Annotated in this window: 47 protein-coding genes, 2 pseudogenes and 1 riboswitch (1 of these 50 cut by a window edge); of the genes and pseudogenes, 25 read left to right on the forward strand and 24 right to left on the reverse strand. The window is 72.9% G+C overall.

From position 1 onward, the window contains the following. Positions 1 to 58: 58 nt before the first annotated feature. Positions 59 to 760 (reverse strand): LysR family transcriptional regulator substrate-binding protein, encoded by a 702-nt coding sequence (locus ABD358_RS15265; RefSeq protein ID WP_344631547.1) that lies wholly within the window; start codon positions 758 to 760, stop codon positions 59 to 61. A 48-nt stretch (positions 761 to 808) separates the two neighbouring features. After that, positions 809 to 988, reverse strand: a pseudogene (locus ABD358_RS28430) (LysR family transcriptional regulator); the annotation flags it as partial. Between the two features lie 264 nt (positions 989 to 1,252). Here ABD358_RS28430 and ABD358_RS15270 point away from each other — a divergent pair. Continuing rightward, the gene (locus ABD358_RS15270) at positions 1,253 to 1,867 is read left to right on the forward strand and encodes a CGNR zinc finger domain-containing protein (RefSeq protein ID WP_344631548.1); all 615 of its coding nucleotides are present in this window, start codon (positions 1,253 to 1,255) and stop codon (positions 1,865 to 1,867) included. Between the two features lie 255 nt (positions 1,868 to 2,122). After that, entirely contained in the window at positions 2,123 to 3,478 is a 1,356-nt protein-coding gene (locus ABD358_RS15275) for a vanadium-dependent haloperoxidase (RefSeq protein ID WP_344631549.1), read from the forward strand. 103 nt (positions 3,479 to 3,581) lie between these two features. Here ABD358_RS15275 and ABD358_RS15280 read toward each other — a convergent pair whose 3' ends face one another. After that, entirely contained in the window at positions 3,582 to 4,148 is a 567-nt protein-coding gene (locus ABD358_RS15280) for a CGNR zinc finger domain-containing protein (protein WP_344631658.1), read from the reverse strand. A gap of 293 nt (positions 4,149 to 4,441) precedes the next feature. Here ABD358_RS15280 and ABD358_RS15285 point away from each other — a divergent pair, with 293 nt between their 5' ends. The 3 genes from ABD358_RS15285 to ABD358_RS15295 are packed head-to-tail and all read left to right on the forward strand — an operon-like array spanning position 4,442 to position 6,146. Further along, a complete protein-coding gene (locus ABD358_RS15285) occupies positions 4,442 to 4,924 on the forward strand; it encodes an HPP family protein (protein WP_344631659.1) in 483 nt (160 codons plus the stop codon). A 45-nt stretch (positions 4,925 to 4,969) separates the two neighbouring features. Continuing rightward, on the forward strand, positions 4,970 to 5,623 hold the full coding sequence (locus tag ABD358_RS15290) for a pyridoxamine 5'-phosphate oxidase family protein (RefSeq protein ID WP_344631550.1): 654 nt from the start codon (positions 4,970 to 4,972) through the stop codon (positions 5,621 to 5,623). Positions 5,624 to 5,627: 4 nt separating this feature from the next. Continuing rightward, on the forward strand, positions 5,628 to 6,146 hold the full coding sequence (locus tag ABD358_RS15295; RefSeq protein ID WP_344631551.1) for a beta-class carbonic anhydrase: 519 nt from the start codon (positions 5,628 to 5,630) through the stop codon (positions 6,144 to 6,146). A 323-nt stretch (positions 6,147 to 6,469) separates the two neighbouring features. Here ABD358_RS15295 and ABD358_RS15300 read toward each other — a convergent pair whose 3' ends face one another. Genes ABD358_RS15300 through ABD358_RS15310 form a run of 3 tightly spaced genes read right to left on the reverse strand, consistent with a single transcriptional unit; the run spans position 6,470 to position 9,335 of the window. Next, positions 6,470 to 7,309, reverse strand: a complete 840-nt coding sequence (locus ABD358_RS15300; protein WP_344631552.1) for an ABC transporter ATP-binding protein — start codon at positions 7,307 to 7,309, stop codon at positions 6,470 to 6,472. After that, positions 7,306 to 8,301, reverse strand: coding sequence for a FecCD family ABC transporter permease (locus ABD358_RS15305; protein WP_344631660.1), 996 nt, complete (start codon positions 8,299 to 8,301; stop codon positions 7,306 to 7,308). Before ABD358_RS15305 ends, ABD358_RS15300 begins: the two co-directional genes overlap by 4 nt. A gap of 50 nt (positions 8,302 to 8,351) precedes the next feature. Continuing rightward, positions 8,352 to 9,335: an ABC transporter substrate-binding protein gene (locus tag ABD358_RS15310; RefSeq protein ID WP_344631553.1), complete on the reverse strand. Its 984-nt coding sequence runs from the start codon at positions 9,333 to 9,335 to the stop codon at positions 8,352 to 8,354. A gap of 37 nt (positions 9,336 to 9,372) precedes the next feature. After that, positions 9,373 to 9,510: riboswitch (cobalamin riboswitch) on the reverse strand. A 74-nt stretch (positions 9,511 to 9,584) separates the two neighbouring features. On the opposite strand from ABD358_RS15310, the gene ABD358_RS15315 reads away from it, so the two are divergent. The 3 genes from ABD358_RS15315 to ABD358_RS15325 all read left to right on the forward strand — a co-directional run bounded on the left by ABD358_RS15315 (position 9,585) and on the right by ABD358_RS15325 (position 13,548). After that, entirely contained in the window at positions 9,585 to 10,280 is a 696-nt protein-coding gene (locus ABD358_RS15315) for a class I SAM-dependent methyltransferase (protein WP_344631554.1), read from the forward strand. A gap of 407 nt (positions 10,281 to 10,687) precedes the next feature. After that, on the forward strand, positions 10,688 to 12,496 hold the full coding sequence (locus tag ABD358_RS15320) for a GmrSD restriction endonuclease domain-containing protein (protein WP_344631555.1): 1,809 nt from the start codon (positions 10,688 to 10,690) through the stop codon (positions 12,494 to 12,496). Next, a complete protein-coding gene (locus ABD358_RS15325; protein ID WP_344631556.1) occupies positions 12,493 to 13,548 on the forward strand; it encodes a CBS domain-containing protein in 1,056 nt (351 codons plus the stop codon). Before ABD358_RS15320 ends, ABD358_RS15325 begins: the two co-directional genes overlap by 4 nt. A 473-nt stretch (positions 13,549 to 14,021) precedes the next feature. Here ABD358_RS15325 and ABD358_RS15330 read toward each other — a convergent pair whose 3' ends face one another. Next, complete coding sequence (locus tag ABD358_RS15330) at positions 14,022 to 14,420, reverse strand: ATP-binding protein (RefSeq protein WP_344631557.1); 399 nt, start codon at positions 14,418 to 14,420, stop codon at positions 14,022 to 14,024. 215 nt (positions 14,421 to 14,635) lie between these two features. Between ABD358_RS15330 and ABD358_RS15335 the strand changes: the two genes are divergently transcribed. After that, entirely contained in the window at positions 14,636 to 15,358 is a 723-nt protein-coding gene (locus ABD358_RS15335) for a hypothetical protein (protein ID WP_344631558.1), read from the forward strand. Positions 15,359 to 15,513: 155 nt separating this feature from the next. Here ABD358_RS15335 and ABD358_RS15340 read toward each other — a convergent pair whose 3' ends face one another. The 5 genes from ABD358_RS15340 to ABD358_RS15360 form a co-directional block, all read right to left on the reverse strand. After that, positions 15,514 to 16,068 carry a hypothetical protein gene (locus ABD358_RS15340; RefSeq protein ID WP_344631559.1) on the reverse strand — a complete coding sequence of 185 codons (555 nt, stop codon included), beginning with the start codon at positions 16,066 to 16,068 and terminating at the stop codon, positions 15,514 to 15,516. A 26-nt stretch (positions 16,069 to 16,094) separates the two neighbouring features. Next, on the reverse strand, positions 16,095 to 18,998 hold the full coding sequence (locus tag ABD358_RS15345) for a DNRLRE domain-containing protein (protein WP_344631560.1): 2,904 nt from the start codon (positions 18,996 to 18,998) through the stop codon (positions 16,095 to 16,097). A 255-nt stretch (positions 18,999 to 19,253) separates the two neighbouring features. Next, the gene (locus tag ABD358_RS15350) at positions 19,254 to 20,207 is read right to left on the reverse strand and encodes a MerR family transcriptional regulator (protein WP_344631561.1); all 954 of its coding nucleotides are present in this window, start codon (positions 20,205 to 20,207) and stop codon (positions 19,254 to 19,256) included. A gap of 155 nt (positions 20,208 to 20,362) precedes the next feature. Beyond that, the gene (locus ABD358_RS15355; protein ID WP_344631562.1) at positions 20,363 to 20,572 is read right to left on the reverse strand and encodes a DUF397 domain-containing protein; all 210 of its coding nucleotides are present in this window, start codon (positions 20,570 to 20,572) and stop codon (positions 20,363 to 20,365) included. Continuing rightward, positions 20,569 to 21,453 carry a helix-turn-helix domain-containing protein gene (locus tag ABD358_RS15360; RefSeq protein WP_344631563.1) on the reverse strand — a complete coding sequence of 295 codons (885 nt, stop codon included), beginning with the start codon at positions 21,451 to 21,453 and terminating at the stop codon, positions 20,569 to 20,571. Before ABD358_RS15360 ends, ABD358_RS15355 begins: the two co-directional genes overlap by 4 nt. A gap of 200 nt (positions 21,454 to 21,653) precedes the next feature. On the opposite strand from ABD358_RS15360, the gene ABD358_RS15365 reads away from it, so the two are divergent. After that, positions 21,654 to 22,307 carry an ATP-binding protein gene (locus ABD358_RS15365; protein WP_344631564.1) on the forward strand — a complete coding sequence of 218 codons (654 nt, stop codon included), beginning with the start codon at positions 21,654 to 21,656 and terminating at the stop codon, positions 22,305 to 22,307. On the opposite strand, the gene pglX is transcribed toward ABD358_RS15365, so the two are convergent. Continuing rightward, a complete protein-coding gene (gene pglX / locus ABD358_RS15370; RefSeq protein ID WP_344631565.1) occupies positions 22,308 to 26,060 on the reverse strand; it encodes a BREX-2 system adenine-specific DNA-methyltransferase PglX in 3,753 nt (1,250 codons plus the stop codon). A gap of 517 nt (positions 26,061 to 26,577) precedes the next feature. Between pglX and ABD358_RS15375 the strand changes: the two genes are divergently transcribed. Both ABD358_RS15375 and ABD358_RS15380 read left to right on the forward strand, forming a co-directional pair. Then, positions 26,578 to 27,057, forward strand: coding sequence for a GNAT family N-acetyltransferase (locus ABD358_RS15375; protein WP_344631566.1), 480 nt, complete (start codon positions 26,578 to 26,580; stop codon positions 27,055 to 27,057). 128 nt (positions 27,058 to 27,185) lie between these two features. Beyond that, positions 27,186 to 27,716, forward strand: a complete 531-nt coding sequence (locus ABD358_RS15380; RefSeq protein WP_425576336.1) for a GNAT family N-acetyltransferase — start codon at positions 27,186 to 27,188, stop codon at positions 27,714 to 27,716. A 131-nt stretch (positions 27,717 to 27,847) separates the two neighbouring features. Here the strand turns inward: ABD358_RS15380 and ABD358_RS15385 are convergent, their stop codons facing one another. Then, on the reverse strand, positions 27,848 to 29,515 hold the full coding sequence (locus ABD358_RS15385) for a glucuronyl esterase domain-containing protein (RefSeq protein WP_344631567.1): 1,668 nt from the start codon (positions 29,513 to 29,515) through the stop codon (positions 27,848 to 27,850). 607 nt (positions 29,516 to 30,122) lie between these two features. On the opposite strand from ABD358_RS15385, the gene ABD358_RS15390 reads away from it, so the two are divergent. Further along, positions 30,123 to 31,250 carry a small ribosomal subunit Rsm22 family protein gene (locus ABD358_RS15390; protein WP_344631568.1) on the forward strand — a complete coding sequence of 376 codons (1,128 nt, stop codon included), beginning with the start codon at positions 30,123 to 30,125 and terminating at the stop codon, positions 31,248 to 31,250. A gap of 18 nt (positions 31,251 to 31,268) precedes the next feature. On the opposite strand, the gene ddaH is transcribed toward ABD358_RS15390, so the two are convergent. Continuing rightward, positions 31,269 to 32,129 carry a dimethylargininase gene (gene ddaH / locus ABD358_RS15395; RefSeq protein WP_425576345.1) on the reverse strand — a complete coding sequence of 287 codons (861 nt, stop codon included), beginning with the start codon at positions 32,127 to 32,129 and terminating at the stop codon, positions 31,269 to 31,271. A 255-nt stretch (positions 32,130 to 32,384) separates the two neighbouring features. On the opposite strand from ddaH, the gene ABD358_RS15400 reads away from it, so the two are divergent. Continuing rightward, positions 32,385 to 33,119: a bifunctional DNA primase/polymerase gene (locus ABD358_RS15400; RefSeq protein WP_344631569.1), complete on the forward strand. Its 735-nt coding sequence runs from the start codon at positions 32,385 to 32,387 to the stop codon at positions 33,117 to 33,119. 97 nt (positions 33,120 to 33,216) lie between these two features. Here ABD358_RS15400 and ABD358_RS15405 read toward each other — a convergent pair whose 3' ends face one another. From ABD358_RS15405 to map, 3 genes are all read right to left on the reverse strand, one after another. Further along, entirely contained in the window at positions 33,217 to 34,203 is a 987-nt protein-coding gene (locus ABD358_RS15405) for an SCO2278 family lipoprotein (RefSeq protein WP_344631570.1), read from the reverse strand. A gap of 176 nt (positions 34,204 to 34,379) precedes the next feature. Next, positions 34,380 to 36,026: a cellulase family glycosylhydrolase gene (locus tag ABD358_RS15410; RefSeq protein ID WP_344631571.1), complete on the reverse strand. Its 1,647-nt coding sequence runs from the start codon at positions 36,024 to 36,026 to the stop codon at positions 34,380 to 34,382. Between the two features lie 198 nt (positions 36,027 to 36,224). After that, positions 36,225 to 37,082: a type I methionyl aminopeptidase gene (map, locus tag ABD358_RS15415; RefSeq protein ID WP_344631572.1), complete on the reverse strand. Its 858-nt coding sequence runs from the start codon at positions 37,080 to 37,082 to the stop codon at positions 36,225 to 36,227. Positions 37,083 to 37,134: 52 nt separating this feature from the next. On the opposite strand from map, the gene ABD358_RS15420 reads away from it, so the two are divergent. Continuing rightward, complete coding sequence (locus ABD358_RS15420; RefSeq protein ID WP_344631573.1) at positions 37,135 to 37,365, forward strand: hypothetical protein; 231 nt, start codon at positions 37,135 to 37,137, stop codon at positions 37,363 to 37,365. 32 nt (positions 37,366 to 37,397) lie between these two features. Here ABD358_RS15420 and ABD358_RS15425 read toward each other — a convergent pair whose 3' ends face one another. Beyond that, a complete protein-coding gene (locus tag ABD358_RS15425; RefSeq protein WP_344631574.1) occupies positions 37,398 to 38,735 on the reverse strand; it encodes an MFS transporter in 1,338 nt (445 codons plus the stop codon). A gap of 169 nt (positions 38,736 to 38,904) precedes the next feature. On the opposite strand from ABD358_RS15425, the gene npdG reads away from it, so the two are divergent. Both npdG and ABD358_RS15435 read left to right on the forward strand, forming a co-directional pair. Continuing rightward, the gene (gene npdG, locus ABD358_RS15430; protein WP_344631575.1) at positions 38,905 to 39,642 is read left to right on the forward strand and encodes an NADPH-dependent F420 reductase; all 738 of its coding nucleotides are present in this window, start codon (positions 38,905 to 38,907) and stop codon (positions 39,640 to 39,642) included. Between the two features lie 129 nt (positions 39,643 to 39,771). Then, positions 39,772 to 40,008 carry a hypothetical protein gene (locus ABD358_RS15435; RefSeq protein WP_344631576.1) on the forward strand — a complete coding sequence of 79 codons (237 nt, stop codon included), beginning with the start codon at positions 39,772 to 39,774 and terminating at the stop codon, positions 40,006 to 40,008. Here ABD358_RS15435 and ABD358_RS15440 read toward each other — a convergent pair. Together ABD358_RS15440 and panB are read right to left on the reverse strand one after the other, a co-directional pair. After that, positions 39,995 to 40,795 carry a site-2 protease family protein gene (locus ABD358_RS15440; RefSeq protein ID WP_344631577.1) on the reverse strand — a complete coding sequence of 267 codons (801 nt, stop codon included), beginning with the start codon at positions 40,793 to 40,795 and terminating at the stop codon, positions 39,995 to 39,997. The two genes, ABD358_RS15435 and ABD358_RS15440, sit on opposite strands and share 14 nt — an antisense overlap. A gap of 220 nt (positions 40,796 to 41,015) precedes the next feature. After that, on the reverse strand, positions 41,016 to 41,879 hold the full coding sequence (gene panB / locus ABD358_RS15445) for a 3-methyl-2-oxobutanoate hydroxymethyltransferase (protein WP_344631578.1): 864 nt from the start codon (positions 41,877 to 41,879) through the stop codon (positions 41,016 to 41,018). A gap of 221 nt (positions 41,880 to 42,100) precedes the next feature. Here panB and ABD358_RS15450 point away from each other — a divergent pair, with 221 nt between their 5' ends. The 4 genes from ABD358_RS15450 (at position 42,101) to ABD358_RS15465 (ending at position 47,389) form a co-directional block, all read left to right on the forward strand. Then, a complete protein-coding gene (locus ABD358_RS15450) occupies positions 42,101 to 43,906 on the forward strand; it encodes an MFS transporter (protein WP_344631579.1) in 1,806 nt (601 codons plus the stop codon). Beyond that, positions 43,903 to 44,511 (forward strand): TetR/AcrR family transcriptional regulator, encoded by a 609-nt coding sequence (locus ABD358_RS15455; protein ID WP_344631580.1) that lies wholly within the window; start codon positions 43,903 to 43,905, stop codon positions 44,509 to 44,511. Before ABD358_RS15450 ends, ABD358_RS15455 begins: the two co-directional genes overlap by 4 nt. A 313-nt stretch (positions 44,512 to 44,824) precedes the next feature. Next, complete coding sequence (locus ABD358_RS15460; protein ID WP_344631581.1) at positions 44,825 to 45,871, forward strand: endonuclease/exonuclease/phosphatase family protein; 1,047 nt, start codon at positions 44,825 to 44,827, stop codon at positions 45,869 to 45,871. A gap of 246 nt (positions 45,872 to 46,117) precedes the next feature. Next, positions 46,118 to 47,389 carry an MFS transporter gene (locus tag ABD358_RS15465; protein WP_344631582.1) on the forward strand — a complete coding sequence of 424 codons (1,272 nt, stop codon included), beginning with the start codon at positions 46,118 to 46,120 and terminating at the stop codon, positions 47,387 to 47,389. A gap of 295 nt (positions 47,390 to 47,684) precedes the next feature. On the opposite strand, the gene ABD358_RS15470 is transcribed toward ABD358_RS15465, so the two are convergent. Then, positions 47,685 to 49,439, reverse strand: a complete 1,755-nt coding sequence (locus tag ABD358_RS15470) for an NAD+ synthase (protein WP_344631583.1) — start codon at positions 49,437 to 49,439, stop codon at positions 47,685 to 47,687. A gap of 81 nt (positions 49,440 to 49,520) precedes the next feature. Between ABD358_RS15470 and ABD358_RS15475 the strand changes: the two are divergent. The 4 genes and pseudogenes from ABD358_RS15475 to ABD358_RS15490 all read left to right on the forward strand — a co-directional run bounded on the left by ABD358_RS15475 (position 49,521) and on the right by ABD358_RS15490 (position 55,421). Beyond that, positions 49,521 to 50,068: pseudogene (locus ABD358_RS15475) on the forward strand (Uma2 family endonuclease). Between the two features lie 58 nt (positions 50,069 to 50,126). Further along, on the forward strand, positions 50,127 to 50,813 hold the full coding sequence (locus tag ABD358_RS15480; RefSeq protein ID WP_425576337.1) for a GNAT family N-acetyltransferase: 687 nt from the start codon (positions 50,127 to 50,129) through the stop codon (positions 50,811 to 50,813). Positions 50,814 to 50,911: 98 nt separating this feature from the next. Then, positions 50,912 to 52,273 carry a type I glutamate--ammonia ligase gene (gene glnA / locus ABD358_RS15485; protein WP_344631586.1) on the forward strand — a complete coding sequence of 454 codons (1,362 nt, stop codon included), beginning with the start codon at positions 50,912 to 50,914 and terminating at the stop codon, positions 52,271 to 52,273. 67 nt (positions 52,274 to 52,340) lie between these two features. Further along, positions 52,341 to 55,421 carry a bifunctional [glutamine synthetase] adenylyltransferase/[glutamine synthetase]-adenylyl-L-tyrosine phosphorylase gene (locus ABD358_RS15490; RefSeq protein ID WP_344631587.1) on the forward strand — a complete coding sequence of 1,027 codons (3,081 nt, stop codon included), beginning with the start codon at positions 52,341 to 52,343 and terminating at the stop codon, positions 55,419 to 55,421. Positions 55,422 to 55,462: 41 nt separating this feature from the next. Here ABD358_RS15490 and ABD358_RS15495 read toward each other — a convergent pair whose 3' ends face one another. Together ABD358_RS15495 and ABD358_RS15500 are read right to left on the reverse strand one after the other, a co-directional pair. Continuing rightward, a complete protein-coding gene (locus ABD358_RS15495; protein ID WP_344631588.1) occupies positions 55,463 to 56,317 on the reverse strand; it encodes a phosphatase PAP2 family protein in 855 nt (284 codons plus the stop codon). 36 nt (positions 56,318 to 56,353) lie between these two features. Continuing rightward, on the reverse strand, positions 56,354 to 56,680 hold the 3' portion of the coding sequence (locus ABD358_RS15500; protein ID WP_344631589.1) for a LacI family DNA-binding transcriptional regulator. 759 nt of this gene lie beyond the right edge of the window; only the last 327 of its 1,086 coding nucleotides appear in the window; its start codon lies beyond the right edge, outside the window; it ends in the stop codon at positions 56,354 to 56,356.

The following is a 56,680-nucleotide window of genomic DNA, read 5'->3' on the forward strand; positions in this document are numbered from 1 at the left end:
GAGGCGCCCACGGCGCCGGGGGCGGGCGGTTTCGCGTCTCCGGAAGGGACCGGCCCGGTCAGGCCGGGACGGCGGCGGCCGTTTCCGGGGTGTCGGAGGGCCGGCCGCCGCGCATCCGGCCGGCCAGGTCGAGGAAGGCCGAGACGGCGGGGGAGAGCCAGCCGTTGTTCGGCAGCAGGGCCTGCACGTGCATCAGGGCGCCGGGCAGGGAGTCGATCACCGTCAGTCCGTCCGGCGTCAGGCCGCAGCCGACCGCGGCCTGCGGGATCATGGCGATGCCCAGTCCGCAGCTCGCCATGCTGAGGGCGCCGCGGGTGGAGCCGGTCTCCATGACGGTCGGCGCACTTCCGTGGAGCGCCGTCAGGTGGCGAGGCAGGAGACTCTGGGAGGCACAGTCGGGGTCCACGACCAGGACCCTCTCCATCGGGGAGGGGGCCCCCGGCCGGGGCGAGGCCGGGCCGACCGGCACGAAGGGGACGGGGAACAGCACCCGGCGGAGCATGTCGCCCGCTGTACCGTCCTGTCGGTCGCCGGGGTCGCGGATGAAGCAGAGTCCCACGTCCACGCCTCCGGAGGCCACCGTGGCCTCCATGTCCCTGGCGCACACCACCTTCAGCGAGACGTGGACCCTGGGGTACCGGTAACGGCACTCCCGGAGTATCTCCTGTAGTTCGTAGTCCATGAGGGGGGCGGTCGCCCCCACTACTACCCGCCCGGAGGGTTCGCCATTGTTCTTGAGCGCGACGGACATCTCGTCCATGAGACTTAAGATCTGCTTGACGTAGGCGCGGAATGTCTCACCGGCGGGCGTGAGGCGGACGCCGTGCGGCAGACGATGAAAAAGCGGGTAACCCACCCTGCTCTCCAATGACCTCACATGGGAGGTCACGCTCGACTGGGAGTATCCGAGATTCCTGGCGGTTTTTGTCAGGCTGCCGGTTCTGGCCACTTCCCAGAATGTTCTGAGCTGATAGACGGAGAAGTCCATGCGAAACCCCCCACAGATGTCCCAGTGGTTCGCACGGTTGCGAGCGGAGCGCCGGCCCGGACTCGGTCCGCGGTCGGTGGGGCAACAGGCACCCGGCCTGTCCCCTGAGCCCCCTCGGCGGCCGTCCGTCCGGCTCGCCGCTTCAACCGCACCGTCTCCGACTCGACGCCCCACGCCCCGTGGAGCGAACCCGTGTTCGACGTTGGCCTGTTCCTCGCAGCAGACGAAACGCTAGCACCACGATTAGAGCATTAGGAGTTGACAGTGGCAAAACCCCGTGTGATGGGCAGTGATGGGAGGGGGCGCTCCGAGCCGCTGCCCGTCGAGTTCGCCAACACCCTGTCCGCGGACAGGGGTGCCCCCGTGGAGGGGCTCGGGACGCCTGCCGACCTGGGGGCGTGGCTGCGGCGCCACCGCAGCCTGTTCCCCGAGCCCGGTCTCCCGCCGGGGGACACGGTGCTCCGCGTCAGCGAGCAGCAGCTGTGCCACGCGCGTGACCTGCGCGACTCGGCCCGGCGCCTGATCGAGGCGAGGATAGAGCGGAGGGCTCCCGATCCGTGGGACGTCGCGCACGTCAACCGTGCCTCCGGCATGTGCCAGTCGTGGCCCGTCCTGGTCTGGCCGGACGCCCGGACGCCCGGCGCGGAGCTGTTCCGCACCGCGGATGCCGTCACTCACTCGCTGGGGCTGATCGCCCGGAGCCTGGTGCTCCTCCTGACGGGGAGCCAGGGCGCGCTCCTGCGCAGCTGCCAGGCCCCGGGGTGCGTGCTGTTCTTCTACCGGCACCACCCCCGCCGCGCATGGTGCTCGAGCGGCTGCGGCAACCGCGCGCGGGTGGCCCGGCACCAGGCGAGGCACCGCGGCGGACACGGAAAGTGACCAGCGGCCTGCCGGCGCGCGGTGATGGAAACGCAAGAATTCACCGGCCGACAACGTCCGTCCAACGCTGCCGACACCCTGCGGACCCTCATCGAACAGGCTGATGGCAGGTATCGGCGACGCAGTGCGAGCAGCGCCCTCCGCGTCGTTAGCGTCCTCTGCGTGCCCTGTCGCGGGGCGGCGCCGGCAGTGTCGGCAATTGCCGGCGTCGCCCCGCCGAGCAGGGCGCCCCCGACCCACGAAAGGAGTACTCGCATGCCCGGAACCGCCTCACCGCGCCGCCGGACCCTGCTCAAGGCCGCCGCCACGGCCCTGGCGGTCGGCACCCTGGTGTCCGCCGCGCCCACCGCCGCGGCCACCGACACCGCACCGGCCACCACCGACCGCGTCATCTACTGGAACCGGGTGCTCCTGGACGCCTTCCGCCAGGTCGGCGGCCACCCCGGCCCGCTCACCCGCGGCGGGGCCATGCTCAACACGGCCCTCTACGATGTCGCCAACTCCATATCCGGAGGGGGCAAGCCCTACCTGACCGACGTGCCCGAGGCCCGCAACAGGCACGCCTCCCTCAACACCGCCCTCGACTACGCCGCCTACCACGCGCTCGAAGGCGCCTACCCCCAGCTCGACTTCAGCGGCGAGCTCGCGGACGCCCTCTCCCTGCCCGACTCCAGCACCGGCTCCCACCGGACGTTCGGCGAGACGCTGGGCACCAAGGTCGGCAAGGCCATCGTCGCCGCCCGCGCCGACGACGGCTCGAACGACACGACGCCGTACAACCAGGTCAACGAGCCGGGCTACTGGCGGCCGACCACTCCGGGCGCGCAGCCCGCCGGCGCCAACTGGGGCAAGGTCAAGCCCTGGGTGCTGAAGAGCGGTTCGCAGTTCCGCCCGGGTAACCCGCTGGGCTTCGGCAGCATGAAGGAGCTGCTGGCCAGCGACGAATACGCGGAGCAGGTCAACGAGGTCAAGCGGCTGGGCGGCGCGAACTCCACCGAGCGCACCGCCGAGCAGACCGAGATCGCCCGCTTCTGGGCCAACGACGCGGACGGCACCTACAAGCCGGTGGGCCAGCAGTACGAGCACGCCATCATCATCCAGCAGAGCCTGCGGCCCAATGACACCTCGTACCGGACGTCGAAGCTGTTCGCCCTGCTCTCGGTGACCCTGGCCGACGCGGCCATCTCCATCTGGGACTCGAAGTACACCACCAACCTGTGGCGTCCGGAGTCGGCGATCAAGCTCGCCGACACCGACTACACCGACAAGACCGTCGCCGACCCGGACTGGAAGCCGCTGTCCTCCACCCCGGCCGGCGTCCACTTCTCGCCGTCCTTCCCGAGCTACTCGTCCGGTCACTCGGGCATCGCGGCGGCCTGGGCCGGGATCCTGCGGGCCTACTACGGCACCGACAACATCAAGTTCACCGGCACCACCGACGATCCGCAGGCCGTCGGGGTCACCCGCACCTTCACCAGCCTGAGCCAGGCCGCGCAGGAGAAGGCCGACAGCCGTCTGTACGCCGGCGTCCACTTCCGCATGGACAACGACGCCGCGCTGCGGCAGGGCTACGCGATCGCCCGGTACGTCCACGACAACGCCTTGAAGTGATTCCCACCGGCCGCGTCCCGGATTCCTCCGCGGTGGCGCGGCCCGGCTCCGTCTCCCCGCTGAAGGCCGCCTCGGCCCGCGGCGGGGAGGCCTCGGCGTCCGGTCAGGTCCGGCGGCGGTCGTGGTGGCGCGCGACCCGCACCCGGTTGCCGCAGCCGGGGGTGCACCACTCCCGGCGCCGGTGGGCCCTGACGAAGTACAGGATGCAGCCCGGGGCGGCGCAGGCGCGTACGTCGTGCCGATGCGGGCCCGCCAGCAGCTCGACGCCGGAGACGGCCACCACGCCCAGGAGGGCCAGGTACGGGTCCGTCTCGGCCCAGCGCACCACCGGACCCGGCTCCCCGGGGCGCCCGAGTTCGGGCCAGTTCACGGCCAGCCGGGCGCCCCGGTTCACCACGGTGACCGCCTGTTCGTCGTAGGGCTCCTCCGCGGTGCAGGCGCGGCTCAGCTCCCTCAGCGCCTCGCGGAGCCGCCGGAACTCCTCCAGGTGGAAGGCCGTCGCGGAGGCGGACGCCCGCTCGGCCAGTTCCCGGGGGAGCGCCTCGGCGTGCTCCTCGACCCAGAGGTCCAGATCGGCCGGGGTGGACAGCGCGTCGACGAGGTCGCCGCGCAGCCCGCCCTGGATGAACGTGGTGTTCACCAGGTCCAGTGCCAGTGGTTCCCCGGTCAGAGGCGGCCGGGGTGTCTGCCTGTTCTGCGTTTCTGCCGCCCTCCCAAGGTCCGGGTTGCTGCCTTGAACTCGATAATGCCATACTCCCGCTCTAACGGGTTAGATGGGCTCCAGCCCATTAGATGAGAGACGGCGAGCGAACTGGAGGTCTCACCGTGACAGCAGAACCGTCTGTCGGCACCGCGGCGGCTCCGGCCCACGCGACGGCGTCGGCTCCGGCCCACGCGACGGCGGCGGCTCCCGCCCAGGCGGCGGCTCCCGCCCAGGCGGCGTCGGCCGCTGCCCCCGGGTGGCTGAGCAGCAGGGCGCCGGCGCGTCCGCCCGCCCTCACCGCCGCCGTGGCGACCGCCGGCTCGGTGGCCGCCCTGGTCCTCCTGGTGGCCATCGGCGCCTGGCTGGACCAGGTCTGGTTGATCCCTCCGCTCGCGGCCAGTTCCGCCCTGGTCTTCGGGGCCCCCGCCCTGCCCCTCGCCCAGCCGCGCAGCGTCGTCGGAGGGCAGTTGCTGTCCGCGCTGACCGGGTTCGCCGTCCTGGCGGTGGCCGGGGACTCCGCGTGGGCGGCCGCGGCGGCGGGCGGTCTCGCGCTCGGTGTGATGATGCTGGCCCGTACTCCCCACTCGCCCGCGGCGGCCACCGCCGTGATCGTCGTGGCCCAGTCGCCCGGGCCGCTGCCCTTCCTGGTCCTGCTGGCCGCCGCGTCGGCGGTCCTGGTCGCCGTCGGCGTCGCGGTCGGCCGCCTCCGCACGGCCACCCGCTACCCCGCCTACTGGTGGTGAGGGGCCCCTCGTGGGCCCCTCGCCCGACCCGTCCGGAGGATTGAGATGACCAGCCGCTACGCCCAGGTCGCCTTCACCCGGAACGTTCGTCGCCACCAGGAGGCGCACGGCAGCCGCAGGGCCTACTCGCGCATGGAGCAGGGGCCGGCGGAGGCGGACCTGCTGGGTCCCGAGGAGATCGGGTTCATCGCCGAGCGCGACAGCTTCTACCTGGCCAGCGTCAGTGAGACCGGCTGGCCCTACGTCCAGCACCGGGGCGGCCCGCGGGGGTTCCTCCACGTCCTCGACCCCGGCACGCTCGCCTTCGTCGACTACCGGGGTAACCGCCAGTACATCACCGTCGGCAACCTCGACCACGACGACCGGGTCTCCCTGCTGCTCATGGACTACCCCGCACAGGCCCGCCTGAAGGTCTACGGGCGGGCCCGTGCCGTGGACCCGCCGGAGGCGGGGGACCTCATCGCCCGGCTGTACCCGGCCGGCGTCCGCAGCCCGGCCGAGCGCCTGATCGTCGTCGACGTGGAGGCGTACGACTGGAACTGCCCCCAGCACATCACCCCGCGCTACACCGCCGAGGAGGTCGAGAGGGCCGTGGCGCCACTGCGGCGGCGCCTGGAGGAACTCGAACGCGAGAACGCCGCTCTGCGGAGCGGCGGCGCCTCGGCGCTCGCCACGTCTCCCCGCACCGGAGGACAGTGACCGCATGCAGACGGACCCGACCGCGACCGACGCCTACCTGGCCCACAACCGTGCCCGTGCCACGGGGCCACGGGACCTCCTCCCCATGCCCCCCGCCCGCCACACCGCCGTCGTCACCTGCATGGACGCACGGCTGGACGTCTACGCGCTCCTCGGTCTCTCGGTGGGCGACTCGCACGTCTTCCGCAATGCCGGCGGCGTCGTCACCGACGACGTCATCCGCTCCCTGGCCGTCAGCCAGCGGCTGCTGGGCACCCGGGAGATCGTCATCATCCACCACACCGACTGCGGCATGGCGACCTTCACCGACGAGGACTTCCTCGCCTCCCTGGAGCGGGACGCCGGCGCCCGGCCCGACTGGGTTCCCGGGTGCTTCACCGACCCCGTGGACAGCGTCCGGGCCTCCATCGCCCGGGTGCACGCCAGCCCCTTCGTCCCCCACAAGGAGTCCGTGCGCGGTTTCGTGCTGGACTTGAGGACGGAACTGCTCGAGGAAGTCCACGCCGGGGTCCCGGTGGGCTGAGTGCCCCGGGCCGTGCCACCGCCCCGGTGAACCGGGCCCCGGTATGCGGGAGGCCCCCGCGAGTCACGTCCTCGCGGGGGCCTCTCCTTGTGCGCCTGCTCCGTGAAGGGTGAGAAGACGATCACGAGCGGGACACCGTGGGCCCGCCCGGGTCAGGGGGCGATCAGCAGGCCGGTGCTCGTGCTCGACCAGCCGGGCCGGCGCCTCGCCCGCCGGGTCGGCCGGGGAGGACGCCGCGAGTCATTCCCCCGCCTCGGCGGTGGGCGGCCCGCCCACGTCGACGTGCCGGCGCGGCCCGTACGGCACGGGCGTCCACGGCTCGCTCACGGCGCCGCCGGGGAGCCGGACGGGACGGGCGGGGCGGGCGGAACGGGCGGTGCGGCGGGCAGGTAGACGATGTTGGGGACGCCCGTGGCGGGGTGGACGCCGACGTGGGCGCGCACCCCGTAGACGTCCGCGAGCAGCTCCTCGGTCAGCACCTCGGCCGGGGGGCCCGAGGCGGCCACGCGGCCGTCCTTCAGCACGTACAGCCGGTCGCAGCACCAGGCGGCCAGGTTGAGGTCGTGGAGCACCAGCAGGTTGGTGGTGCCCAGCGACCTCACCAGGGCCAGCACCTCCAGCTGGAAGCGGATGTCCAGGTGGTTGGTGGGTTCGTCCAGCAGGAGCAGCCCCGGTTCCTGGACGAGCGCGCGGGCGATCAGCACCCGCTGCCGCTCGCCGCCCGACAGCTCCTCGAAGCGGCGTTCCGCCAGGCCGGCGCAGCCGACGCGGCGCAGCGCCCCGGCGACGAGCCGGGCGTCGCCGGGCCCGTCCTGCTCCCAGAACCGCTTGTGCGGCCCGCGGCCCATGGCGACGACCTCCCGCACGGTGAGGCCGGAGATCCCGGAGGCGTCCTGGGAGACGACCGCGATCCGCCGGGCGCGCTCCTTCACCCCCAGCCGGGCGGTGTCGGCGCCGTCCACCAGGACCCGGCCCGCGGTGGGGCGCAGCGCGCCGTGGACGCACCGCAGGAAGGTCGTCTTGCCGCTCCCGTTGGGGCCGACCAGCCCGACGGTCTCGCCGGGGCGGGCGGTGAGGCCGACGTCCGCGAGGAGGGCGCGGCCCTCCACCGCGCAGCCCACGCCCTCGGCTGCGAGGGCGGCGGGGCGTGTCACGGCGCTCATCCGGTGATCCCCTCCGCGCGGTTGGTGCGGCGCAGCAGCCACAGGAAGAAGGGCCCGCCCGCCAGGGCGGTGACGACGCCGACGGGTATCTCCTCCGGCGCGGCGACCGTCCGTGCCAGCAGGTCGGCCAGGAGCAGGAACACGGCCCCGCCCAGCGCCGCGACCGGCAGCAGCCGGCGGTGCGCCGCGCCGACGGCCATGCGGGCCGCGTGCGGGACCATCAGGCCGACGAAGCCGATCGCGCCGCTGTAGGCCACCAGCACGCCCACCACCAGCGAGGTCAGCACGAACGCCCAGGCCCGGAAGCGGCCGGTGTCCAGCCCCATGCCCCGCGCGTCCTCCTCGCCGGCCAGCAGCAGGTCCAGGGGGCGGGCCAGGGCGAGCAGCAGTCCGGTGCCGAGTGTCAGCGCGGCCGCGGGGAGCGCCAGTTCGCTCCAGCGGGCGCCGCCGAGGCCGCCCAGGGTCCAGAACAGCACCGCCCGCACGTGCTCGGCCCGCGCGGAGAGCACCAGCAGCAGGCTGGTGAACGCCGAGAGGACGTACTGCACCGCCACTCCGGCCAGGACGAGCCGCCCGGTGGTCATGGCGCCGCCGCGCCGCGCCAGCGCCCAGACCACCACGAGCGCGCCGAGCGATCCGGCGAACGCGGCGGCGGGCAGTGCCACGGTGGTGGCCGCGCCCGCGCCGACGCCCAGCACGATCACCACGACGGCGCCGGCCGAGGCGCCCGAGGAGGCGCCCAGCAGGAACGGGTCGGCCAGCGGGTTGCGGACGAGGGCCTGCAGAACCGTTCCCGCGACCGCGAGTCCGGCCCCCACCAGCGCCCCGAGCACCACGCGCGGCGCCCTCACGTCCCACACGATCGAGGCGAACGCCCCGGTCCGCTCCCCGTCGAGGACGATCCGCAGCACCTCGCCGGGCGGGATGCGCACCGGCCCCAGCGCCAGGCCCGCCACCGCCACCGCCGCCAGCAGCACGGCCAGGGCGGCCAGGAGGACGGAGCAGCGGACGGCGGAGGGGGCCGGGCGCCCCTTCGCGCCCCTCACGCCGCGCCGGGGTGGAGCTGTCCGGCCAGGTCCTCCACGGCGTCGGCGACGCGGACGCCCAGGACGGCCGAGGACAGGGGCAGCACCGCGAACCGCTCGTCGCGGACGGCCGGCACGTCCGCCAGCGCGGGATCGCGCAGCAGCCGCTTCTTCTTGGCCTCGACGGTGGTGCCGCCGTAGTCGTAGATGACGATCACCTCGGGCCTGCGCTCGATGACCTCCTCCCAGGAGACGTCCCCGAAGTCGTCGTCGAGGTCGGCGAAGACGTTCTCGCCGCCCGCCGCCGAGATGATCTCGTTGCCGATGCCGCCCCCGCCCGCGGTGAAGGCGGAGGAGTCGCCGGAGTCGTAGACGAACACCGACGGCCTCTCCACGCCCTCCAGCCGCTTCCCGACCTTCTCGATCCTGCGCTCCTGCCCGGCCAGCAGCGTCTCGCCGCGCTCGGGCACGCCGAAGACGCGGGCCACCTCGGTGATCTCGGTCTCCAGCTCGTCCATGCCGACGGGCCCGTCGGCGCAGGACTCGACGTTGAGGCGGGTGGCGATCCCGGCCTCCTCCAGAGAGGCGCGGTCGCGTCCGGCGGACTTGTCGAAGGCGCTGGCGTAGCCGCCGTAGACGAAGTCGGGGTCCGCGCCGAGCAGCACCTCCTTGGACGGGTACTCCTCGGCGAGGACCTTCACGTCCCCGTACGCCTTCCGGTACTCGGGGAGGATCGCGTCGTCGAGGTAGGCGGTGCCGGCCATGCGGTCCTGGAGCCCGAGGGCGAGGAGGATCTCGGTGGTGTGCTGGTTCATGGTGACGGCGCGCTCGGGGGGCGCCTGGAAGACCGTCTCCACCCCGCAGTTGGTCACCGTGAGGGGGAAGCCCTTCGCCGGGGCGGCGCCCGGGTCCTCCTCCCCGCCGGGCGAGCCGCAGGCGGCGAGGGGGAACAGCAGGGCGGACGCTGCGAGAACGCGCAGGGACGCGCGGGATCTGGCCATGGCCGTACCTCTCCGGGGGATTTCCTCGTCCCCTGGTCGAAGCGGAAGGCGGCGCGTCAGTGTCTGACTCCCGTACGCCCGGGCAGGGCGTGCGGTCACAGTGGCGGGACCGTACCGGATTCGCACCGGTTTCCTGTCCATCGCCGCCCGGTGAGCGTGGCCAGTCTGCCAGAAGCCCCGGGACCGGCACGACGGGACCGGCGCGACGGGACCGGTGCGGGGGCACGGGGGCGGTGGGAGGATGCCCGGATGAGAGCCGAGACCGCTTACCACGGGGAGATGGGCGAGCGGTTCGCCGCCCACGCCACGGAGAGCGTCTACAACGCCCACACCGACCGGCCGGCCATGCTGGAACTGGCCGGCGACGTGACCGGAGCACGGGTGCTGGACCTGGGCTGCGGGGCGGGCCACTACGCCGCCGAGCTGCGGGCACGCGGTGCGTCACGGGTCGTCGGCGTCGACGGCAGCGAGGCCCTGCTGCGCGCCGCGCGCGAACGCCTCGGGGAGGACGCCGAGCTGTACCACCACGACCTGGAGGAGCCACTGGCGTTCCTGCCGGACGCCTCGTTCGACCTGGTCGTGATGGCCCTCGTCTACCACCACGTCGAGGCGCGCGGGCGGCTGCTCGCCGAGGTCCGGCGCGTGCTGCGGCCGGGCGGCGCCCTGCTCGTCTCCACCACGCACCCCACCGCGGACTGGATGTGGGCGGGCGGCTCGTACTTCTCCGACGAGCGCGTCGACCTCCCCTTCGGCGAGGGGTTCGCCATCACCTACCGGCGGATGACGGTGGAGACGTTCCTCGGGGAGCTGCTGGACGCGGGCTTCGTGCTGGAGAGGCTCGTCGAGCCGAGGGCCGCGGAGGAGGCCCGGCGGATCGACCCGGAACGGTACGACAGGCTCAACAGGGACCCCAGCTTCCTGGCCGTCAGGCTGCGCCGGCCCTGACGGGGCCGTCCCGGGAACCGGACGGACGCCTCCGGCCGAGGCGCTGCGCCGGGGCGGCGGAGGGGACCGGGCCGACGGTCACCGCTGCCGGCGGCCACCCTGCCGGCGGCCACCCCACCGAAGACGGCCGGTCCGAGCCACCGGACGCGGTGCGTACAAGCGGGCCGGCCGGTCCGGCCGGGGGAAGGTCTCGGCCGAGGTCGGGGCCGCCCCGCGGGCGCGGACGGCTCGGGCCCACCCGTTCCGAGCAGGCGGTTCTCGCGTCTGAACGTCTTTGGACACCCGAAGCGGGAATGGCCGAATTCTTACGTCGGGGAGGGGCCCGGGCGGACATTCTTTGACGCGGTGTCAGCCACTTGGTGCAATTGCTGTTTGAACATCTCGGTTCTCGGTGGGGAAGAGACAGCGTGGCGCTCGACAGTCCCAAGCTCAAGGACGTTCTCAAGGACGTCGCCTCCGGAGTCCTGCAACTCCCGGATTTCCAGCGCGAATGGAAGTGGGACGACGAGCGGATCAGGGCGCTCATCGCCACGGTGACGCTCGACTACCCGCTCGGCGTGGTGATGGCCCTGGAGACCGGCGGCAAGTCCCCCTTCAAACCCCGGGCGATCAAGGGCGCCGAGGGCGCGGAGGGCAGGGTGCCCGACCTGCTGCTGCTGGACGGCCAGCAGCGCATGACCTCGCTCTTCCAGGCCCTGCACCGCGACAGCCCGGTCGAGACGGTCGACACCCGCGGCAAACCGCTCAGGCGCTGGTACTACGTCGACATCGCCAAGGCGATCGGCGCGCCCTCGGACCGCGACGAGGCCGTGGTGTCCGTCCCCGAGGACCGCATTCTGAAGACGGGATTCCCCCGCCGGGTCGAGCGCGACCTGAGCACGCCCGAGCTGGAGTGCCGCGCCGGCTTTTTCCCCATCCACCTGGTGTTCGACACGCAGAAGGTCAACGCCTGGAAAAAGATCTTCGTGGGGATCGACGACGAGAACTGGGACCGCTGGTCGCAGTTCGAGGAGAACGTCCTCAACAATGTGAAGTCCTTCCAGGTTCCGATGATCAAACTCGCGGCCTCCACCACCATGGACGCCGTGTGCGCCGTCTTCGAGCGCGTGAACACCGGAGGCGTCCCCCTCAACGTCTTCGAACTCCTCACCGCGACCTACGCCGGCGACCAGAACCATGTCGCCGAGCACGGCGGGTACTACCGGCTGCCGGAGGCGTGGCACGAGATCAAGAGCAAGCTGACCTCCGCCCACCCGGTGTTCGGCCGGATGGAGGCGGGCGTCGAGGACGGTCTGAGCAGCAGCGACTTCCTCCAGGCCGTCGCGCTGGTGCGCACCTGGGAGCGCAAGCGGGAGGAGCCCCGCGCCGCGGTCTCCTGCAAGCGCCGCGACCTGCTGGACCTGCCGCTGGCCGACTTCCGCCGCCTCGCGCCCCGCCTGGCGGGCGCCTTCCACTGGGTGGGCGGCTTCCTGGAGCGGCAGTGCATCGTCCGCACGGCCGACCTGCCCTACCGCACCCAGCTCGTCCCGCTGGCCGCCGTGCGGGCCATCGTCGGCGAGGAGACGGACAGCCCGGAGGCCGACGAGCGGATCAACCAGTGGTACTGGTGCGGGGTGCTCGGGGAGATGTACGGCGGGTCCACCGAGAGCCGCTTCCCGCGCGACGTGGAGCAGCTCATCGCCTGGCTCCGCGACGGGGACGCGCCCGTCCCCGACACGGTGGCCGAGGCGGCGTTCCTCGACGACCGCCTGGACAGTCTGTCGACGCGGAACAGCGCCGCCTACAAGGGCGTCTACGCGCTGCTGATCAAGCAGGGCGCGGTGGACTGGTACTTCACCGAGGCGCCGCTGTCCCCGGCCCGGCTGACCGAGCAGAACGTGGACGTGCGGCAGATCTTCCCCAGGAACTGGGTGGAGAGGAACGCGCCCTCCTACGTCCGGCGCGTCAACTCGATCGTCAACAAGACCCCTCTGTCCATGCGGGCCGGCCGCAGCATGGTGGGTGCGCCTCCCGCCTACCTCAGGACCCTGGTCCAGGAGTCGGGCATGCGCCCGGAGTGGTTCGACGACGTCCTGGCCACCCACCTCATCGATCCCGCCGCCCTCCACGAGGGCGACTTCGAGCGCTTCTACGACAGCCGCGCCAAGCAGCTCCTGGAGCTGGTGAGGTCGGCCATGGGCAAGCGGACCGTCTTCCGTGAGACGCAGGGGCGGTGAGCGACGTGGCGGCGAACCCGTCCGAGGACGAACTCCGGGCGCTCGGCGGCAGGACGCTCACCGTCTCCGAGCTGCTGGCGGTCTTCGGCGTGCGTATGCGCGACGACCAGACCGTCCTGCGCATCACCCAGGCCCTCAAGGACGCCGGCCTGTCGACGGACCCGGACTTCGCCTCCTGCCGGCTGCGGCAGGAGCTCCGGGTGGTGGTCCTGGAGTCCGACTCGGGGACGGTCCCCGACAGTGCCGTGGAGAAGGAGGACGACGGCCTGCCGTGGGGGGCGCTGCCCCGGCAGCCCTTCACGATCGGCGACATCCCGGCCGCGCGTCGCGGCGTCGAGTGCGTCGGTCCCGGTGATCCGCTCACCCGGGCGACGTACCTGATGCAGACGAAGAACTACTCCCAGGTGCCGGTCCTGGACGGCGACTCCGCCCTGGAGGGCGTCGTCACCTGGCGTTCGGTCGCCATGGCGCTCGCGACGGGGAAGGATCCGGAGCTGGCCAACGCCGTCGATCCCACTCCGCCGGTCGCCCAGACCTACCAGGAGTTCTTCTCCCTTCTGGACACCATCCGCGAGTACGGCTACGTGCTGGTCAGGGAGAACGACGGGACGGTCACCGGCATCGTCACGGCGGCGGACATCACCGAGCGCTTCGACGACACCGCGCGTCCGTTCTTCCTGGTCGGCGAGATCGAGTACCGGCTGCGCAAGTGCCTGGGTCAGAAGATCGACCCGGATGCGGTCAGGGCCGTCCAGACCCGTGAGAAGACGGGCCGGATCACGGACCTGATGTTCGGCGACTACGTGAAGCTCCTCGACGGCGACCAGCGCAGCAAGCAGGGGCACCGCAAGGAGGCCCTGTGCGCCGCCGCCGACCGCAACTGGAAGGCGCTCGGCTGGGAAGGGGCGGTGGACCGCAAGGAGTTCGTCCGCCAACTCGACCGGGTGCGCGGCATCCGCAACAAGATCGCCCACTTCGATCCCGAGCCGTTGCCGCCCGCGAAGAACGAGGAGCTGCGCCAGTTCGTGGCACTGCTCCGCCAGCTCACCTAGGGAGCGGGGCACGGCCACGGGGGCGGGCCCGCACGTGGGGCCCGCCTTCCGCCGGTTTCGTCCGCGTCCGGCGGGCAACCCGGAGGCCGTACGGCGGGAGGGGCGGCGGGGCCCGCCGCCGGGCGGGAGCACCGGGCGGTTCGCCGGGCCGAGGATGCCATGAGGGCCGTGGAGGACCGTGAAAGCGCCGACGGGGCTTCCCTGTCGCTTCCCTGTCGCTTTCCTGCGCCGCCGCGCCGGCCGTCGTGGGGATCGCCGAGGACGGTCGCGCGGCGGTCGTCCCCGCACTGCGGCGGGTTTCCTCTTCGCCGCCGGCGTTTCCCTGCCCCTGTGGTACTGGAAACACCGGCGAAAACGCCGGTGGGAACGCCGGTCCGGCAGGGAATCCGCCGGGAACACGGAAACCCGCCGGCGGCGCGGGGAGCGGACGCCGGGGAATTCCTTCCCGAGCCCGTCCGCGGTTTTCCCGTGCGTCAGGTCCGCACCGGAAAGACGGCGCGGACGGTCTTCCCCCGGCCCGGACGCACGGTGACGGTCAGCTCGGAGGCCAGTTCGCGCACCAGCAGCCAGCCGAACCCGCCGGGCGCGCACGGATCGGCCTCCAGCATCCTGGGCCGCCGGTCGCTGGCGTCCGACACCTCCACGGCGATGCCCTCGCGCCCGGCCTCCAGGCGGAAGTCCGTCACTCCGCCGGCGTGGCGGACCGCGTTGGTGACCAGCTCCGACACCCCCAGCAGCACGGCGCCCACGTCCGCCTCGTCGGCGCCCGGCCTCTGCGCCCGCAGGAGTTCGCGGGTGAGCTCCCGGGCCTCGTCCCCGGTTTGCGGGGGGCGGATCGACGACCGTTCCCGAGACCGGTTCTTCCCGTGCATCGGTCCTCCCGTCTCCCGACCCTCGTCTGTCGTCTGCCCCCGGAGGGCCCGGCCGAACACAACCGGATGAATTCATTCCCTTTTCTTTCCGGGCGGATGGGCGGAAACCTTTCGTTCGGGTGTGAAATGCCGGGGTAAGCGCCCGACCGGAAAAGCCCGACGGTGATTCGGGGAAAGAAGAGCGGGACGGCGGGGCCCGCGGGAAGGGAATTTCCATGTCCGTCAGGAGGAAGCTGGCCGTCGCGACGCTGGTCTGCATGGGCGCGGCCGGCCTGACCGCGTGCGGGAACGAATCGGACGAGCCCTTCGAGGGGCAGAGCGCCGACAAGGTGGCGGAGGAGGCGGTGAAGGCCACCCGGGACGCCTCCTCCGTCCGGGTGAAGGGCACGGTCCGGCAGGAGGGCGCCCGCCTCAGGGTCGACTTCCACGTGGACGAACGGGACAACTGCCGGGGCGCCCTGTCCGCCCGGGGCGCCCGCGCGGACGTCGTGCGGTCGGGCCGGGCGATGTACGTCAAGGGCGACGAGACGTTCTGGAACAACGCCCTCGGTGACCGCCCCGGCTCGCGGCAGGCCGTGGAGAAGCTGCGGGACCGGTGGGTGAAGTCCGACCCCGACCGGGCCGGCCTGCGGGGCGTGTGCGACAAGCAGGAGTTCCTGGCCGCCCTGGACAGCGACAAGTCCGAACGCCGGGGCATGAGGAAGAGCGGTACCGCCGAGGTGGAGGGCAAGGAGGCCGTCGTCCTGGAGAAGGAGCAGCCCGGCGGCGAGCGGCTCACCCTGTACGTCGCGGCCGAGGGCGAGCCCTACATCCTCAAGGCCGTCTCCAAGGGCGGGGAGGCGGCCGGCGAGACGGTCTTCACCGACTACAACGAGAAGGTCCACGCCGAGAAGCCGCCGGCCGGCCAGGTCGTCGAACCGGCGGGCCCGACCCGGTAGGAAGCCCCGGCCCGCCGGTCCGTGAGGTGCCTGGAGCGCCTACGGGCGGGCGGCGTGCGGACGACCGGGGGCCGTCCGCCGGTGCCCGGCACACGGCGGGGGCGGGCCGCCGGGGTGTTCCACCCGGCGGCCCGCCCCGTTCGCGGTGGGCCGGATCAGGAGGCGGGTGCCTCCGTGCGCACGGTGAAGTCGCACCAGTCCGTCCAGGCGGAGGCCGCGGCCTGGTCCTGGACGCGGACGCGCCAGCGGTACCCGCCGTCGGTCAGCCGCTTGTCGTCCGGTATCTGGAACACGGCGGTGTGGCTGGCCTGGCTGACGAGGTTCTTGTGCAGCACGGCCTTGCCGTCCGCGTCGCTGACCTCGAACACCACGCGGTGGCCGGGGTTCTGGGCGCCGGGCTTCTCGACGCTGCCGGGAGGCGCGACGGATTCCAGGGTGGCGGCGAGGCTGGGCGTCCCGGACGCGACGACCGGGTCGCCCGCCGGGTTGCCGCAGAACTGGAACGGCGCGTACGGGTCGTCGGAGATCCGCGGGCTCGCGGGCGTCTCCAGCAGCAGGTCGGGCTCGTCCGAGACGGCGGCCTCGGGACGGGCGCCGGCGCCGGGTTCGGCGCCGGCGAGGGGGGCGAGGGAGACCCCCAGCGCCACGGCGGCCGTGAGGACCGCGGCGCGGCGGGGCCACGAGCCGAAGGCTCTGTTCAGCAGGTTCATGGTGGTGTCTCTTCCGTCCGTCGGGGCTACTTGACGTAGAGGCGGTGGTTGTCGTTCGCGGTGGAGGTCGACACGCACTGGTAGGCGTTCCAGCGGTGCTCGGCGACCAGCATGCGACCGGTGGCCTCACAGCCGCCGAGGTTGCTCAGGTCCTCGTAGGGCTGCCAGTCGGCCGCGTTGTTGGCCTTGAGCTTGTTGGCGCTGACGTACTCGCCGACCTTGTTGCCGGTGCTCACGCCCTCGGTGCCGTCCCAGTCGTAGTGGACGCCGAGCCAGACGCGGCTCCTGGCGTTCTCCCTGGCGGCGGCCGAGAAGCTGGTGAAGGTGCGGGTGGTGTTGAGGGCGCTGAAGTCCTCGGTGCCCGCGGTGAAGGTGACCTGGTCGGTGCGGAACCACTGCTCCACGGCCTTGGCCCAGGCTCCGCCGAAGGTGGCGTGGCCGGAGACGTAGGCCGGGAAGGAGGGCGAGAAGCGGTTGCCGTTCTGGTCCTTCGACAGCGGCCTCCAGGAGGAGTCCTGGAGGGTGTCCGGGTTGCCGTCGCCGTCGAGGTTGATCGCGGACTCCGGCCGCCACAGGTCGATCTCCGTCAGGTACTTGGCGTCCCAGGCGGCGATGCCCGCGTCGGCCATCGAGAACGCGACGAGCGCGAACAGCTTGGCGTTGCCCTCGACGGACATGCGGTGCTGGAGGGAGACGACCTGCGTCATCTCGAAGAGCTGCCCCGGCGGCTTGTAGGTGCCGTTGAGGTCGTTCGCCCAGAAGAAGGCGGCGTGCTCCTGGTCGGCGGTGCGCAGCGTCGAGGTGGCCCCGCCGAGGTCCTTCACCTCCTTGACCTGGTCGGCGTAGGCGTCGCTCTTGAGGAGGTCGGCCATGGTGGTGTGGCCGCCCGGTCCGGCGGGGCGGGCCTGCGAGCCAGAGAGGAGACCGAACGGCTTGACGCGGCCCCAGTCGGGCGTGGCCGCGGGCGTTCCGTCGGTGGGGCGCCAGTATCCGGGGGTCTGGCTGCCCGGGTAGGGGTTCGAGGTCGCCGAGCCGTCGTCGGCGCGGGCGGCGAGCATGGCCGCGGCGGCCTTCTGGCCGACGGACTGGCCGGCGGCGCGCTGCGTGGCCGTGACGGTCGAGGGGATGCTCGCGCGGGCGTCGGAGAGGGCCTTGGCCAGGTCGACGGCCCCGGGGTAGACCTCCTTCAGGACGTCGTACGCGGCCTGGTCGATCGCGCTGTTGATGTCGGGCAGCGGGGACGCCGGGACCGAGACCTTGGTCAGGTACGGCTCACCGAGGCAGCGGGTGGGGCCCTCGGCGCACTTCACGGAGTTGGCGGCGTCGTAGATGGCGCCGTGCATCATGGCGCCGGCCCGGGCGAGCGGGCCGGGGGCGCCGCCCACCGTGCGGTACGCGGTGAGGAGGACGTCGTTCCAGAAGTGGACGTGGTCCTTCACCGGGTCGGCCGGCGTCTGGTAGGTGACCAGGAGGGACGGGCCGCTGTCGACGTCGTCGCTGGAGGCGAAGATCTTGAAGGCGGTGTAGTCGTCGGGGTCCTTGGCCCGCAGACCGATGGTGTACGTGTCCCGGTCCTGCTTGGACCACTCGGAGACCATGGAGGTGACGTCGACGTTCACCCACTCCGAGCCGCAGTACGGGGCGGTCCCGGAGGTGTGCCCGGACGTGGCCGAGGAGGTCGCGACGGTCTTGCGCCACGCGGGCTTGGTGCTCCAGCGGGTGGTGGACGAGACCGGGTCGGTCTCGCCGACCTCCCACTCCCGGGGCTCGCACTGGTCGGCCCAGACGGGGAAGAGGTTCAGTTCGGCGTTGAGGATCGTCTTGCCCTCGATCTCCTCGTACGTCCCGAACCGGAGGTAGGACTCCGTCCTGCCCTTGCCGTACTCGCGGCCGATGGCCAGGTCGGGCGAGGCCGACAGGTCCTCCGTGGAGCCCTCGCGCAGGGTCGTGTCGAAGTTCGGCCCGAGGAAGGCGGCCGGGTCGATGGTGACCGGGTAGCGGGTGTCCTCGTCGGTGAGGAAGTCGCGGTCGGCGGTGAGGCGGAGCTCGGCGCCCCGGGCCGTGCGGGCGAGGTCGAGGCCGACCTCGGCCCGGTGCTTGCCGGACCGGGGGGTCTTCTTCTGCCCGGAGGCGTCCCACATGAAGGGTGCGGGGATCCTGCCGACGGTCTTCTTCGTCTCCGGGTCGGTGAAGGTGATGGAGTCGTCGGCGTTCTGCACGGTGTCGAGGCCCTCGGCCCGCAGCGGCAGCGCCACCTCGGCCGCGCGCTCGGCGGCGGAGCGGTCCTTGACCACCAGGTACTGCTCGAAGCCGGTCCTGGTCGCCTCGACGACCAGGTCCGTCTTGGGCAGCGCGTTCACGTAGGTGGCGCGGTGGCCCTTGAGGACCGGTTCGGGCAGGGCGCCCTTCCAGCCGAGGGTGACGGTCTGGTCTCCGCGGCCGAGGGTGACCAGGTCGCCGCCGCCCGCGCCGGTGCGTCCGGCGAGCCGGAGTCCCCTGGGGTGGGCCTTGGCGCGGATCGAGCCGTCCGCGGCCTTCCGGAGGGTGGCGTCGACGTCGACCCAGGCGCCGTCCCGCTTGAACCGGACGGGGCCGGCGTGGCTCTCCAGCGACATGGTGCCGTCGGGGTTGGCCCAGAGCGTGGTGTGCTCGGTGCGGGCGCCGACGACCTCGATCTGCCGGTCCTGGACGGCCGCGGCCAGGCGTGCGGACTCCTCGTCCGGGGCCTTGGTGTCCTTCGACGGGTCGAAGGCCGCCTCGGCCTTCCGCGTCGTGGCGGTCTCGGCCGCGGCGGGCGCCGCGGTGGCCGCGACCAGCCCGGCTTCGGCGACGAGCAGCAGCGACAGCGGTACGGCCAGCCGCCGCAGCGGGCTGTCCCCCCGGCCGGTGCTTCCTGATCTGCGGTACCGCAGATCGTCCTTTCTGTGCACTTCCCCCCACTTTCGATGGTTCGGGTTTCGTACTGGCGAACGAATCCTGATGGCTGGTCACCCACCGTGTCCATCCGGAAACCCGCATCGGAGAAGTGATCATGATCACTGGTGGAATGAGGAATTCCCTTACGGGCCAATGCAGTTGGGATATGCCCTCCGGGGTGTCCGCGCGGCTCGGAGCGGGCCGGACGGGGTGTCGGTCCACGGGGGTCCGTCCGTGCGGCGGCACCCCGCCGGCCACCCCCTGCCGGGCTACCGCACGCCGGACCCCTGCCCCGGGTGGGCGCGCAAGGCCTCGGCGAACCACGCGAACACCGGCGCCAGGCTGGGCGGGACGGGCCACCCGTTGACGACGGACAGCAGGTGCCAGTAGCGCTCCGTGCGGGGGTCCCCGGCGACCTCCAGGCGGGTCAGCAGCCGGCGGCGCAGACCGGCGTCGTCGGCGCGGCCGAAGGTCCGCGCGTAGCGGGCGGTGAGGGCGTCGACGACGGGCGCGGCCTCGGCCGAGTCCGGGGCGATGCCGGCGTCGAGTGCGCGGCCGACGCCGTCGCGGACGGCCTCGGTGAGGTCGTGGTGGAGGCCGGTGTCGTCGCCCCGGGCGCGTTCGGCCGCCTGGTACTCGGCCATGCGGCGGACGGCGGCGCGGAAGTCCGGGTCCCGGGTGAGCTCGGCGAGCTCCACCCAGGCGTCGACCTGCTCGGGCTCGGGGTCGTCGGGCAGCTCGGGCATGGCCGAGCGCAGCATGCCGACGAATTCGGCGTTGGCGTCCAGGCCGCCGGAGGTGTCGTCGATGAAGTCGTCGATCAGGCGCCGGCGTTCGGCGTCGGAGAGTCTGGCGAGTTTGTGCATCAGGTCCGTCTCCTCGTGGGTGGAGCCCCGCTTGGCCACCGCGCGCAGCACCGCGCGCCGCAGGCGGAGGGTGCGGATCTGCACCTCCAGGGCGTCGGCGTGCGCGGCCGCCACCTCGGGCACCGTGGCCTCCCGGTCCAGGACCCGCCGGATGGCGGCGAGGTCGAGGCCCAGGTCGCGCAGGGTGCCCACCAGGTCCAGGCGGGCGAGCGCGTCGATGTCGTAGAGCCGGTAGCCGGCCGGGCTGCGGTCAGTCGGCGGCACGATCCCGGTGTCGGAGTAGAACCGGATGGTCTTGACCGTCAGCCCGGTCCGCCGGGCCAGGTCCCCGATCGTCAGAAGCGTGTCGCCGTCCATGCCCGCACCCTTCCGTCTCCCCCCACGGGAGACTCAAGCCCAGTCTCCCGGCCGTTCCTCCGCCGCACGGGGACGGTCGCGGGACGGCGGACGCGGTGAGGGGTGGGTGCTCCCGACGGGAGCACCCACCCCTCACCGTTCGGACGGTCCGGCGGTCAGGCCCGGCGCAGGTGGTCGAGGAACGCCCCCCACGCCTCCGGGCCGACACCGACGACGGGCCCGGCGGGCCGCTTGCTGTCGCGCACGGGGACTATGCCGGGGACGTTGTCGGCCACCTCGACGCACTCGTTGTTGCCGCCGCTGTACGTGCTGCTGCGCCACTCCGCGCCCGACAGGTCCGGCGTGCTGTGGCGTGCGCTCTTCATGGTCTGTGCTCCTTGGCCCTGCGGTGGATGACGGCACGGGACTCCACCGGAGAGAGCGCGGAGGTGCGTGCGGCGTCGAACAGGTCCCGGTATCGGGCGACCTCCGCCTCACGCTCAAGCCACATGGAGCCGGTCGGGTTGTCGGCCAACACCACGTCGAGCGCTCCCTCTTCGGGAAAACCCAGCACTACGTACGGGCCGAACATACTCGCATGAGCGCCACGGGAGAACGGCAGCACCTGGACGGTCACGTTGGGACGCTCGGACACATCCAGAAGGTGCTGTAGCTGCGCATTCATCACCTGGGAACCGCCGACCTGCTGGAGAAGCACGGCTTCCGAGAGCACAGCCCACAGACGCAGCGGGGAATCGCCGTTCAACCGCTCCTGGCGGGCGATGCGCACCTGAACGAACTTTTCGATCTCGTCGGCCGTCTGCCACTGCTGCGAGGCGACGGTCACAGCCCGGATGTACTCCGGTGTCTGGAGCAGACCGGGCACAAGCTGCGCCTGGAAGGTGCGGATGGACTCCGCCATGGTTTCCAGAGCGATGTAGTCGCGGTAGGTGTCGGCCAGGACAGAGCTGTACTGGTTCCACCACCCCTGCCTGCGACGTCGGTTGGCTTTCCGAGCCAGTGCGGCCAGGCGCTCGCGCACTTCGGTGTCCGACACCTCGTAGGCGTGCAGCATGGCCGTCAGGTCGGGAAGCCGAACCGCCACCCGGCCGTTCTCGATGCGGCTGATCTTGCCCTTGGTGCAGTCGAGAGCTTCGGCCGCCTGGGCGGTCGTCAGTCCTGCTGTCTCCCTCAAGCGACGTAGCTCGTCCCCGAGTTGGCGGCCGAGAACGGTGGACGGGTTCGCGGTATTGCTCTTCGCAAGCATGTCAACACGTTTAGCAGGGCAACGAGCTTCGCGTAACCGTATTAATCCGAAAGAGGGAACATCGGCATCATCTGTGGTGGAAACGTTGCAAGTTCACGTGCTCCGTGTCCATGCTGCGGGCCATGGACACCGGTGTACCGCCGACCAACTTGCTTCCTCCACGCGGAACTCCGGTTGAACGTCGATTCCTGGGGGCTGCCGTGGCCGTACCGAAGCAAGTTGCCTTCCGCCTTCCTCGCCGCCGTAGCAGTGCTCCCAGAGCGCGGACGATGCTGCACGCGGCGCTGGGGGAGTGGGGCATTGAGCAGGACGTCATCGACACGGCAGAGCTGGTGCTGTCGGAACTGGTGACCAACGCCCTGCGGGTGCGCGTACCGCGCGACCGGCAGGTGGGAGTGCGGATCGCGCACTCACGCGAGGACGGCCTGCTGCGTCTGGAAGTGAGCGACGCCGGGGCGGGCCGGCCCGAGGTGCGCAGGCCCGGCGAGGACGAGACGGGCGGACGCGGACTGCTCCTCGTGGAGTCGCTGGCCCACCGCTGGGGCGTGGAGGAACGCCCGCACGGCATCGGGAAGACGGTGTGGGCCGAGTTGAAGGCCCCGGATCTGACGGCCGAACCCGCCGAGCGGGAGATCGCGGCGGTGACGATCCAGCCCGGTCAACAGGTCAAGTTGTGGGGGCTGTGGCGCACGGTCCGCAATGCTCGCGGTGAGCGGTCGGCGCTGGGCGGACTCGCCATGGTGCTCGGGCTGGACGACGGTCCGCCGCTGCGCGTGGACGCCGCCGAGCCGCTGACCGTACGGGACGGCGGTGTGTCCTCCCCGCCGGAGAGCGGGGAGGACACACCGCACTGATCACGCCTTGGCCCGGCCCCGGGTGGCCGCCGCGGGGCGCCAGGCGCGCAGGTCGTCGTCGGTCAGACCGTGCTCGCCCTGCATCTGCTGCCGGTAGCTCCGGAAGAAGTCCGCCGGGGAACCGCTGTAGAGCACGTCGAACTCGTCATGCCACTGGTCCAGCCACGGCTGGAGCTCCAGCAGCCCGGCCAGGAACGGGGTGATCTCCTCGGTGGACAGCGGATTGTTGGTGAAGTACGTCGCCAGCGCCTGGGCCTGCTCCCGGTGGTCCCAGCCCGCCCAGCCGTACAGCTCCGGGGTGGCGGCGTTGGTCTGGGAGTAGGAGATGAACCGCTCCTTGGGCACGTCCAGCTTGCCGCGCGCCTTCCAGTAGGAGGGGCGCAGGAAGTCGGCCGAGGTGTACTTCGGGGGGACGGGGATCGTCTCGCGAATCTTCCGCTTCTCCGGCTCGGTCTCGGCGGCGTCCTCCTGCCGCTGGAGGTCCCAGACGTGCTCCCAGTCGGCCCGCTTCTTCAGGCCGGAGGGCTTGTAGCGCAGCGCGGCCAGGAACGGCACGTGCTCGTCGGTGAGGAGATCGGCGACGACGTCCGCCAGCTCCTTGCGGGGTGCGTAGAGCCTGGCGACGGCGACGAAGTCCTCATCCAGGGAAAGCGCGGAGGTGAGCTGGGCGCGGCTGAGGATGGTCGGCTGCTCGTCTTGGAACCACAGCTCACGGGCCTCCATCCGGTCCAGCAGCCAGGAGCGCAGCGCCTTGGCCTGCATGGCGTCCCAGCCCTCGGTGGCCCACCGCCGCTTGTACTCCGGCCGCTCGATCATCCCGATGGCGCGGGAGGACTCGATGGCGTCGATGCGCTTCTGCACGACGGCCCGGTAGGCGTCGGGCCAGTGGGCGGGGATCTCGGTGATCGGCGTCGAGCCGTGCCGCTTGAACCACTCGTCGGAGGCTTCCCCGGCGGCCACCCGGCGGGCCAGCACGATCTCGAACGCCCGCTCCCCGAGCGCGAGCTCCGGAATGGCCGGGTCGTCGGGGTCGTCGGAGACCCGCAGATCCTCGGCGTGCAGACCGTAGAGAGAGTAGACCTGCCAGTCCAGCTCCTCCTGCAACGCGATCATCCGCGCCCGGACGGACTCCCACCGGGCCCGGGCCTCCCGCAGCACCCCGGCGGTGGGAACCGCCTCGGCGACGATGGCCGTGGGGCTGGCGGCGGCAAGTTGCCGGGCGAGGGCATCGAGGGCGGTGGCGAGGGCGGTGGGGTACGCGGCGGGAAGCGGGAACTCCTCCAACTTGGTACCGGTGAACTCATAGCGGTCAGACCACGGGTGGACGCTAACCCGCGCTCCTTCACCGCCAACTGGGTCACCACCCTTGGGGTAACTCACCATGCGGAGCCAGAAGCCAGCGGTGGAACTGTTGAGCAGCCCAAGCAGTCGGAGGTGCTCCTCCTCGCTCGCCCCCTCCCGCAACTTGATCACAGGGGCGGTCTGTTTGAAAACATTTCCGCCTCGATCAAGCGCAAAATGATTGTGGGTGGACACGAAAGGGAATGCAATTCCCAGTAGAACTGAATATCTCTCGGGGTGCCAGCGGCTCCACTCGTACCAAGTGAGGCCGATTTCTTCGTGCTTGCCTCCCAGTTCGCGGCGTTCGCGCAAGAGCGGGCGGTAGCGCCACAGTAGCGGTGCGATGTCGTCGGTAAGCTCGGCAGTCAAATCCGAAGAGTAAGGGAAAAGGGTTTCCAGTTCAGGTGCGACGTTCCAGTCGCGGATCGCTTCTCCCTCAACGAGCGGCACGATGTGTTCGCGTTTCACGTCGAAACGCTTCCATGTGTCGCAAGGGGCGAAATAGACGGGGTCAATTCCAGTGTGTGTGTATCGGCCGATCACCCGCTTCAGATCACCGAGCCGACCGAATCGGGTGTTCTCAAGCCGCCCGATCATTTCAAGGCCGCCGTCGGCCAGGATCCACGGCTGTTTACTGAAGTAACGCTCGCGATCCAGGTCGTCTACTGATACCCACTGACTGACCGACCCGGGCTTGTCGATCTGCTCCGTGATGGCCTTCCAGACCAGTCCGTCCTCGGCGCTCTCCGGCGCAGCGGGCTCGCCTTGGACGCTTCGCACCGTGCGGATCGTCTTCGAGCGAGCGCTTCCGGCCCGCCGCTTGCCCACGAGGATGACCGTGGGCGTCCCGTGCCCCGGAATGTAGGCACCGGAGGTGTCGATGACCTCGGTCAACTCCACCTTGTGGGCGAAGTACTCCTCGATCAGCTTGGTGCCGAACTCGCGCTTCATGAAGGAGTTGGCGGTGATCTGGCCGACCATGCCGTAGCCGCTGCCGTCGGGCTCCCCGGTCTTGGCCAGTTGGAAGAAGCGCTCGGCGAACGGCACCGACAGCGCGTACGTGCCCGCGCACGACTTGTACAGCTCCCGGTACAGGGCGTTGAGCTTCTTGTCCTTGACCGTGATGTAGGGCGGATTGCCGACCACCACGTGATAGCGGCCCTCCTGGAGGATGCCGGGGTGGTCGTGGATGTCCTCGGTGGCGTAGGCGAAGGAGGCCAGCGGGTCGGCGGTGCCGTCCTCGTCGCCGCCCAGGGGCAGCTCCAACTGGCGGGCCTTGATGAGGGAGTCGCCCACCGCCAGGTGGATCGGCCACTCGTACCGCGCGGCCTCCGCCAGCGTCCGTATCCCCGCCGCCGCCATCGCCGCGACCAGCAGCCGGAACCGGGCGATGGCCACCGCGAACGGGTTGATGTCCACCCCGTGCACCGCGTCCAGCGCGGCCCGCACCCGCTCGTACGCGTCCATGCCCGGCCGGCGCTCGTCCCACAGCCGCACCAGCCGCCGGAACGCACCCAGCACGAAGTGGCCCGATCCGCAGGTGGGGTCGATCATCTTCAACTCGCCGAAGCGGTCGCCCAGTTCACGCACGACCGGGTTCATCGTCCGGTCGAGGATGAACTCCTCCACGAACTCCGGCGTCTGGAGCAGCGCGTACGTCTTCCGCGCCGCCTCGGACAGGTCCTGGTACAGATCGCCCAGGAACCGGGTGTCCCACCCGGTTGTGCCGTCCGCGCTGAGCGGGTCGGTGAAGTCGTGCACCAGCCCGCCCGTCTCGTCGCGCTGCCGCCAGAACTCCACCAGCGCCCCGGCCCCGTCGTGGGAGAGGGGGATCTGGTAGAGCGGGTTGTGCCGCTTGTCGAACAGCGAGCGTCCGGCCTGCCCGGCACCCAGCTCCTCGAAGGCGCGCTCCAGCCAGCCCCGGTAGGTGGGGTCGGTGTCCGTCTCCACGTAGTGGTCGTAGCGGGCCTCGGCCAGCTCGCGCCGGTCGGCGTCCGGGCCGGTCAGGTACGGCTCGGGGATGAGGTGGTTGTCCTCGCAGAACCGCACGAACACCGTGCCCAGCACCCACGCCACCGCGACCTGCGTGACGCGCTCGCCCAGCCACTGGCTCCAGGGCGCACCCGTACGCCCGAGCTTGAACGCCTCGTCGTGCTCGTCCCGCAGCCTGCCCGCGACCGCCTGCGCCGCCCGCACCCGGGCCGCGCGCTCCTCCGGCTCCCCCTCCAGCCGCGCCTCCAGCCAGGCCGTCCACCTCGGAGTGCCCTTCGGGTCGGCCTTCTTCGCCTTGCCGTACTCCGTGCGCAGCGGCTTCAGGACGGCCTCGCCGTCCGCGACCTGCCGGTCGAGGTCCGCCTCGGCGGCCTTGACCTGCTTGATCAGGTCCGCCAGCAGTGCCTTGCGGTCGATCACGTGATCACGTCTCCTGTCGTGCTGTTCCACCCCCGGCGCGCACCGCCGCGCGCGCCCGCGGCGCCCGTCCCGTCCGCCGGCCCCCGGCGTCACCGCCGGAAGCCTGCCAGGCGTACCGGGCCCACCAGGCAATACTGGGCCATCCGGTCGCCGGTGCGCCCCCGGGGTGACAGGATCAACCCCTTTCCGGGCCCGGAGAAACCCCCCCGGCACCGCCCCGGTGCCGGACCGCGGAAGATTCCGGCGGCGACTCCGGGAGCGGCCCGTTCGGCTGCCGGGGCGTCCACGTCACCGGGCACTCCGCCTGCCCGGCCCACCTGGACGACGCCGACCGCGACGCCCACCTGGCGTCCCCGTCGCCCGGCGACGACACCCACCACCGCGGCACCCCTTCGCCGGACCCGTCCTCCCCGACCCGGCCGACCTGACCGCCCTGGCCGTCCACAGCCGCGTCAAACGCCGACCGCCCGCGGATATCGGGTGTCCCCGCCGGCCCGCGCGACCCTAGGGTGCCGGGGTGAACAGCTCACCGCGCCTGGAGAAGGCCACCCCCGACAACGTCCTCGACGCCTGCCGCCTGCGAGTCCGCCCCGGGCAGGAGCGGTTCGTCTCCCCGGTGGCGCAGTCGCTGGCCGAGGCGTACGTGCACCCCGACACCGCCTGGCCCCGGCTGGTCTACGACGGCGACCGGCTCGTGGGCTTCGTCATGGCGTTCTTCGACGTCCGCTTCGACGCCGACGGCCCCGGCGGCCCGCTCCGCTCCGGCCTGTGGCGGCTGGCCGTGGCCGCCGGCGAACAGGGCCGGGGATACGGGCGCTTCGCGGTGGAGGCCGTCTGCGAGGAGATCCGCCGGCGCGGCGGGACGCACGCGACGGTGACCTGGAAGCAGGGGGAGGGCGGACCCGAGCCGTTCTACCTGAGGCTCGGCTTCCGTCTCACCGGGGGGACGAGCGGCGACCAGGTCATCGGCGAGCGGGACCTGACGGCCGCGTCCTGAGCGCGCGACCGCCGGCCGCGCAACCCGCCGCGTCACCGGGGGCGTTCGGCGCCCACCTCACGGGCCCCCTCGGGGAGTTCACGACGGGCGCGCACCCGGCCGGGCGCACCGGCGGGCATACTCCGGCCATGGACACCAGCACGGGCACGGGCCGGACACGGCCCGGCCGGACGACGCCGGACACAGGGCCGCACCGCCCCGCGGAATGGGCGCTGCGCCCCGCGGAACCCGCGGACGTCGAGACGATCGCGGAACTGCGGGCCACGGTGATGCGCCCGGACCTGGAACGGCTGGGACGGTACGACGAGCACCGGGTCCGGCAGCGGCTGCGGGACTCCTTCTCCCCCCGCCACACGTCGGTCGTCGTCGCCGCCGGAGTTTTCGCGGGCTGCGTCACCGTGCGCCCGGCCGGGGACGGGCGGTGGCTGGAGCACTTCTACCTCGCCCCGGACCTCCAGGGCCGGGGCATCGGAACGGCCGTCCTGCGGTCGCTGCTGGCGCGGGCCGACGCCGACGGCGTGCCCGTCCGGCTGAACGTCCTCCAGGGCAGCGCCGCCCGGCGGCTGTACGAGCGCCACGGGTTCACCGTGGAGGACCAGGACCCGGTCGACGTCTTCATGGTGCGGCAGCCGGGTGCCGCGGGCGTCCCCGGGGCGTGAGGAGGACCGTGCGGGCGCACCCGGGACGCGCCGCCCGCACGGTCCTCCGTCCGCACGGGGTCCCGCCCCGGCGCGGTGGGCGCGCCGGGGCGGGACCGTGAGGAGCGTGCGGGAACGCGCTCGGGAGGGGGTCAGGGGCTGGTGCAGGTGACGTCGCCGGGCGCCGTCGAGGAGCTGCCGGTGGCGACGAACCCGAACGTCACGGAGCCGTTGGCCGCGATGGTGCCGTTCCAGGGGCCGTTGTGCACCGTGACGGACCCGCTGGTCCCGGTGTGCCGGCCGCCCCAGAGGTTGCTGATGGACTGGCCGGACGCCAGGGTCAGGCCCACCGTCCAGCCGTTGAGCGCGCTGGAGCCGTTGTTGCGGACGGTCACCTCGCCCTGGAAGCCGCCGGACCAGCTGTTGACCGTGCGGTAGGTGGCGGTGCAGGCGCCGTCGCCCGACCCGCCGCTGCTCCCGTCGGTGCTGCCCTGGCTGGTACCGGTGCTGGTGCCCTGACTGGTTCCGGTGCTGGTCCCCTCGCTGGTGCCGGTGCTCGTTCCGGCGCTGGTGCCCGTGCTGGTCCCCGCGTCGGTGCCGCCGCCGTCGGAGAGGGCCGGGGTCTGCCAGTTCCGCCACTCGGAGAGGTTCGCGGACTTCTTGCCCGCGATCCTGAACGTGCCGGAGGAACTGCCCGTCTTCAGCAGGAACTTCTGGATGTTCTGCTGGAGGGGCGTGCGCCACTCGGACCGGACGGCGCAGTGGTCGCCGCTCTGGACGTCGGACCAGTAGGTGATGTTGCCCCCCGCGCCGAGGGCCTTGTAGACCTCCGCGCCGCCCAGCGCCGCCACGGCCCCGGACCGGGCGCCCAGCCAGTCGATGTGGGGGTTGTCCATGATGAACAGGCCCCGCGGCGCGATCATGCCCACCACCTGGTGGGTGTCCACCGGCAGCGCGCTCGGGTCGCCGGTGTAGGAGCCGAACGCGTCACCCAGCCACGGCTGCTCGGAGTAGGCGCTGCTCAGCGGCTGGGAACCGCTCTCCCTGGCGATCGAGCGGAAGGCGTTGACGCCGCCGCTGCCCGACTCGATCGGCATGGTCAGGGCGATGCGCTGGTCGAACGCGCCCGCCACGAAGGCGCCCTTGCCGTACCGCGAGCATCCCGTGACGCCGGTCGCGTCCGCCCTGAGGACGGTGCCGCCCGACTGCTCGACGACGTCGATGATGCGGCTCACGCCCCAGGCCCAGGCCGCCAGCAGCCCCGTGCTGCTCTGGGAGCCGTAGACGCTGTAGAACGCGCCCTGCTTGTTGTTCCGCGCCGTGCCCTCGCGTCCGACGGAGAAGGGGTCGTAGCTGATGACGGCGGCGCCGGAGGACTTGATGGTGGACGTGTCCGCGCCCAGCCCCCCGTAGACGATGACGGCCGGGAAGGGGCCGGTGCCGCTGGGCAGGTCGACGCCCGCGGAGAAACTGGCCGTCCTGCCCTGGTGCCCGACGTTCACGGTGATGCTCGTCCGGGAGACCGTCCCGGTGACGCTCTCCGGCTTCCCGGGCTTGTCGCCGTAGACGGACCGCTCCGCCAGCTCCCTGATCTCCGCCCGGCGGCACCGCCAGTCGGACTTGGCGGAGACGCGCGTGCCGTCCAGCCTCTTGAACGGGTCGGGGAGCAGGGACTCGGACGCGGAACCGCCCGGCACGGACACCCGGCAGTCGGCGCCGTCGTCCTCGACGAGCGCGGCGGCCTGCGCGGCGGGCACGAGCCGGTCGGCGGCGCCCGCCTGCGGGCCGAGGGCGGCGGTGGCCAGGCCGACGACGGACACGAAGACCGCGGCTGCCCATAACCGGGGGCGACATCGGTGGAAGCGCATGGGGGGACCTCCAGTGGAAGGCGCGCGCCGGCGGGAGCGGCCCCCTGCCGCAGGGCAGGGGGCCGGTCGACCGCCGGCGCGCGCCGGACAGTGGGAAGCGCGCCGGTCCGGCCGGGCAGGAGACGCCACCGCGGGCGCGACGGCCGGAGGGGGAGGTTGGAACTCCGGGGGGAGGAGTCGCGCGGATCGCGGGGCGCCGAACCGGATGTGGAAGCGCTCCCAGACTAGGGACGGGTTCAGGACATGACAATGTCGGAACACGCGTTGCCGCAGGTTGTCCGTTTCCGGGCTCATACCGGCGAGTAACGCGCCCATGACGAACGGACCAAGCGGTGGAAAACGATCGCCGGAACGGCCTTCACCTGCGCTTTTATCCTGCGGAAACTTTCGGCCACTTTCCGGTAGACAAAAGAAAACTTTCGAAACATTTCGTGGGTGAGGAGGCGCGCCTGGCCGGAGGGCCACGGTCGCCGGGCCCCGGGAGGACGGCGGCCCCGGAGGGGCGCCGGCCCCCGGGCCGGGACACGGACGCGGGAGCCCGGGGACCTACACTTTCCGGGTGTCCGCCCCCCTCACCCCCTTCCCCACCGACCCGCGCGCCGGCGACGAACTGCGCGACGCGCTCGCCCGCCTCCTCGACGGGCTGCCCCCCAGGCAGGCCGTTGGGGCCGTCGAGCGGCTGATCACCCACTACCGGGGGAGCGTCCCCACCGGCACGCCCGTCCTGCGGGACCGGGCGGACGTCGCGGCCTACGCCGCCTACCGGATGCCCGCCACCTTCGGGGCCGTCTCCGCGGCCCTGGGCGCCCTCGCCGACCGGGCCCCCGGCCTCGCCCCGGGCAGCCACCTCGACGTGGGCGGAGGCACCGGCGCGGCCGTGTGGGCCGCCGCCGCCGTCTGGGGCGACGGCGCGGCGGACGGGACGGACGGAACGGACGCTGCGGACGTGCGGCGCACCACCGTCCTGGACTGGGCCGAACCCGCCCTCGTCCTCGGCCGCGAACTGGCCGCCGCCTCCGGCTCGGCCGCGCTCCGCACCGCCCAGTGGCGGCGCGCACGGATCACCCCCGGCGCGGAACTCCCGGCCGCCGACCTGGTCACCGTCTCCTACGTGCTCAACGAACTCACCGAGGACGCCCGGCACTGGCTGGCCGACGCCGCCGCGGCCGCCGGGAAGGCCGTGGTCGTCGTCGAACCCGGAACACCGGACGGCTACCGGCGGACCATCGAGGCCCGCGACCGGCTCGTCGCCGCCGGACTGCGCGTCCTCGCCCCCTGCCCGCACAGCGGCACGTGCCCGATCGCGCCCGGCTCGGACTGGTGCCACTTCGCGGCCCGCGTCAGCCGCTCCTCCCTCCACCGGCAGGTGAAGGGAGGAGCGCTGGCCTACGAGGACGAGAAGTTCTCCTACGTCGCGGCCGTCCGCCCCGAGGCGGCCGGCGCGCCCGCCGGGGCGCGGATCGTGCGCAGGCCGCAGATCCGCAAGGGCCAGGTCCTCCTCGACCTGTGCGCGGGACCGGACCCGGAGCACGGCGGACTGCGGCGCGAGACCGTCACCAAGCGCCACGGGCCCGCGTACCGCGCCGCGCGGGACGCCGCCTGGGGCGACGAGTGGGACACCGGACGGGACGGCGGACAGGACACCGGGCAGGACACCGGACAGGGCAGCGGGCCGGACGGCGGGTGAGCGCCGCCCGGGAGCGGGTCAGAGGCGCAGCTCCGCCGTACAGCACTTCACGCTGCCGCCGCCCTTGAGCAGCTCGCCCAGATCCACGCCGACCGGTTCGTAGCCGCGCTCGCGCAGCGGCCCGGCCAGCCCCACCGCCGCCTGCGGCAGCAGCACGTGGTGCCCGTCGCTGACCGCGTTGAGGCCGAAGGCGCGGGCGTCGGCCTCCCCGGCGACGATCGCGTCGGGGAACAGCCGGGCCAGCACCGCCCGGCTCCCGGGCGAGAACGCGCCCGGGTGGTACATCACCGCGTCGTCGCGGGAGTCGTCCAGGACGCACAGCGCCGTGTCCAGGTGGTAGAAGCGCGGATCCACCAGGTCCAGGCCGATCACCGGACGCCCGAAGAACTCCTGCGCCTCCGGATGCGACAGCGGACTGCTGCGGAACCCGCGCCCCGCCAGCAGCCAGGAGGCGGTGACGGCGAAGTCGCCCTCCCCCTCGTTGATGTGCTCCGGCTCGCGGACCTCGGTGAAACCCCGGGCGCGGTACCACTCCAGGTGCGCCGCCGCCTCGCCCGCCCGCTCCGGGTGCGCGAACCGGGCGCCGAGCACCCGGCCGTCCACCACGAGCGCGCCGTTGGCGGCGTACACCATGTCGGGCAGGTCCGGGTCGGGGACGAGCTCCTCGACGGTGTGGCCGAGCGAGCGGTACAGGTCGCGCAGCCGCTGCCACTGGGCGACGGCCAGCGGCAGGTCCACGGGCTTGGCGGGGTCCATCCACGGGTTGATGGAGTAGGCGACCCGGAAGTGTGTCGGTGGACACATCAGGTAGCGGCGGGGTGCGTACACGTGAGGCTCCTCACAGGATCGCTGTGTGGCGGGAGATGTGCACTGTGTCAGCAATGGTCCGCCCCGCGGGCCCGGACGGCACCGCCCGGAACCGGTTTCACCGCCGGGCAGACCGGCGTCATACGGGCGGAGGAGCCCGATCCGGCCAAGGTGACGCATACAACCACCCCCCGGGCGTCCGCCGGACGCGGCGGAGGGGGAGGATGGAAAAACGGTCATCCGAGATCCGTGGATTCCGCCCGGCTGAGGGCGCTCGGTTCCGTACCCTCGGAAAACACACGGTCCCGGTCGCGAGCGAGGCGGTACATGGAACGCGAAAGCAGATTCTCCCGGTGGCTGCGGCGACGCTCCCGGAGCGGCGCACGCACGATTGCCGCGCAGGAGGCGGCCCGCCTCCGTGAGGACCTGCTGCTGACAGCCGCCGCGGCGGGCTTCCCCCTCGCGCCGGCCGCGCACCCCGAGGGCTACGGCTGCTCCTGCGACCGGATCGGCTGCCCGACGCCCGGCCGCCACCCCGTCTCCTTCGCCTGGCAGACGCAGGCCACCACCGACCCCGAGCAGATCGCCCGCTGGGCGAGCAACCAGCCCCTGGCGAACTTCGTCACCGCCACCGGACGCACCCACGACGTGCTGGACGTGCCGGTGACGGCCGGCCGGGCGGCGCTGGAGCGGCTGGAGGCCGAGGGCGTCGAGGTCGGGCCGGTGGCGGTGTGCGGCAACGACCCGTGGTCGGGGCGGATGCTGTTCTTCACGGCCACCCGCGGCACCCCCGACGACGAGGACGAGTGGTGGCCGTGCGAGCTGGACTGCCACCCCGAGACCCTCGACGACCACCCCGGCCTGCGCTGGCACTGCCGCGGCAGCTACGTGCTCGTGCCGCCCGCGCGGCTGCCCGGTGACGACACCGGTCCCGCGGTCGGCTGGCTCCGCGCCCCCGAACGTCCGCTGCCCGACCCGCTGACGCTCCTGGAGGCCCTGACGGACGCGTGCGCCGCGCACGCGGAGGAGCAGCCGGACCAGGCCCCCTGGCCGGTGCGCTGACCGGCCGGCCCGCGGCGCCCCACCGGGCGCGCGGCACCGGTCGCGCAGCGCCGCGCGGGCCGGGCGCGGGAGCGGCCCGCTTCCCCGGCCGCCCGGCTCACCCGCCCTTGGCGCCCGTCAGGCCCTGGAGCCGGTAGACCAGCCGGACCTTCCGGTCGGCCGCGTCGGCGGCGGGGACGGACGCCGTCTGGAGGGCGACCCGGACGTACGTCACGGACTGCTTGGGCGTCCCCTCCAGCAGCGCTTTCACATAGGGGTCCCGGACCCGGGGCCGGTAGCCCTCGGCCACCGTCTGCTTCGACTGGTGGTGGGTGGTGAAGAACACCAGCGCGCCGCCGTCCTCGGTGCGCAGCCCCAGCGGGGCGAACCGCGCGTCCTCGGCCGGCAGGTCGGCCCACTCGGTGCGGGCGCCGGGGCTGACCGCGGACTTCTTCCGCTCCTCGCGCACCTCGCTGGTCAGCGGCCCGTCGGCGAAGGCGTCGCCGCCCTCGCGCAGGTAGTCGGCGTAGGCGCGGCCCAGGTCCTCGGGGGCCATGGCCAGCCGGGCGGTCTCGCCGGCGGGAACGGCCTCGACGTGGCCCTCGCCGTCCTCGGCGAAGTCCGGGACGGCGTTCTCGGCCAGCACCGCCAGGTACGACGCCTTCCACTTCTCCGCGATGCCGCCCCGGGTGAAGACCAGCAGCCAGCGCGCCCCCCGGCTGCGGTTGCTGGCGGCGTCGGCGACGAAGAACTTCGGCCAGCCCGCCTGCTTCGGTATCAGGAAGCGGGCGTCGCTCAGCTCCAGCGGACTGGGGTCGGGGTTGCCGTCGGGATGGACGGAGCGCTTGGCCCGCAGGCCCGCCTGGTCGATGGCGCCCAGGGCGCCCGTCTCGATGGTGGTGTTGAGCTTGGCGTCGTAGGTGCGGTTGGCCTCGTTGTTGGTCTTGGTGAACTCCTCGAGGACCTTCGCGGCCTCCGCCTCCGTCGTCGCGGGCACCACGGCCTTCTCGCCGTGCACCGTGACGCAGCCCGACACCCCCGTCAGCCCGGTCAGCACCGCGACCAGCACCGCGACGGCCCTCAGCCCACGCGCCTTCGTCCGCACTCTCCTCGACCCCTCCCGGACAGGCTTTTCCGGGCCGAACCCTACCGCTGCCCCGCCCGGCCCGGACGCGGGCCCGGCCCCGCCCCGGTCAGGTCGGGGCGGGGCCGGGGGTCCGGCGCGCCGCGGGTCCCGCACGGCCCGCGGCGCGGGCTTTCCGGGGACGCGCCCGGCCGGCCTCAGGAGACCGAGCAGGCGCCGCCGTCGAGGGTGAAGGCGGTCGGGCTGGTGTTGCTGCCGTTCCAGGTGCCGATGAAGCCGAGGGTCACCGAGCCGCCCGCCGGGATGGCGGCGGTGTACGAGGCGGGCCGGACGGTGACGTCGGCGCCGCTCTGGCCCGGGGTGCCGCCCCACATGGTGCTGATCGTCTGCCCGGCCGGGAACCGCCAGCCGAGCGTCCAGTCGCGGATCGCGGTGGTGCCGGTGTTGCGGACGGTCACCTCGCCCTGGAAACCGCCCTGCCACTGGCCGGCGACCTTGTAGGAGACCGAGCAGTTCGCGGTGGTGCCGTCCCCGCCCTGACGGGTGGTGACGGTGACGGCGGCCGAGCGCGCGGAGCGGTTGCCCGCGGCGTCCCGCGCGTACACGGCGAAGGTGTAGGAGGTGTTCGGGGTCAGGCCGGTGACGGTGGCCGAGGTGCCCGTGGTGGTCCGGACGGTGGTCTCGGAGGAGCCGTTCACGCGCACCACGTCGTACCCGGCGACCCGGACGTTGTCGGAGGAGGCCGCCCAGGACAGGGTGACGCCGGTGGAGGTCACCCCGGAGGCGGTGGGAGCGCCCGGCCGGGTGGGGGCCTCGTCGTCGCCGCCGCCCGGACCGCCGTAGACCGTGGCCTCCTCGGCGGTCGCGGCGATGCCGTCGGCGCCGTTGAAGAGCCGCTCGCCCCAGGGGGTCAGGGCGTCGGGGTCGAAGCCCTCGACCATGTCCAGGTACTCGACCCCGCCGCCGTTGCCGCTCCAGGACCAGCCCAGGTAGCCCAGGCCGAGCCGCTGCGCGGTGGCCAGGATCGCGTCCTCGTCGGGGTTGCCGTCGGAGTGGTCGTGCCCGAACTCGCCCACCACGATGGGCAGTTCCGCGTCGACGAAGTGGTTCAGGTAGTCCTGCACCTCGGCGGCGGTGTCGTAGACCCCGTACATGTGGATCGAGAAGATCGTGTTGCGGTCGGGGTCCGCGGAGAAGACCGAGGCGGCGTCGGCGCGCATGGTGCCCGACCAGTCCTGGCCCCAGTTGGGGGCGTCGACCATCAGCGCGTGGTCGAAGCCGGCGGCGCGGAGCTTCTGGACGGCGGCCCGGGTGTCGGCGGTCCAGTTCTGGTAGCCGGTGTTGCCGTGCGGCTCGTTGCCGATGTTGACGACGACGTAGTCCTCCTGGCCCTCCAGCGCGCTCTTGACGCTGATCCAGTAGTCCGCCGCGCGGTCCAGGGAGACGGCCCCGCTCTGCTCTCCGTAGCCGGTGGTGTCGTGCACCTCCAGGACGCAGATGAGCCGGTTGGCCTTGCACTCGGAGACGACGTTCGCCACGTCTAAGGCGTCGTTGCGGGTCCAGCGGTCGCCGCTGCTGAGGACGACCCGGACGGTGTTGGCGCCCTTGGCCTTGATGTGGGAGAGGGAGTCCAGTTCGTGGGCGTACCAGGTGTGGGCGTGGTTGACGCCCCGCATCACGAAGTCGTTCCCGTTCCCCTCCAGCAGGCGTCCGCCGCTGACGTGGAGGCCGGTCGCGGCGTCGGCGTCGTTCCCGGCGGCGAGGGCGGGCTGGCCGGGGCCGAACAGCGACAGGGCCAGGCCGAGGAGGACGCCCCCGGCCGTGCGGGCGGTGCGTGGTCTCATCTGTGTCACTCCAGACCGTACGTATGACAACGATGTCGAATGGCGCGGTACCGATGGTGCGACGCTGACTCCGGGAGCGCTCCCAATCAACATCCGGGCCTGACGCCCCGTCAAGAGGTGTGACACAGATCGATTCCGGCGGCCGGGGGCCGGGCAGAGGACGCCGGCGCCCCTGCCCGGCCCCCGGCCGCCGGAGGGTCACGGCAGCGTCAGGATCTCCGCACCCGACTCGGTGACCACCAGCGTGTGCTCGAACTGGGCCGTCCGCCTGCGGTCCTTGGTGACGACCGTCCAGCCGTCCTGCCACATCTCCCACTCGTGGGTGCCCAGCGTCAGCATCGGCTCGATGGTGAACGTCATGCCCGGCCGCATCACGGTGGTCGCGCGCGGATCGTCGTAGTGCGGGATGATCAGCCCGGAGTGGAACGAGCTGTTGATGCCGTGCCCGGTGAAGTCCCGCACCACCCCGTACCCGAAGCGCTTGGCGTACGACTCGATCACCCGGCCGATGACGTTGATCTGACGGCCCGGCTTGACCGCCTTGATCGCGCGGTTCAGCGACTCCCGCGTCCGCTCCACCAGCAGCCGCGACTCCTCGTCCACGTCACCGCACAGGTAGGTGGCGTTGGTGTCGCCGTGGACGCCGCCGATGTAAGCGGTCACGTCCAGGTTCACGATGTCGCCGTCGCGCAGCACGGTCGAGTCGGGGATGCCGTGGCAGATGACCTCGTTGACCGAGGTGCACATCGACTTGGGGAAGTTCCGGTACCCCAGCGTGGAGGGGTACGCACCGTGGTCGCACAGGTACTCGTGCGCCACCTCGTCCAGCTTGTCGGTGGTCACGCCGGGCGCGATGTGCCGGGCGGCCTCCTCCATGGCGCGGGCCGCGATCCCGCCCGCGATCCGCATCTTCTCCACCGTCTCGGCGTCCTGGACCTCCGGCCCGGTGTACGGAGCCGGGGCGTCCTTCCCGACGTACTCAGGGCGGGGGATCGAGGCGGGCACCGTGCGCCGCGGGGACAGGGTGCCGGGAACAAGAAGCGACTGGCCAGACATGTGCGCGAGTGTAACCGCGGTAGGCGGACGCGCCACGGGGCAGCATGTCCCCATGGCACTCTTCACAGGCAGGAAGACCGGCAGGCCCGGCGAGTGGTTCTACTGCATCAGGCACCGCAAGGTCGAGGAGGGTCCGGAGTGCCCGGCCAAGGACCGCCTGGGCCCGTACCCGAACCGCGCGGAGGCCTCCCGCGCGATGGACACCGCCCGCGAACGCAACGTCCAGTGGGAGAACGACGCCCGCTGGCGCGATGACGACGACGCCCCCGAAGACGCCGGCTGACACCGGCCGGCGCCGGCGGGCGGCCCGTCCGCTCAGACCGCCGTCGGCTCAGGGCCCGCGCCGGGACCCGAGCCGGGCCCGCCGGGATCCGAGCCGGACCCGCCGGACGGCCGCGCCGCCCGCACCGCCGCCGCGTGCGGACTCGTGCGCACGTCGTACGCCATCAGCTTCGGCAGGGCCAGCGCCAGCAGCCCCACCGCCGCCACACAGGCCAGCCCCCCGCCCCACACGGAGACGCGCACGGAGGTCAGCGCGGCCATCGCGCCCGCGCGCACCTGCCCGAGCTGCGGGCCCGCCATGTACGACAGCATCTCGATCCCGGCCAGCCGCCCCCGCAGCTCGTCGGGAACCGTCTGGTTCCAGATCGTGCGGCGGAAGATCCCGCTCACCGCGTCGCACCCGCCGCCCACCGTGAGGAACAGCAGGACCAGCCAGACGTCCTGCGCCAGGCCCGCCGCCACCATCGACGCCCCCCACCCCGCCGCCGCCAGGACCACCGCCCGGCCGTGCCGGTGGACGCGCCCGATCCAGCCGCTCGTCGCACTGACCACCGCGGACCCCAGCGGGAGCGTCGCGAACATCAGCCCCACCGACCACGGCGCGTCCAGGTCGTCCGCGAGGAAGACGAAGAGCGCGATCGGGAACGACAGCACCGTGGCCGCCAGGTCCACGGCGTAGGTGCCCAGCAGGTCCTTGCGGCTCCACGCGTAGCGCGCGCCCTCCGCGATCCCCCGCAGCGACGGCCGCGCGGCGTCGCGGGCGGGGGGCGAGGGGCGCAGCCCGCGGGCCAGGGCGACGGAGACCGCGAAGGTCACCGTGTTGATCGCGTACGCCCACTCCAGTCCGGCGAAGGCGATGAGCACCCCGCTCAGGGACGGCGCGGCCACCCCGCCGATCTGCCAGCGCACGGAGTTGAGCGCGATCGCGGCCGGAAGCTGATCGTGGGGGACGATGCGCGGCACGATCGCCTCCAGCGCCGGACGCTGGAGGCCGCCGAGCGCGCTGTTCAGGACGGCCGCCGCGTACAGCGGCCACACCATCGGCTCGGGCAGCAGGCTGTTGACCAGCAGCAGCAGAACGGTCGCCCCGAGGGCGGACTCGGTCCACAGCAGCAGCTTGCGCCGGTCCACGGCGTCCGCGAGCGCCCCGCCGTACAGGCCGAAGACCACCAGCGGCACCAGCTCCACCGCGCCGAGCGCGCCGACGGCGGCCGTGGAACCGGTCAGCTCCTTGAGCTGGAGGGGCAGGGCGACGAAGGTGAGGAAGGTCCCGAAGACGGTGACCGCCCCCGAGCACCACAGCAGCCGGAAGTCGCGCGAGGAGCGCCAGGGGGACAGGTCGGGCAGCAGGGCGCTCGGTTTGAGGGACACGAGGGGCCATCGTGCGCGGCGCCGCCCGCCGCCGCAACGGTTTTACGCGCCGCCCGTTCCCGCCCGTTCCCCGCCCGGCATGCCCCCGCACGGGTGGCCCGGTGAGGTGCGGAGGTGGTTGTTACCGCCTGGTAGAAGCCGGGCGGCGGCGGGCTGGCAGGATGCGGGCATGACTTCCAACGACACATCCGCACAGACCCCCGGCGCCGCCCAGGAGGCGCCGAAGAAGGCCCCGGCGAAGGACCCCTGGGAGCTGCCGGACGTCTCCGGCCTGGTGGTCGGCGTCCTCGGCGGCACCGGCGACCAGGGACGCGGCCTGGCGTACCGGCTGGCACGCGCCGGACAGAAGGTGATCATCGGCTCGCGGGCCGCCGAGCGGGCCCGGGCCGCCGCCGAGGAACTGGGCCACGGCGTGGAGGGCGCGGACAACGCCGAGTGCGCGCGCCGCAGCGACGTGGTGATCGTCGCGGTGCCGTGGGAGGGCCACGCCGCCACCCTGGAGAGCCTGCGGGAGGAACTGGCGGGCAAGCTCGTCGTGGACTGCGTCAACCCCCTCGGCTTCGACAAGAAGGGCGCCTACGCCCTCAAGCCCGAGGAGGGCAGCGCCGCCGAGCAGGCCGCCGCGCTGCTGCCCGACTCGCGGGTGACCGCCGCCTTCCACCACCTGTCGGCCGTCCTGCTGCAGAACCCGGAGATCGAGGAGATCGAGACCGACGTGATGGTGCTGGGGGAGGTGCGGGCCGACTGCGAGATCGTGCAGGCGCTCGCCAACCGCATCCCCGGCATGCGCGGCGTCTTCGCGGGACGGCTGCGCAACGCGCACCAGGTGGAGTCGCTGGTCGCCAACCTGATCTCGGTGAACCGCCGGTACAAGGCGCACGCGGGGATCAGGCTCACCGACATCTGAGCCGCCCGTCCCGCCCGGCCCGTCCGCGCCCTCCGGCCCGCCCGCCCGCGCCCCCGGACGGGCCGGGCGGGACGATGGGGGACAATGGGCGTGTCGTACCGCTGTCCGCACCGTATGGAGCCCGCCCTCATGGCCCCCTCGCCCCTGTCCGGCCCGTCCCGGCGACTGTCCGTCTTCGCCCTGGTCGTCTGCGGCCTCGCCGTCGCCGCGGCGGTGGTGGCCTTCGTCAAGGGGGCCTGGCTGGTGGGGGTCGTCTGGGTCCTGATGGCCGGGGTGTCCTCCAACATCGCCTGGTACTACGTCCGCCGCGACCGGCTGGAGCGGGCCGCGGCGGAGGCGAACGGCACGGCGGTCAGCGGGGAATGAGGACGTTCTGGGGCGCGCCCTCCCAGAACCGGAAGTACTGCAGCCCGTAGGCGGTCTCCTGCCAGGAGACGCCCAGGGCCTCCATGAGGGAGTCGATGCCCGCCCAGAAGACGGCGTTGACCTCCGGCACCCACAGGCAGGCGAAGACCGCGATCAGGCCGAAGGGCGCGAAGGGCTCCACCTGGCGGCGGACCCTGGGGGACAGCCACGGCTCCAGGACGCCGTAGCCGTCCAGGCCGGGCACGGGCAGGAAGTTCAGGATCGCGGCCGTCACCTGGAGCATCGCCAGGAAGGCCAGCGCGCAGCGGAACGCGACCGGCGCGCCGTCCAGCGCGCCGAGCCAGAACGGCGCCGTCAGGGCCACCGCCAGGGCCGCGTTGACCAGGGGACCCGCGGCCGAGATCAGGCTGTGCTTCAGCCGGCCCCGGATGCGGTGGCGCTCGATGAACACCGCGCCGCCGGGCAGACCGATGCCGCCCATGATCACGAAGAGCACGGGCAGGACGACGCTCAGCAGCGCGTGGGTGTACTTGAGGGGGTTGAGGGTGAGGTAGCCCCTGGCCCCGACGGATATGTCGCCGCCGTGCAGCGCGGTGCGCGCGTGCGCGTACTCGTGGAGGCACAGCGAGACGATCCACGCCGAGACCACGAAGAGGAACACCGCGAACCCGGCGTTCGCCGCGAAGTCCGTCCACACCCCCCAGGCCGACACCCCCGTCACGGTGAGGAGGCCCAGGAAGACGGGGCTGATCTGTCTGCCGCTGCGGGTGCCGGACGTGCTGCTCATGGGCCCCGACCGTACCCGGCGCGGTCCCGGGGGCGCGAACCCGGCCTCCGCGCCGGCGCCCGCGCCCCCGGGGACGGGGACGCTCCGGGCTCCGGCCGGACGGCGGACGGGCCGGCGGCCCGCCGACAGGGCTGGGGGGTGCCGTCGACGGGCCGCCGGTGGGTGACCGGCGGGGGAAACCGGTCAGGGGAGGGTGGTCGTGGGGGAGCCGGGACGGGGGTCAGTGGAAGGAGTGCTCCTCGGCCGGGAACGCGCCGCCGACCACGTCCTGCGCGTACTCCCTGGCCGCCTCGCCCAGCGCCTCGCGCAGCTTCGCGTACTGCTTGACGAAGCGCGGCACCCGGCCCGAGGTCAGGCCCGCCATGTCCGTCCAGACCAGGACCTGCGCGTCGCACCCGGCGCCGGCGCCGATGCCGACGGTCGGGATGTGGAGGGACCGGGTGACCTCGGCGGCCAGCTCGGCCGGGACCAGCTCCAGGACGACCGCGAAGGCGCCCGCGTCCTGCGCGGCCTTGGCGTCGCGCAGGAGCTGCTGGGCCGCCTCCTCGTCGCGGCCCTGGACGTAGTAGCCGCCCAGCGCGTTGACCGACTGCGGGGTCAGGCCCAGATGGGCCATCACCGGGATGCCGGCCTGCACGAGCAGCTCGGTCTGGGGCAGGGACCGCTCGCCGCCCTCCAGCTTGACCGCGCCCACCCCGGCCTCCTTCACCAGGCGGGTGGCGTTGCGCAGGGCCTGGACGGGGCCCTCCTGGTAGGCGCCGAAGGGCAGGTCGGCGACGACCAGGGCCCGCCTGGTGCCGCGTACGACGGCCGCGGCGAGCACGGCCATCTCGTCCATGGTGACCGGGACGGTGCTGTCGTAGCCGAGGTGGCAGTTGCCCGCCGAGTCCCCGACCAGCAGGACGGGGATGCCCGCCTCGTCGAAGACGGACGCGGTCATCGCGTCGTACGCGGTGAGCATGGGCCACTTCTCGCCGCGCTCCTTGGCGGCGGCCAGGTCCCGGACGGTGATGCGTCGCTGCTGCGTTCCGCCGTACAGCGCCTTGCTCTTGCTGCTGTCGGCAGCCTGCGGGGCATGCGTCATTGCACTGGCTCCTGTGTCGTCGTCTCGAGGCGCCCTCACGGCGTCCCCGGATCGTGTCCATGGTCGCACTCCGGGGCGGGACGGGGGAAGGGGAGACGCCGCACCTCACAGGGGTCGGACGGGGGGCCGGCGGGCCCGGCGGGGGGCGGGCCGTGCGGCACCGGAGGGAGCGCGGAAACGATACGAGACCGTGCCGTATAGAAAAGACGTAATCTACCGCTATGACCGAATTGAGCACCGGGGCCGCGCGGACGCCGGTACCCGAGTCCGTCCACCGCCGGCGCTGGGCGATCCTGGCCGTGCTGATGCTCAGCCTGCTGATCGTCGTGCTGGACAACTCGATCCTCAACGTCGCGATGAAGACCATCGCGACCCCGGCCCCCACCGGCCTGGGCGCCACCCAGGGCCAGCTCGAGTGGGCGATCAACTCCTACACGCTGGTCTTCGCGGGCCTGCTGTTCACCTCCGGCCTGCTGGGCGACCGGTACGGGCGCAAGAGGATGCTGCTGTTCGGCCTGGCCCTGTTCGGCGTGGCCTCGATGCTGGCCGGACTCTCCGACTCGCCCGGCGAGCTGATCGCCTACCGCGCCCTGATGGGCTTCGGCGGCGCCTTCGTGATGCCCGGCACCCTGGCCATCCTGATGAACGTCTTCGGCCGCGACGAGCAGCCCAGGGCCATCGGCCTGTGGTCGGGCGGCGTCGGGCTGGCCATCGCCATCGGCCCGATCACCGGCGGCGTCCTCCTGGAACACTTCTGGTGGGGCTCGGTCTTCATGGTCAACGTGCCCATCGTGATCGTCGCACTGATCGCGATGGCCCTCCTGGTCCCCGAGTCGAAGGACCCCGAGCCCGGCCGCCTGGACCCCCTGGGCGTCCTGCTGACGGTCGTCGGCCTGGTGCTGCTGGTGTACGGCATCATCAAGGGCGGCCAACTGGCCGACTTCACCCACCCCGAGGTGCTGCTCACGGTGGGCGGCGGCCTCGCCGTCCTGGTCGGCTTCGTGTTCCACGAGAAACGCAGCGACCACCCGGCCCTCGACGTCCGGTACTTCCGCGACCCCGCCTTCACCGCCGCCGTCGCCGCCATCGCGCTGGCCTTCTTCGCGCTGATGGGGGTGACCTTCTTCATGGTCTTCTACACCCAGAGCGTGCGCGGCTACACCCCGCTCCAGACCGGCCTGCTGATGCTCCCGCTCGCCGCCTCGCAGCTGTTCTTCTCGCCCCGGGCCCGGCTGGTCGTGGAGCGCTTCGGCATCCGGGCGACCTGCACGGGCGGCATGCTGACGATCGCCGCCACCATGGCGTCGCTCCTGCTGCTCGACGGCGACACCCCGATCTGGATCCTGGCGGTGATCTTCTTCCTCCAGGCCGCCGGGATGGCGCACATCATGACGCCCGCCACCGTCGCGGTCATGCAGTCGCTGCCGCGGCGGAAGGCGGGCTCGGGATCGGCGGTCAACAACGTCTTCCGGCAGGTCGGCGGCGCGCTGGGCATCGCGCTCCTCGGCTCGCTGCTCTCCACGGCCTACCGGCGGCGGATCGACGGCGAACTGGCCGAGGTGCCCGGCCTGGCGAAGGGCGCCCGCCACGCGGCGGGCGAATCCGTCGAGGCCACCCTGGCCCTGGCTGACCGGCTGGGCCCGGCGGGCCGCGCCCTGGCCGAACGGGCCGACGAGGCGTTCGTCCACGCCATGCACGTCACGGTCGCCGGCTCCGCCTCCATCGCCCTGCTCGGGGCGGTCGTCGTCGCGCTCCTCCTGCCCGGCAGGAAGCGGGCGCAGGGGGAGGGGGAGGAGGGGGAGCGCGACGGCACGGAGGCCCGGGAAGCCGGGGAGGACGGGAAGGCCGGGGAAGCCGCGGGAGACGCGGGGCCGGCGGGGAGCGCGGAGGACGAGAAGGGGGCGGGTGCCGCCGAGGGCGCCGAGGCGGCGGAGAGCGCCGAGAAGGCGGAGACGCCCGGGGGCGCGGCGGGCGAGGACGAGGAGGAGACGGGCCGGGAACGGGAGTCCGTGGAGGCGGAACGGTGACGGGGACCGGGACGGGGACGCGGGCCGCCCGCGGCAGGCCGCGCAGCGCCGCCGCGGACCGGGCGATCGTCGAGGCCGTCCTGCGCCTGCTGGAGCGGGGAGTCGGCATCGACGCGCTGTCCATGGAGGGCATAGCCCGCGAGGCGGGCGTCGGCAAGGCGACCGTCTACCGCCGCTGGCCGGGCAAGGACGCCCTGCTGCTCGACGTCATGCGCACCCTGGAGGAACCCCCGGCCGAGGTGCGCGGCACGTCCGTGCGCGACGACCTGGTGGAGGTCCTGGAGCGGCTGCGGCAACGGGGCCTGGCCAAACGGAACTCGGCGCTCCTGCGTACCGTGACGAGCCACTTCCGCAGCCACCCGCGGCTGTGGCGGGAGTACCACGACACCGTGATCCGCGCCCGGCGCGAACTCCTCCACTCGGTGCTGCGGCGCGGCATGGCGAGCGGCGAGATCCGCGCCGACCTGGACGTGGAACTGCTCGGCGACCTGTTCGTCGGGCCGATGCTGGCCCGCGCGATGCTGCACGACGAGGGGGAGCTGCCCGGGGGACTGGCGGAGCGGATCGTGGACGGCGTGCTGGAGGGCGCCCGCCCGCGGAAATGATCCGGCAACGGGCGTGAAGCGAACGGGAAGCGGACGGGGAACGGCGGAAGCGGCCGGAAAGGCACCCGCCGGTGCGCATGCCGCGCCCCCGCGGTCGTCCGACGCCGGAATGTGCGCGTTTCGTTACAGTGACGGAGGGCCGCCGGAGGCGGGAACCCGCCGCCCGACCGCATTCGTCCTGGCAGACGTACCGGCGTGCGGGCCGCCCGGCGCGGCCGGCACGCCTCGTGGGCAAGGCCGCCCGCCGACCGGAACGCCGAACCGGACGGCGGGCCGCGACAACGGCAAGTGCAAGTGCAAGTGAGGACGGCGGATGGCACGGGCGTACACGACGGAGGCGGGCACGGAGCCGGGGCAGGACGGGACGGACCGGTGGTCCGGTTCCCCGGCCTCCGCCGCCGCCCGGGCCCGGCGCGCGATCGCCGGCCTGGGCGGCGAGGGCGGATGGCGGCGCGGCTGGATCATCGCACTGCTCGCCGTGGTGCTCGCCCTGGTGATGGCCCTGCACGCGCGGGTGCCCAACCGGGTGGGAAACCTGGGCAGCCTGCTGGAGACCTTCCTGCCGTGGGTGGGAGCGGCGATTCCGGTGCTGCTCCTCGCCGCCCTGCTGCGCCGCTCGGCCACCGCGCTCGTCGCGCTGCTGCTGCCCGTGGTGGTCTGGGCGGACATGTTCGGCGGCCTGATCACCGACAAGCGGGGCACCGGCGGCGACCTGACGGTCGTCACCCACAACGTCAACGCCGACAACCCCGACCCCGCCGGCACGGCGCGGCAGTTGGCGGCGTCCGGCGCCGAGGTGGTGGCGCTGCAGGAGCTGCCGGGCCGGTCGGTGGCGGAGTACGAGAAGGCGCTGGAGGACTCCTACCCCCACCACACCGTGCAGGGGACGGTCGGGCTGTGGAGCAAGTACCCGATCGGCGACGCCCGTCCGGTGGACATCGGGATCGGCTGGACCCGGGCGATGCGCGCGACCGTGACCACGCCGCGGGGCGAGATCGCCGTCTACGGCGCGCATCTGCCGTCGGTGCGGGTGAAGTTCGAGGCCGGGTTCACCGCCCGGCAGCGCGACGTGGCCGCCGACCTGCTGGGCGAGGCCATCGTGCGGGAGCCGATCGACAAGGTCGTGCTGCTCGGCGACCTCAACGGGACGATGAACGACCGGGCGCTGGCGTCCGTCACCTCCCAGATGCGCTCCACCCAGGGCGCGGCGGGCGACGGCTTCGGCTTCAGCTGGCCCGCGTCGTTCCCGATGACCCGGATCGACCAGATCATGGTGAAGGGAGTCGAACCGGTGTCGTCGTGGACGCTGCCCCCGACGGGGAGCGACCACCTGCCGCTGGCGGCGTCGGTGAGCTGGTGACGCACCGGCGGCCCCCCTTGGGAGCCGCCGGTGGACGGTACGGAAGGACGGCCTGCCCCTCGGGGCGGGCCGTCCTTCGGTTTCCAGCTCTTTTCGCACTCCGCCGTTGCTTTCGCTGCTTGTAGCACGGCTGTCACCTTTTTGTTTTGTGCCGGAACAAAAAGACTGCGAGACTGGTTCCAGCACGGAGCGCACAGACTCCGTTCCTCCTGCTTCGCAACCACCCCTCGCATCGAAAGGCCCACCATGCCCCTGGCCCTGCTCGCACTGGCAGTCGCGGCCTTCGGTATCGGCACCACCGAGTTCGTGATGATGGGGCTGCTGCCCGACGTCGCGGACGACCTGGGCGTCTCCGTGCCCACCGCCGGCCACCTCGTCTCCGCCTACGCCCTCGGCGTCGTCGTCGGCGCCCCGCTCCTGGCCGCCGTCGGCGTCCGCGTCCCGCGCCGGCGGATGCTGATCGCGCTGATGGGCCTGTTCACCCTCGGCAACCTCGCCACCGCCCTCGCCCCCGGCTACGGCACGCTGCTGGCGGGCCGGGCGCTGTCCGGACTGCCGCACGGCGCGTTCTTCGGCGTCGGCGCGGTCGTCGCCGCCCGGCTGGCCCGCGAGGGACGCGCGGCGCGGGCCGTCGCCACGATGTTCCTCGGCCTGACCGTCGCCAACATCGTCGGCGTCCCGCTCGGCACGGCGCTGGGGCAGCAACTCGGCTGGCGCGCCACGTTCCTGGTCGTCACGGCGATCGGACTGGTCGCGATGGCGGCGCTGGCGGTGCTGGTGCCGCACCTGCCGCTGGAGCGGCGAGGCGGCGGGGCGGGCCGCGAACTGACGCGGGAGGTGCGGGCGCTGGGGGACCGGCAGGTGCTGCTGGGACTGCTGACGGCCGTCTTCGGGTTCGCGGGCGTCTTCGCCCTCTACAGCTACCTCGCGTCGATGGTCACCGAGGTCACGGGGCTGGCCGACTCGTCGGTGACGGTCGTGCTGGCGCTGTTCGGCGTGGGGATGACGCTGGGCGCGCTGGCCGCGGGCCCGCTGACCGACCGGGCGCTGCGGCCCACGCTGTACGGCGCGCTGGGGGCGCTGGCGCTCGTGCTGGTGGCCTTCCGGTTCACGGTGCACGTGCCGTGGGCGGCCCTGGCGACCGTGGTGGTGATCGGCGCGGTGGGGTTCATGACCACCACGCCGCTGCAGATGCTCGTGATGGAGAAGGCGCGCCACGCGCCCACGCTCGCCGCGGCCTCCAACCACTCCGCGTTCAACCTGGCCAACGCGGGCGGCGCGTGGGCCGGCGGCACGGCCATCGCGGCGGGCTGGGGCTGGACGTCGCCCGCGCTGGTGGGCGCGGTGCTCGCGGTCGTGGGGCTCGCGATCGCCGTGGTGGCGGGCGTGCTGGACGGCCGGGGCGGCCGGGGCGGCCGTGGGGTGCTGGCGCGGCGGTCGCGGGTGGTGGCCCGTGGGGCGGGTGTCCGTGAGGGGGAGGCTCGTGGGGCGGGGGCTCGTGGGGCGGGTGTCCGCTGAGGTCGGGGCTCGTGGGGTGGGTGTCCGTGAGGGGGAGGCTCGTGGGGCGGGGGCTCGTGGGGCGGGTGTCCGCTGAGGTCGGGGCTCGTGGGGTGGGCCGGCGTCCGTGGGGGGCGGGGCCGGTCCGGGGCGGACGTTCCGGACGGTACTATTTACGGCCGTTACCGTGCATGGCCATGTGAAGCGCTCATTGGCCGCAAATAGCACTTGAGTGTCCGGAACATCCACCCCTCCCCGTCCCCTCCCGCGGTCGGCCGTCTGGCGGTCGGGGTCTGGTGGGGGCGGGGTGGCGGCGTCAGCCGGTCTCGCGCCAGCGGTTGGTGATGGGCAGCCGCCGGTCCTTGCCGAAGCCCTTGGCCGAGATCTTCGTCCCCGGCGGGTACTGCCGCCGCTTGTACTCGGCGGTGTCCGTCATCCGCAGGACGCGGGTGACGGTCTCCTCGTCGAAGCCCTGGGCGATGATCTCCTCGCGGCCCATGTCCCGGTCGACGTACAGCTCCAGGATCCGGTCCAGGACGTCGTAGTCGGGCAGGGAGTCGGCGTCCACCTGGCCGGGGCGGAGTTCGGCGCTCGGCGGCTTGAGGATGGAGTTCTCCGGGATGGGCGGGGTCTCGCCGCGTTCGGCCGCGGCCTTGTTGCGCCAGCGGGCGAGGCTGTAGACGGTCGTCTTGTAGACGTCCTTGATGGGGCCGAACGCGCCCACCGAGTCGCCGTAGAGCGTGGAGTAGCCGCAGGCCAGCTCGGACTTGTTGCCCGGGGCGAGGACGATGTGGCCCTCCTGGTTGGAGATGGCCATCAGCAGGGTGCCGCGCAGCCGGGCCTGGAGGTTCTCCTCGGCGAGCCCGGTGAGGCGGAGGGAGTCCATGTAGGCGTCGAACATCGGGGCGATGGGCACCGTGCGGAAGTTGAGGCCGGTGCGCCGGGCCAGGTCCGCCGCGTCGTCCTTGGAGTGCTCCGAGGAGTAGCGCGAGGGCATGGAGACGCCGTACACGTTCTCCGCCCCGATCGCGTCGCAGGCGATGGCCGCCACCAGAGCGGAGTCGATGCCGCCGGAGAGGCCGATGAGCACCGAGCGGAAGCCGTTCTTCAGCACGTACGCGCGCAGGCCGGTGACGAGGGCGGTGTAGATCTCCTCGTCGTCGTCCATCCGCGGTGCCTCCGCGCCGCTCACCTGCGGCTCGTAGGCGGGCAGCGGGTCGGCCGAGAGGATCCGGTGGTCGACGCGCAGGCCGTCGGCGACGCTGCCGGAAGGGGGCTCGGGCGCGGCGGCGGGCAGGTCGAGGTCGAGGACGACGCAGCCCTCCTCGAACTGCGGCGCCCGCGCGATCACCTCGCCGTCCGCGGAGACGACGATCGAGTCGCCGTCGAAGACCAGGTCGTCCTGACCGCCGACCATCGCCAGGTAGGCCGTGGTGCAGCCCGCCTCCCGGGCGCGGCGGCGCACCAGGTCCAGGCGGGTGTCGTCCTTGTTCCGCTCGTAGGGGGAGGCGTTGATCGACAGCAGCAGCCCGGCCCCGGCGGCGCGGGCCGCGGGCACCCGGCCGCCGTCCTGCCACAGGTCCTCGCAGATCGCCAGCGCCACGTCGACGCCGTGCACCCGGATCACGGGCAGCGTCTCGCCGGGGACGAAGTAGCGGAACTCGTCGAAGACCCCGTAGTTGGGAAGGTGGTGCTTGGCGTACGTCAGCACGACCTCCCCGCGGTGCAGCACGGCCGCCGCGTTCTGCGGGGCGCCGGCGGGCTGGCCGTAGCGGGGCCTGGCCTCCTCCGCCCGGTCGAGGTAGCCGACCACCACCGGGACCTCGCCCAGGCCCTCGTCCGCCAGCCGTCCGGCCAGGGCCGCGAGGGCGGCCCGGCTGGCGTGGACGAAGGACGGCCGCAGCGCCAGGTCCTCGACGGGGTAGCCGGTGAGCACCATCTCGGGGAACGCCACGAGGTGCGCACCCTGCTCGGCCGAGTGCCGCGTCCAGCGGAGGACCGCGTCCGCGTTCCCGGCGAGGTCGCCGACGGTGGAGTCGATCTGGTTCAGGGCGAGTCGTAGCTGAGGCACACGGCCAGTCTAATCGTCTGATTGACGCGATACCGGGAGGCGGACCGCCCTTTCCGCACAGCCGTGTTCACCCCGACCGGGGTGAACACGGCTGCAGGGGACGCCGCGCCGAACCTGCTGGAGGAAGCCGGGAAGCTGCCCGGCCACCGCGTCGAGATCATCGGGGGAGAGATCACCGTGACGCCGCCCGCCGACGGGCGCCGCGGAAACGCCCTGACCGACGTCATGGCCCCGCTCCTCGCCTCGGACCTGCACGGCAAGGAGTCCAGGGTGATCCAGGCCGGGGTCTGGCTGCCCGACGGTCCCTTCGACCACGCGGTTCCCGATCTCGCCGTGGTGGACGCCGACTTCGCCGAGCACAACCGCTACGACCCGGCCGTCTTCCGGACGGTCCTGGAGGTCACCTCCTCCAACTACGGCAACGACCTGAAGAAGAAGCCGGCCGCGTACGCCTTCGCCGGGATCCCGGTGTACGTCATCGCCGACCGGCGCGTCCACGTGCTCACCGAATCCGGGCACGGGGAGTACCGGGTGCACGCCGTGCACCCCCCGGGGGAGTCCTTACCCTGCCCGAGTCCGTGGGGGCGGCGGTGACGCTGGAGGCGGACGGGGTGCTCGGGCTGGACTGACCCCCGGAAAGAGGTTGCCGCGGGCGGGAGCCGCCGTCATCCTGAGAGCGCTCTCAGGATGACGGCGAAGAGGGGGAGGAACGCGGTGACCACGAGGACCGGGCCGTTCGTGAGGCCCTACCGGCCCGGGGACCGGGACGCGGTGTACGACGTGTGCGTGCGCACCGCCGACGCGGGCGGCGACGCGCGGGGGATCTACCGCGACCCCGACCTGATGGGCGACCTCTTCGCCGGCCCGTACGTCCACCTCGCGCCGGAGCTGGCGTTCGTCCTGGACGACGGCGAGCGGGCGGTGGGGTACGCGATCGGCACCGCCGACACCGCAGCCTTCGCCGAGGCGTTCCGCCGCGAATGGCTGCCCCGCGTCGCCGGCCGGTACCCGCGGGCCGAGGCGCCGCGGACCCCGGACGACCACATGATCGAACTGCTACACACGCCCGAGCGGATGGTCCTGCCCGAACTCGCCGACCACCCGGCGCACCTCCACATCGACATCCTCCCCGAGCACCAGCGGGCGGGACACGGCGGGGAACTGATGGGCGAGCTGCTCGCCGCGCTGCGGCGGGCCGGAGCGGAGCGCGTCCACCTGGGGATGCTGACGGCCAACACCGGCGCCCGCCGCTTCTACGACCGCCTCGGCTTCCACGAGCTGAAGGTGCCCGACCCCGGCCCGCTCACCTACCTCGGCAGGGCCACGGGAGAGCTGCCGCACCGCCGGAACCGCCCGGAGACCGGGTCGGCGTAATGTGGCGGTAACCCCTCACCGTGATACTGGTGTGCCGACCGCCCCGCGTCCCCGGGCGGTACGGGGAAGGGCCGTCTGACCAGCGAGGATGGGTGACCATGGACAAGCAGCAGGAATTCGTGCTCAGGACGCTCGAGGAGCGCGACATCCGGTTCGTCCGGCTGTGGTTCACCGACGTGCTGGGCTTCCTGAAGTCCGTCGCCGTCGCGCCCGCCGAGCTCGAGCAGGCCTTCGAGGAGGGAATGGGCTTCGACGGCTCCGCGATCGAGGGCTTCGCCCGGGTCTACGAGTCCGACATGCTGGCCAAGCCCGACCCCGGCACCTTCCAGATCCTCCCCTGGCGCGCCGAGGCCCCGGGCACCGCGCGGATGTTCTGCGACATCCTGATGCCCGACGGCTCCCCCTCGTTCGCCGATCCGCGCTACGTCCTCAAGCGGGCCCTGAACAAGGCGTCCGACCTCGGCTTCACCTTCTACACCCACCCCGAGATCGAGTTCTTCCTGCTGAAGGACAAGCCGGTGGACGGCACCCGGCCGACCCCCGCGGACACCTCGGGCTACTTCGACCACACCCCGCAGCACGTCGGCCAGGACTTCCGCCGGCAGGCGATCACCATGCTGGAGTCGATGGGCATCTCGGTGGAGTTCTCCCACCACGAGGGCGCCCCCGGCCAGCAGGAGATCGACCTGCGGTACGCCGACGCGCTCTCCACCGCCGACAACATCATGACCTTCCGCCAGGTCATGAAGCAGGTCGCGCTGGAGCAGGGCGTGCAGGCGACGTTCATGCCCAAGCCGTTCTCCGAGCACCCCGGCTCCGGCATGCACACCCACCTGTCCCTCTTCGAGGGCGACCGCAACGCCTTCCACGAGTCCGGCGCCGAGTACCAGCTCTCCAAGGTCGGCCGCTCCTTCATCGCCGGACTGCTGAAGTACGCCGCGGAGATCTCCGCCGTCACCAACCAGTGGGTCAACTCCTACAAGCGCATCTGGGGCGGCGCCCAGCGCACCGCGGGCGCCGGCGGCGAGGCCCCCTCGTACATCTGCTGGGGGCACAACAACCGCTCCGCGCTCATCCGCGTGCCGATGTACAAGCCGGGCAAGACCGCCTCCACCCGCGTGGAGGTGCGCTCGCTGGACTCCGGCGCCAACCCCTACCTGGCCTACGCGGTGCTGCTCGCCGCCGGGCTCAAGGGCGTCGAGGAGGGCTACGAGCTCCCGGCCGGGGCCGAGGACGACGTGTGGGCGCTGTCGGACTCCGAGCGCCGCGCGCTGGGCATCGAGCCGCTGCCGCAGAACCTGGGCGAGGCGATCTCCCTGATGGAGCGGAGCGAACTGGTCGCCGAGACCCTGGGCGAGCACGTCTTCGACTTCTTCCTCCGCAACAAGAAGCAGGAGTGGGAGGAGTACCGCTCCGAGGTGACGGCCTTCGAGCTGCGCAAGATGCTGCCGGTGCTGTGACGGCCCGGGCACGGGACGGCCGGTAACCTGCGGAACCGGGACCGACGCGGCGAGAGGACGGCACACGGTGGCGCAGGGCGGTCGGCGGGACAGCCGGTTCGGACGCTTCGTACGGCGCGGATTCGCCGACCCGGAGGCGGCCGGCCGGTTCCTGGACGCGCCCGCCCTCGACCGGGCGCGGGACGACGCGGTCCTGCTGGACGCGCTCGGCGCCACCGCCGACCCCGACCTGGCGCTGCGGTCCCTCGTCCGGCTGGCGGAGGCCCAGCCGGACGAGGGCGAGCGCCAGGCCCTGCTCGGCACCGTGCTGGCCGCCAAACCGCTGCGCGACCGGCTGCTGGGCGTGCTCGGCGCCTCCGAGGCGCTCGGCGACCACCTCGCACGCCACCCGGGAGACTGGCACGTCCTCCAGGAGTACGAGACCGCCGACCTCCACCCGGGAACGGCGGAGTTCGAGGCCGCGCTCGCCCCCGCCGGAGACCCCGACGAGCTGCGCGTCGCCTACCGCCGCGCCCTGCTCGCCATCGCCGCCCGCGACGTCTGCGGCACCACCACCGTCGACCAGACCGCCGCCGAGCTGGCCGACCTGGCCACCGCCACCCTCCGCGCCGCCCTGGCGATCGCCGAGCGCGAGGCGCCCGAGGACGCGGCGCTGTGCCGGCTGGCGGTGATCGGGCTGGGCAAGTGCGGCGGCCACGAGCTGAACTACGTCTCGGACGTGGACGTCGTCTTCGTCGCCGAGCCGGCCGGCGGACCGGGCCGCGGGAACGGCAGCGGGAACGGCAACGGCGACGGGGACGGCCGGGAGGAGAGCCGCGCCCTGCGGGCCGCGACCCGGCTGGCCTCCCGGATGATGCGGATCTGCTCCGACAGCACCGCCGAGGGCACCATCTGGCCGGTGGACGCCAACCTCCGCCCCGAAGGACGGAACGGCCCGCTGGTGCGCACCCTGAGCAGCCACCTGGCGTACTACCGGCGCTGGGCCAAGACCTGGGAGTTCCAGGCGCTGCTCAAGGCCCGCCCGGTCGCCGGGGACGAGGCGCTGGGCCGCGAGTACCGCGACGCCCTCGCCCCCCTGGTGTGGCAGGCCGCCGAGCGGGAGAACTTCGTCGCCGACGTCCAGCAGATGCGCCGCCGCGTGGTGGCCAACATCCCCGCCTCCCAGGTCGACCGCGAACTCAAACTGGGCCCCGGCGGGCTGCGCGACGTGGAGTTCGCCGTCCAGCTCCTCCAGCTCGTCCACGGGCGCAGCGACACCTCCCTGCGCAGCCCCACCACCCTGGAGGCGCTCGACGCCCTCGCCGCGGGCGGGTACGTCGGACGCCAGGACGCCGCCTCGCTGGGCGAGGCGTACCGCTTCCTGCGCACCCTGGAGCACCGCATCCAGCTCCGCCGGCTGCGCCGCACCCACCTGATGCCCCGCGACGAGGACGAACTGCGCCGCCTGGGACGCTCCCTGGGCTTCCGCCAGGACCCGGTGGCCGAGCTGACCCGCGCCTGGAAGCGGCACGCCGCGGTCGTGCGGCGGCTGCACGAGAAGATCTTCTACCGCCCGCTGCTGGACGCCGTCGCCCAGCTCGCCCCCGGGGAGATCCGGCTGTCGACCGACGCGGCCCGGCAGCGGCTGGAGGCCCTGGGCTACGCCGACCCGGCCGCCGCCCTGCGCCACCTGGAGGCGCTGACCTCCGGGGTCAGCCGCAAGGCCGCCATCCAGCGCACCCTGCTGCCGGTGCTGCTGGGCTGGTTCGCCGACTCCGCCGACCCGGACGCCGGGCTGCTGGGCTTCCGCAAGGTCTCCGACGCGCTCGGCCAGACGCCCTGGTACCTGCGGCTGCTGCGGGACGAGGGGGCCGCCGCGGAGAACCTGGCCCGGGTGCTGTCCGCCGGACGCCTCGCCCCCGACCTGCTGCTGCGCGCGCCCGAGGCCGTCGCCCTGCTCGGCGACCCCGGAGGGCTCGGACCGCGCGGCCGGCAGGCGCTCACCCAGGAGGTGCTGGCCGCCGTCGGGCGGGCCGAGGGGCCCGAGCAGGCCGTCGCGGCGGCCCGCGGGGTGCGGCGCCGGGAGATGTTCCGCACGGCCGCGGCCGACATCGTCGGGGCGTACCGGGTGGGCGGCGCCGAGGCGGGGGCCGCGGCCGCCGCCGGCAGCGGGGTGACCGACCGCGGCGACGGGGCCGCCGCCGCGGTGGACCGGGTGGGCGAGGCCCTGTCCGACCTCAACGCCGCGACGATCGCCGGAGCCCTGCGGGCCGCCGTGAGCGGCCGGTGGGGCGACACCCTGCCCACCCGGTTCGCCGTCATCGGCATGGGCCGCTTCGGCGGCCACGAGTTGAACTACGGCTCCGACGCGGACGTCCTGTTCGTCCACGAGCCGCGCGAGGGCGCCGACGAACGGGAGGCGGCCCAGGCCGCCTTCGCCGTCGCCAACGAGATGCGCCGCCTCCTCCAGCTCCCCAGCAGCGACCCCCCGCTGGCGATCGACGCCGACCTGCGGCCCGAGGGCCGCAGCGGCCCCCTGGTGCGGACCCTGGCCTCCTACGCCGCCTACTACCGCCGCTGGGCGCAGGCGTGGGAGCGGCAGGCGCTGCTGCGCGCCGAGCCCGTGGCGGGCGACGAGGAGCTGGGCCGCCGCTTCGTCGAGCTGATCGACCCCCTCCGCTATCCCCGGGGAGGCCTGGGGGAGGACGAGGTGCGGGAGATCCGCCGCCTCAAGGCCCGGATGGAGACCGAGCGGCTGCCGCGCGGCGCCGACCCCACCACCCACACCAAGCTCGGCCGGGGCGGGCTGTCGGACGTCGAGTGGACCGTCCAGCTCGTGCAGCTGTGCCACGGCGCGGAGGAGCCCGGACTGCGCACCACCCGCACCCGCCGGGCCCTGGCCGCCGCGCGGGACGCCGGGCTGATCGGCGACGAGGACGCCCGGACGCTGGACGAGGCGTGGGTGCTGGCCACCCGGGTGCGGAACGCCGTGATGCTGGTGCGCGGAAGGCCCGGCGACACCTTCCCCTCCGAGCCGCGCGAACTGGCCGCGGTCGCCCGCCACCTCGGCTGCGAACCGGGGCACGTGGGGGAGATGCTGGAGGACTACCGGCGCACCACGCGGCGGGCGCGGGCCGTGGTGGAGCGGCTGTTCTACGGGGACGGCTGAGGGGCCCGGAGACGACTGAGGCGGCTCCCGTCGGGGGCCGCCTATGGCGTGGCGGGCACCAGCCGGGGCATGCGGTGGACCGGTTCGCCGTACCAGAGGTAGGAGACCGCGAAACCTATGCCCAGGCAGGCCACCCCGCCCACCGCGTCCAGCCAGAAGTGGTTGGCGGTGCAGACGATGACCACCAGGGTGGCCGCGGGGTAGAGCCAGCCGAGGATCTTCACCCACAGCGGGGCCGCCAGCAGCGCGATGGTGATGCCGCACCACACCGACCAGCCGATGTGCATCGACGGCATGGCCGCGTACTGGTTGGAGACGTTCGCCATGTTGCCGGAGGCCATCGAACCCCAGGTGTCGTGGACCTTCACGGTGTCGATGAAGTGCACGCCCTCCATCAGCCGCGGCGGGGCCAGGGGGAAGAAGTAGTAGCCGAACAGGGCGACGGCCGTGGTGGCGAACAGCACCGTGCGGGTGGCGGCGTAGCGGCCCGGGTGTCTGCGGTAGAGCCAGACGAGCACCCCTATGGTGACGATGAAGTGCAGCGTCGCGTAGTAGTAGTTCATCGTCACGATGAGCCAGGTGACGCCGTTCGCCGCGTGGTTGAGCGTCTGCTCGACGGCGATGCCCAGGGCGCGTTCGACCTCCCACAGCCACGTGGCGTTCCGCATGGCCTGCGCCTCCTGCTCGGGCACGGCGTTGCGGATCATGGAGTACGTCCAGTAGCTGACCGCGATCAGCAGGACCTCGAACCAGATGCGGGGCCTGCGGGGGGCGCGGATGCGCCCGACGACGGCACGGCGCGGCGCCGGGACACGACTGTCTTCCCTGCGTTCACCTGCCTGAGTGACCACGGTCACCCGTTCTTCTTCTGTCGTCCTCGCGGTCGAAGCCCCCATGGGGGCACAGTCTGCCAGAATCCGGCTTCCGACCGATCATCCCCCGGTACCGTCCAGGCCGCCCCGCGTCCCCCGCGAGCCGGACGTCCGTGAGTCGGACGTCCGGCCCTGGGGGGCGGAGGCGGTGGAGCCCCGGACGACCAGCTCGGGCAGGAAGACGAACTCGCTGTGCGGGGCGGGGGTGCCGCCGATCTCCTCCAGCAGCGCCCGCACGGCCGCCTGCCCCATCGCGGTCACCGGCTGCCGGATGGTGGTCAGGGGCGGGTCGGTGAAGGCGATCAGGGGGGAGTCGTCGAAGCCGATCACCGAGACGTCGCCGGGCACCGACAGCCCGCGCTGCCGGGCCGCCCGGATCGCCCCGAG

The sequence above is a fragment of the Streptomyces glaucosporus genome (assembly GCF_039533345.1).
GTDB classification, from domain to species: Bacteria; Actinomycetota; Actinomycetes; order Streptomycetales; family Streptomycetaceae; genus Streptomyces; species Streptomyces glaucosporus.

What these genes read in the sequence shown, in the direction of transcription:
- ABD358_RS15265 (WP_344631547.1), bottom strand. Translation starts at nt 760, where the DNA reads ATGGACGAGATGTCCGTCGCGCTCAAGAACAATGGCGAACCCTCCGGG.
- ABD358_RS15275 (WP_344631549.1), top strand. Translation starts at nt 2,123, where the DNA reads ATGCCCGGAACCGCCTCACCGCGCCGCCGGACCCTGCTCAAGGCCGCC.
- ABD358_RS15290 (WP_344631550.1), top strand. Translation starts at nt 4,970, where the DNA reads ATGACCAGCCGCTACGCCCAGGTCGCCTTCACCCGGAACGTTCGTCGC.
- ABD358_RS15295 (WP_344631551.1), top strand. Translation starts at nt 5,628, where the DNA reads ATGCAGACGGACCCGACCGCGACCGACGCCTACCTGGCCCACAACCGT.
- ABD358_RS15300 (WP_344631552.1), bottom strand. Translation starts at nt 7,309, where the DNA reads ATGAGCGCCGTGACACGCCCCGCCGCCCTCGCAGCCGAGGGCGTGGGC.
- ABD358_RS15310 (WP_344631553.1), bottom strand. Translation starts at nt 9,335, where the DNA reads ATGGCCAGATCCCGCGCGTCCCTGCGCGTTCTCGCAGCGTCCGCCCTG.
- ABD358_RS15315 (WP_344631554.1), top strand. Translation starts at nt 9,585, where the DNA reads ATGAGAGCCGAGACCGCTTACCACGGGGAGATGGGCGAGCGGTTCGCC.
- ABD358_RS15330 (WP_344631557.1), bottom strand. Translation starts at nt 14,420, where the DNA reads ATGCACGGGAAGAACCGGTCTCGGGAACGGTCGTCGATCCGCCCCCCG.
- ABD358_RS15335 (WP_344631558.1), top strand. Translation starts at nt 14,636, where the DNA reads ATGTCCGTCAGGAGGAAGCTGGCCGTCGCGACGCTGGTCTGCATGGGC.
- ABD358_RS15340 (WP_344631559.1), bottom strand. Translation starts at nt 16,068, where the DNA reads ATGAACCTGCTGAACAGAGCCTTCGGCTCGTGGCCCCGCCGCGCCGCG.
- ABD358_RS15350 (WP_344631561.1), bottom strand. Translation starts at nt 20,207, where the DNA reads ATGGACGGCGACACGCTTCTGACGATCGGGGACCTGGCCCGGCGGACC.
- ABD358_RS15355 (WP_344631562.1), bottom strand. Translation starts at nt 20,572, where the DNA reads ATGAAGAGCGCACGCCACAGCACGCCGGACCTGTCGGGCGCGGAGTGG.
- ABD358_RS15360 (WP_344631563.1), bottom strand. Translation starts at nt 21,453, where the DNA reads ATGCTTGCGAAGAGCAATACCGCGAACCCGTCCACCGTTCTCGGCCGC.
- ABD358_RS15380 (WP_425576336.1), top strand. Translation starts at nt 27,186, where the DNA reads ATGGACACCAGCACGGGCACGGGCCGGACACGGCCCGGCCGGACGACG.
- ABD358_RS15400 (WP_344631569.1), top strand. Translation starts at nt 32,385, where the DNA reads ATGGAACGCGAAAGCAGATTCTCCCGGTGGCTGCGGCGACGCTCCCGG.
- ABD358_RS15410 (WP_344631571.1), bottom strand. Translation starts at nt 36,026, where the DNA reads ATGAGACCACGCACCGCCCGCACGGCCGGGGGCGTCCTCCTCGGCCTG.
- map (WP_344631572.1), bottom strand. Translation starts at nt 37,082, where the DNA reads ATGTCTGGCCAGTCGCTTCTTGTTCCCGGCACCCTGTCCCCGCGGCGC.
- ABD358_RS15420 (WP_344631573.1), top strand. Translation starts at nt 37,135, where the DNA reads ATGGCACTCTTCACAGGCAGGAAGACCGGCAGGCCCGGCGAGTGGTTC.
- npdG (WP_344631575.1), top strand. Translation starts at nt 38,905, where the DNA reads ATGACTTCCAACGACACATCCGCACAGACCCCCGGCGCCGCCCAGGAG.
- ABD358_RS15435 (WP_344631576.1), top strand. Translation starts at nt 39,772, where the DNA reads ATGGCCCCCTCGCCCCTGTCCGGCCCGTCCCGGCGACTGTCCGTCTTC.
- ABD358_RS15440 (WP_344631577.1), bottom strand. Translation starts at nt 40,795, where the DNA reads ATGAGCAGCACGTCCGGCACCCGCAGCGGCAGACAGATCAGCCCCGTC.
- panB (WP_344631578.1), bottom strand. Translation starts at nt 41,879, where the DNA reads ATGACGCATGCCCCGCAGGCTGCCGACAGCAGCAAGAGCAAGGCGCTG.
- ABD358_RS15450 (WP_344631579.1), top strand. Translation starts at nt 42,101, where the DNA reads ATGACCGAATTGAGCACCGGGGCCGCGCGGACGCCGGTACCCGAGTCC.
- ABD358_RS15460 (WP_344631581.1), top strand. Translation starts at nt 44,825, where the DNA reads ATGGCACGGGCGTACACGACGGAGGCGGGCACGGAGCCGGGGCAGGAC.
- ABD358_RS15465 (WP_344631582.1), top strand. Translation starts at nt 46,118, where the DNA reads ATGCCCCTGGCCCTGCTCGCACTGGCAGTCGCGGCCTTCGGTATCGGC.
- ABD358_RS15480 (WP_425576337.1), top strand. Translation starts at nt 50,127, where the DNA reads ATGACGGCGAAGAGGGGGAGGAACGCGGTGACCACGAGGACCGGGCCG.
- glnA (WP_344631586.1), top strand. Translation starts at nt 50,912, where the DNA reads ATGGACAAGCAGCAGGAATTCGTGCTCAGGACGCTCGAGGAGCGCGAC.
- ABD358_RS15495 (WP_344631588.1), bottom strand. Translation starts at nt 56,317, where the DNA reads ATGGGGGCTTCGACCGCGAGGACGACAGAAGAAGAACGGGTGACCGTG.